Source organism: Streptomyces sp. S4.7 (assembly GCF_010384365.1).
GTDB lineage: Bacteria > Actinomycetota > Actinomycetes > Streptomycetales > Streptomycetaceae > Streptomyces.
Genome location: NZ_CP048397.1, coordinates 3382077 through 3435744 on the forward strand (window position 1 = coordinate 3382077; position 53668 = coordinate 3435744).

Sequence of the window (53668 nt, forward strand, 5' to 3'; positions counted from 1 at the left end):
GGCCGCGGGCGGCAGTGCGGCCGAGGACGGCGACGGTGCGGGGAATCGTCCCGGGGACGTGGTGTCGGCGGCCGGTTATGTGACCTGGCCGCGCTCGGTCGCCCATGTGTGCGTCCTGGTCGCCCCGCACCGGCGGGGCCGGCGGCTGGCGGGGATCGTGGCGTCGGCGGCGGTGTCGCACGCGCTCGACGCCGGTCTGCTGCCGCAGTGGCGGGCCCGGCCGTATCCGTCGCGGAGGGTGGCCACGGCCCTCGGTTTCCGGGAGCTGGGCGCTCAGCTCAGCGTGCGGATATAGGTCGTGGCGGGGCGGCCGCCGACCTCGGTCTCGCCGGTGGCCACGAATCCCGTACGGTTCAGCACCGCGCGCGAGGCGAGATTGTCGTGCGTCGTCATCGCGCGCAGCGAGGTCAGCCCGTACGTCTCGGCGGCCAGCACGCAGACCGAGCGGACGGCGTCCGTCGCAAGACCCTTGCCCGCCGCCTTCTCCGCCATCCGGTAACCCAGCTCGGCCGACCCGTCGGCCACGTCGAGGAGATTGAAGCGCCCGATCACCTCGTCCGTCGTACTGCCGTCGCCGCTGACCAGCACATGGAAGTAGTGCAGACCGGCGCCCTGCTCGGTGAGCAGATCGCCGTGCCGGGCGGCGAAATCGGTGAAGTAGGAATCCCCGCGGTCGGAGATCGACGCGGCGAAGTAGGCCCGGTTCTCCTGCTCGAATGCGAGCAGTGCCGGAGCGTGATCGAGTCGGAGCAGTTGCAGTTCGGGCATATACGCACGCTACCCGGCGGCTGCCGGGTCATGGCTCGGGATTTTCGCCTGCGGCGCACGTCAGGGGCGCGCGCCGGGTGGTACGGGGGCGCCCGGCGCCGTATTCGCTGTGACCGCCGATCGCCCGCGAGTACCGTTCCGTCGCGTGACTGCTGACCTCGACCACGACCTCGATGACTTCGATCATGACCTCGCCGAACTGGTCGGAGCGGCGACCCGGCTCGTCGTGGCCCATGCCAGGGGCGACGACCACACCGTGGCCTGCGCGGCCCGTGACCGGGACGGCCGGATCATCACCGGTCTGAACGTGTACCACTTCACCGGCGGCCCCTGCGCCGAGCTGGTGACGATCGGTGCGGCGGCGGCCGTCGGCGCGTACGACCTGAGGACCGTCGTCGCCGTCGGGGACGAGGGCAGGGGGGTGCTGCCGCCGTGCGGGCGCTGCCGGCAGGTGCTGCTGGACTACTTCCCGCGGATCGAGGTCGTCGTGGGGACGGAGGACGGCCTGCGGGCCGTGCCGGTACGGGAGTTGCTGCCGTACGCGTACGAGCGGGGGCCGGACGCCGGGGACCCGGCGAATCCCGCCGGCCCCGGGGACCTCGCATGATGCACGCCGACGAGGTCCCGACCGACGTCACGCTCGTACGCCGGCTGCTGGCCGCGCAGTTCCCGCAGTGGGCCGGGCTGCCCGTCACGCCCTTCCCGTCCGGCGGCACCGTCAACGCCGTGTACCGGCTCGGCGACGACATGGCCGTACGGCTCCCCCGTATCGAGGGCGGCGTCGAGGACCTGGCGAAGGAGCTGCGCTGGCTGCCGTGGCTCGCCCCGCACCTGCCGGTGCCCGTCCCCGCCGTCCTCGGCGCGGGCACACCGGCCGAGGGCTATCCCTGGCCGTGGTCGGTCTACCGCTGGCTCGACGGCGCGAACCCGGAGGCCGGGCAACTGACCCGACCCGCGCTCATGGCGGCGGACCTGGCCGGCCTCGTCATGGCGCTGCGCCGGATCGACCCCACGGACGGGCCGCCCGCCTACCGGGGCGGGCCGCTGTCCGCGCAGGACGACGAGACGCGCGACGCCCTCGGACGGCTCCGCGCACTGGGCGGCGTCATCGACACCGAAGCGGCGGCCGCGGCGTGGGAGGTCTCCCTGCGGGCGCCGGGGTGGGACGGGCCGCCCGTGTGGGTCCACTCCGATCTGATGCCGGGGAATCTCCTGCTGGACAGTGCCGGGAGGGGACGGCTCGGCGGCGTCATCGACTTCGGCACGATGGGAGTGGGCGAACCCGCGTCCGACCTGATCCCCGCGTGGAACCTGCTCCCGGCCGGTGTACGGGACGGCTTCCGCGCTGCCCTGGCCGCGGACGACGCGACGTGGGCGCGGGGCCGCGGCTGGGCGCTTTCGATGGCGCTGATCCAGCTCCCGTACTACCTCCACACGAACCCGGTACTCGCGGTGAACGCGCGGCACGTGATCACGGGGGTTCTGACGGATCACGCGGCGGCGGCGCGGTAGGAATGCCGGAAAGAAAGCCGCCGGCCGCTGTCGATCCGGCCATGTCCCGTTCGACGTCCTGATGTGGGGCGCTTCGCCACACGTGGACAGGACCGGACGAGGAGAACCCATGGATCAGCTGCTGAAAGTCATGAACTTCAGCGTCTCGCGTGACGGAATCGGTGCCGGTGAGCACCAGACCCTCGACAGGCCGTTCGGCCACGTCGATCCCGGGAGGCTGTTCGCCTGGGCCGGCGCCACGGCGAGCTGGCCCATGCGGACCGCCCCCGGCGGCAGCCGCGGCCTCGACGACTACTTCACGCGGGACTTCGCACGCAACATCGGCGCCGAGATCATGGGCCGCAACAAGTTCGGCCCCCAGCGCGGGCCCTGGCAGGACCACGACTGGCGCGGCTGGTGGGGTGACGAGCCCCCGTTCCACACCCCGGTGTTCGTCCTGACCCACCACGAGCGTCCTTCGATCACGCTCTCCGACACCACGTTCCACTTCGTCGACGGCGACCCGGTCACGGTCCTCGAACAGGCGCGGGAGGCGGCGCAGGGCAAGGACGTCCGGCTCGGTGGCGGGGTCACCACCATCCGGGAGTTCCTCGCCGCCGACCTCGTCGACACGATGCACGTGGCGGTCGCACCGGTGGAAGTCGGCTCCGGTCTCCGTCTCTGGGACTCACCCGACGACCTGCTCGACCGGTTCCATCTGGAGGTCGTACCCAGCGCGAGCGGCGTCGCGCACCATCTGTTCTGGCGGAGGTAGCACTCGCCCGCCGCGCGGCGGGCCGGGCAATTATCAGATCCTCTTCCGGATAATCCGCGACGGACCGAATTGTTGCGCTGGTGAGCATGACCGCCAGGCGGTGGGGGTCGCCGTCCTGTCGACACCGGCGGCCTCGCGCAGCGAGCGCATGCTGGCGAGCGGCGAGAGCGAGGCCGAGGCGCTGACCGGCGGCTACCACCTCGCGTTCGGCGTCGGGGCCGGGCTGCTGGTGGCCGCGTTCGTGGTGGCGTTCGCGGTGCTCAGGCCTCGTACTCGGTGAGGTCGATGGAGTAGATGTTCAGCGCGTGGCCGTGCTCGGGGTGCTTCGTCTCACGGTCGAGGACCAGGTCCAGCTTGCGCAGCACGTTCTCGGACTGCTCGTCGCCGAGCCGGTTCACGGCGACGACACGGTCGAGGCCCCGGTCCTGGAGGGCGAACTCCAGCACCGCCTGGGCGGCCTCGGAGGCGTAACCCTGGCCCCAGAACGGGGTGCCGAGCCGCCAGCTGATCTCCACGTCGGGCAGCACCTCGGGCAGTTCGCCGGCCACGGAGAGGCCGACGGAGCCGATGAGTTCGCCGGAGGCGAGCAGCTCGACCGCGAAGAGCCCGAAGCCCTCCTCGTCCCACTCCTCCTCCCAGCACTCGATGTCCTCGGCGGTCTCGTCGAGGTCGCGGACCGAGCCGTCGCCGATCCAGCGCATGACCTCCGGGTCCGAGTTGATCTCGGCCATGGGGGCGAGGTCGTCGTCGGTCCAGCGGCGGAGGAGGAGGCGGGGGGTGCGGATCTCGGTCATGTGCCCATCCTGTCAGGCCGGTCCGGCCGGTCCGGCCCGTCAGACCCCCGTCGGACCCCCGTCAGGAGTGGACGTGTGCGTAGTCGGCGGCGCGCCATGCGGCGCGGAAGGCGCCGTACAGACCTCCGTCGGCCGCCGCCCCGGTCCCCGTGTCCCAGATCCGTACGTGCTCCGGCCCGCCGTCCGGGTCCAGCGGCTGCCAGCCCGGATCCCCGGTCGCGGCGAAGTCCGCCCACGCCCGCACCATGCGGTGCGACAGCTCGTGGTCCTGGGGGAGAGGGGGACCGCCGATGAGGAAGGCGAGTCCGGGGTCGGCGACGGTGCCGAAGGCGAAGGGGACGTCGGCGCAGTGCCAGGGCCGTACGACTCCGCTCTCCGTGACGCGCCGTCTGGCGAAGCGCGACAGATACGTCCGGCCGGTGCCGCCCGAGGCGGCGGCGTGGCGCTCGGCGAACCGGCTGCTGTACTCGGCGAAGGACATGTCGCCGTAAATCGCGAGGTACAGGTCGAGCACCGGCGCGTCGGGCCGCAGCGCCCGGTACGCCGGTACGAGATCACCGGGCAGCCCGAAGTCCTCGGCGAACTGGTCCAGTTGACGGTCCGTCGTGATCCGCTTGCTGCTGCCGACCGCGTCCAGCAACCAGTACTCCTCGGTCGTGTGGCAGACCAGCAGGTCGACATCCGCGCGGTCCGCCGGGTCGACGGCGAGAGGGTCGGCGGGCAGCAGGTCCCCGTCCGCGACCGGGCCGTACAGCACCGGGTCGTAGTGGCGTGCCCCGGCCGCCGGGTCGGCGCGGAAGTCGGCGACGACCTGGTCGGAGGCGCGGACCAGGTCGTACGGGGACGCCGTCGCCAGCGCCTCGGCGGTGGCCGGGACTCCCGCGGCGGCGGCCACGTGGCGCGTGGTCTCGGCGGCCAGCCGGGGCGGGTAGGCCGGGCCGACCAGGCTGTGGGCGACGGCGCGGCGGAACAGCCCGCGCGCCCGGTCCATCACCGTCAGACAGGCGACGGACGACGCCCCCGCCGACTGCCCGGCGACGGTGACGTTGGCCGGGTCGCCGCCGAAGGCCGTGATGTTGTCGCGCACCCACTCCAGGGCGGCGATCTGGTCGAGCAGACCGCGGTTCTCGGGGAGGTCCGAACCGGGGACGCCCGAGCCGGGGACATGGCCGAAGCCCTCGAAGCCGAGGCGGTAGTTGAGGGTGACGACGACCAGTCCGGCGCGGACCAGGGCCGTACCGTCGAAGTCCGGCTGGGCGGAGGCGCCGAAGGTGTACGCGCCACCGTGGATCCAGACGAGCACGGGCCGCGCGGCAGCGCCCTCTTCCTCTCCCTCACGCGTCCAGACGTTGAGGTTCAGCACGTCCTCGTCGCCGGGTGCCCACGCCGGCATGCCGGGAAGCTCCGCCGACTGCGGCGCGATCGGTCCGAAGCCGACGCACTCCCGTACGCCCTGCCAGGCGGACGCGGGCCGGGGCGCCTTGAAGCGGTCGGGGCCGAACGGCGGTGCGGCGTACGGGATCCCGAGCACCGCGACCACGCCGGGGGCGGTCCGGCGGCCTCGCACCCGCCCGTTGGCTGTCGAGAAGAGATGATCCACGCGCGCACTTTATGCGACGGGTTCTGCGCCCTTTTCACCGCCGCGCCCGCCCGGGCCCCCGCCCACACCCCTGTCCCCGCCCCGGTCGCGCACCAGCAGGTCGATGCCGTCCAACATGCGTTCGAGACCGAAGACGAACTCGTGGTCGGGGCTCTCCGGCTCCTCCGGTACGTCCATCACCCCCGCCGCCAGCATCTCCGCGACGGACGGGAAGCGCGCCGGGTCGGCCAGCCTCTGCAGCGTGTGCCCGTATCCGGCGAGTACGGCTTCCGCCGATCTGCCGCTCGCCTCGACGGCGGCGGCCAGGTCCGCCATCAGCGTCGCCTCGTGCCGCACATGGCCGTTGACCATCAGGATCACCGACAGCTTCTCGCTCCAGTCGAGCCGGGTCCCCTCCAGCGCGACCAGCCCCCACTCCCACCAGGCGACCATCCGGGGTGTGGCGGGCGGGCTGGAGATCGGGATACGGAGCGCCCACAGGTTCCGGTAGCAGATCCGGCGCATCTCCCACGCCCACTCGGCCATCGCCGTACGCCAGTCGGTGCCCGGTGCGGGCAGCGCCGGCGGGTCGCCGATGATCGCCTCCTGCATCAGTACGTACAGCTCGTCCTTGGCCGCCACGTACCGGTAGAGCGACATCGGCGAGACACCGAGCTTCTTGGCGATCCGGCCCATCGAGACCGCGGGCAGCCCTTCGGTGGCGGCGATGGTGACGGCCGTGTCGACGATCCGGGCCAGGCTGAGACCGGGCTTGCGCCCCTTCGTCGGGCGCGCCCGCAGTCCCCAGGCGGCTTCGATGCTGGGCGGCAGCCCCGTACCGCCGTCGCCGCGCTCCCCCGCGCGCTCCCCCGTGGTCTCGTCCGCGCTCTCGTCCGCGCTCTCGTCCGTCACGTCCGTGCCTCCGCCTTCCCCCGCTCGTCCTGCCGCTCCGCTTGACGCCATCCTAGTTATGCGTAACCCTTACACATCAAGCGTAAGGGTTACGCATAAGGCGTCAAGCCCATGAAACGCGACGGAGGAGCGGTGGCCATGAGCCCCCAGAGACGAGCCATCAGCGCCATCGGGCTGGAGAAGTCCTACGGGCGCGGGGACGAGCGGGTGAAGGTGCTCGACGGCATCGACCTGTCCGTCGAGCGCGGCACGGTCTTCTCCCTCCTCGGCCCGAACGGCGCCGGCAAGACCACCGCCGTACGGATCCTGGCCACGCTCGCGGACGCGGACGGCGGCGCCGCCCAGGTGGCGGGTTACGACGTACGGACCCAGCGGCGCCAGGTGCGCCGGGCCGTGAGCCTGACCGGCCAGTTCGCCTCGGTCGACGAGAAGCAGACCGGCGAGGAGAACCTGCGCATGATGGCGCGCCTCCACGGCCTGTCACGCGCGGACGCGCGCCGCCGGGCCGCGGACCTGCTGGAGCGGTTCGACCTCACCTCCGCGGGGCGGCGGCTCACCCACACGTACTCGGGCGGGATGCGGCGGCGGCTCGATCTGGCCGCCGGGCTGGTCGGCGAGCCGGAGGTCGTCTTCCTCGACGAGCCGACGACCGGGCTCGACCCGCGCAGCCGGCAGGAGCTGTGGCAGGTGGTGCGCGAGCTGTCGGCGGGCGGCTCCACGGTCTTCCTCACCACCCAGTACCTGGAGGAGGCGGACCGGTTGGCGGACCGTATCGCCGTACTCGACGGCGGCCGGCTGGTCGCCGAGGGCACGGCGCGGGAGCTGAAGGCCCGGGTCTCCGGACACCGTCTCGACCTGGTGGTCGCCGACGCGGCGGCGTACGAACGCCTCGCGCCGCTCGCCGTACGGCGCTCCCCCGACACACTCACGCTCGGTCTGCCGACGGACGGCACGGCGACGCGGGTACGGGCGCTGCTGGACGAGGTCGATCCGGCGCGCCGCGACGTCGTGAGCTTCGCGGTGCACAGCGTGACGCTGGACGACGTGTTCCTGGCCCTGACGGGCCGGGGCGCAGCCCGTACACCCGGGAACGACCCCCTGACCACCGAGGAGCCGACCCATGTCTGACACGGCGACGTCCGACACCGCGACGACGGCCCCGGCGGGCCGGGCGCTGAACAACACCCTTGTCATGACGGGCCGTTCGATCCGGCTGAGCAGCCGCAACGTCGACGCCGTCTTCACCTCGCTCATGCTGCCGGTCATGCTGATGCTGATCTTCGTCTACCTCTTCGGCGGCGCCATCGACACCGGCACGGGCGGGCCGTACGTCTCCTACGTCGTGCCCGGTGTCCTGCTGCTCTGCGCCGGTTTCGGCTCCTCCGGCACGGCGGTGAGCGTCAACGAGGACATGAAGGGCGGCATCGTCGACCGCCTCCGCTCGCTCGATGTCGGCGGCACGGCGATCCTGGCCGGCCATGTCGCTTCGAGCACCGTCCGCAACGTCGTCTCGACGGTCCTGGTCCTCGGTGTGGCCCTGCTGATCGGCTTCCGCCCCACCCCGACCCTCCCGGCCGCCCTCGCGGCGGCGGGCCTGCTGCTCGCCTTCATCCTTGCGATCTCCTGGCTGGCGGCGGCGGTGGGTCTGCTCACCAAGTCCCCGGAGGCGGCGGGCTCCTTCTCGTTCTTCATGATGTTCCTGACCTACCCGAGCAGCACGTTCGCCCCGATCGCGGCGATGCCGTCCTGGCTCCACGGCTTCGCGTACAACCAGCCGGTCACCCCCGTGATCGAATCCCTCCGCGGCCTCCTCCTGAACGAACCGGTGGGCTCGGACCCATGGGTGGCGCTGGCCTGGTGCGCGGGGATTCTGCTGGTGGCGGTGGGTGTCTCGGGCCGGCTGTTCAGGATCCGGACGGCGTGAGAGGGCCCGGCACCGGGGCGTGAGCCGGGGTCACCGCCCGCCCCGCTCAGAACACGTCCGGGCACCAGGGGCGGCGTGAGGTGCGGAACAGGGTGTCCGTGCGGGACGCCGCGTCCGGCTTGTCCTCCGTCACCGTGCCCAGTGCCGCCAGCCGGACCGCCGATTCGTCGCCCAGGTAGAGCGCGCCCAACTCCCTCACGTCCAGCGTCAGATCGGGCGACTGCGTCGTCGGGGCGCAGGTCGTGCCCGTGGGGGTCGCGTCCAGGCGGAAGCGGCCCGAGGCGAGGGACGCGCGGTCGTGGATGTCCAGGACCAGGGTGCCGGAGGCCGCGTACGTACGGGATTCCAGCGCGCGTACGGTGTCGAGGATCCGCACCCACAAGAAGTCCGCCTGGGTGACGATCCTGGCCGCGCGGGGGTCCGGGAGGAAGAAGGGGACCAGGTCGTCGGGGGCGCGGTGGCCGGTGCGGACCGTGGTGATCCAGTCGATCGAGCAGACGTAACGCCACAGCGCGCGCTCCGCCGCCGTCGTCACGGCGATCGCGTCGAGCACCGTCGCCGTGTTCAGCGGCTGCTTGGCGTCGCCCCACACCTCGTCCGCCCGGTACGTCAGCAGGCCCTCCACCTCGCCCGACGCCGAGCGGTACACCGCGTAGAACGGCTCGGTCCACGGTGCGCCGTGCGAGGTCGCCGTGCCCGTGTGGACCCGCCACCAGCGCTCGTTGCGGCTGATCACGCCGTGCCTCAGGGAGCGCAGCCGGTCGTGCAGTTCGGGTCCCAGCTTCAGCACGTCATCGCCGTCGACCAGGTCGACCCGGCCGCCGTCGTCCGGCCGGCCGGACGCGCGCGGGTCGAGGCCGGAGCGCGGCACGTCGATCGACCAGTCGGTGATCCAGGCGGCCGGGCCGAAGCCGTACCGCCCGTAGATCGGGTACTCCGCCGCGATCAGCGTGGACACGACGTCGCCGCGCTCCTTCGCCTCCGCCAGATCGTCGTTGATCATCCGGCTGAGCAGCCCGCGGCGGCGGTGCGTGGCCGAGACCGTGACGTTGGAGATCGCGCTGGACGGCAGCGGGGCGCCGCCGACGGCGGTCAGCTCCTGCGGGAAGGTGCGGTACGTCGCCACACAGCGGCCCTCGTCGAACGCGCCCCGAATACGGCGCGTGTCCATGTACGCGGCGCGGTCCGCGATGTCCTCCTCGCTCACCGCGGGCGGCCTGAGGAAGCCGGTGTTCAGGGCGCGGAGCCAGGCGGGGAAGTCGGATTCGCTGATCACGCGGACGTCGATGGCCATACTCGTACGCTAAACACAGGCGGGGCGGAAAGTCCTGCGGATTTCCGCCGCCCGCCGCGACCCGCCGCCGCCCGCCGCGACCCGCCGCCCCCCGCGGCTCGGCGCTCGCAGCAGGCCGAAAGGGCGAGCGGTCAGAACGCCGCGCGCACCCGGCCGACCTCCGCGTCGCCCCCCAGCAACGGCGCCCGGCCGATCCGCTTCAGCACCGGTCCCTCGACCCCCAGCAGCCCCAACGCCCGTGCCAGCACCGGCCCCAGCGCGCGCAGGCCGCCGTCGTCCACCTTGAACGCCAGCGCGCGGCCGTCCTCCAGCGCCACCGCCTGCACCGCCTCCGCGCCCATCTTCGACAGCGCGCCCGGCACCTCGCGCATCAGCCAGGTGTCGGCCCTGCGCGTGCCGGCGACGTACGACGGATGCGCCCGCATCGCGTCCGCCACCCGGCGTTCGGCCGAGCCCGGCTCGGCGAGGACGAAGTGGCGGAAGGAGCGGGCGAGTCCGGTGAGGCTGATGGCCATCAGCGGGGCGCCGCAGCCGTCCGTACCGACCGCCGCGACCCGCTCCCCCGACGTCTCCTCGACCACCGTGGCCACGAGCCGCTGCAACGGGTGGGACGGCTCCAGATACGTGTCCAGCGGCCAGTCGTTGCGCACACAGGCCGCGAGCATCGCCGCGTGCTTGCCGGAGCAGTTCATGGTGACGCGGTCCCGGATGCGCCCCGCCGCCAGATACGCCTCGGCCTCGACCCGGTCCAGCGGCAGGTCGGCCGGATTCAGCAGATCGTCCGCCGTCAGTCCGGACTCGGCGAGCATCTTCTGCACGAGGGCGAGGTGGAAGTCCTCGCCGGAGTGGCTCGCCGCCGCCAACGCCAGCCGCTCACCCGACAGTTCGGCCCCGGCGCGCAGCACGGCGGCGGCCTGGAGGGGCTTGTTGCTGGAGCGCGGGAAGACCGGCACGTCCGGGTCGCCGAGCGCGAACTCCACGCTGCCGTCGGCCGCGAGCAGCACCAGCGAGCCGCGGTGCCTGCCCTCCACGAAGCCGGACCGCACGATCTCCGCGAGGACCGGGGACCGGGTGGCGGCATCCGTCGCCACCCCGCTCGCCACGGTGGTGGACGTGGCCGCCCCGGTCGTGGGCGTCGTCGTCCTGCGAGTCGTCATCAACGGGCCTTCCGGGCGGGGACCGCTCCGGAAGGCAGCCACGGCGTTACGTGAGCAGGTCGTCTACTTGTGCTTCGCCTTCACGGTACCTGCGGGCGATCTCCGCGCTGCAATCGTCCGCCGTCCGCTGGAGATCGTGCCGGCGCTTCGAAATCTGCTGCTCATGGCGGACCAGCCGGCCCATCGCGGCCCGCAACTCCTCATCCGTACGGGCTTCCAGGTCGGAGAGCTCCACCTCGGCGAGCGCCTCGGCGGCCAGCAGCCGGAACTCCTCGTTCCGCGGTGTGGAAAGAGTCACATGCCGGGCGGAGGACCGGTGGAGCGACGGAGTGTCGGCCAGGATCTCGGAGAGCCGGTCCACGACGGGCGTCTCGGGCGCCGACCGGCGCGCCAACTCGGCCCGCAGGATGTCGATCCGGCCCTGGAGCAGCCGGCGCAGATAGCTGAGGTCGGCCTCGTCGCGCGTGGCGTCCCGGCGCAGGGCGCGCAACTCGGGGAGCCGCAGGGCGTTTTCACCGCCCGTGGCCCGCTGTGCGGGGGGCCGGACCGTCGCCGCACCGGCACTCGCTCCGGCGCCCTCGCCGGACGCCGTACTGCCGATGATCGGTACAGGACCGGGCGACTGCCCGGCACCATATGTGCTCATGCGTGCTTACTTCCCCTCGCTCCGCCTGCGTGCATCGTGCCACTCCTGCACGTGCACCTGCAGGCGATCTGCACCCGTTCGGCCCTGGATGGGCGCCGGACGGGACCCGAACAGGGCCCGGACAGGGACCGGATAGGTTGGCCGTATGCGAGCAGTGGTGCAGAGGGTCGACGGCGCGAGCGTCGCCGTGGTGACGGATTCGGATATCGAGACGGTCGGCGAGATCGTCGGCGAGGGACTGTGTGTGCTGGTGGGAATCGCCCACGGGGACACGAGGGAGAAAGCGGCCCAACTGGCCCGCAAACTATGGACGCTGCGGATCCTGGAAGGCGAGAAGTCCTGTTCCGAGGCGAACGCCCCGCTCCTGGTGATTTCGCAGTTCACTCTCTACGGGGACGCCCGCAAGGGCCGCCGCCCCACGTGGAACGCGGCGGCGCCGGGCGAGGTGGCCGAACCGCTGGTGGGCGAGGTCGTGGCGCGGCTGCGTGAACTGGGGGCGACCGTCGGGACGGGCCGGTTCGGAGCGGACATGCGCGTCTCGCTCACGAACCACGGCCCGTTCACGGTGCAGTTGGAGATGTGAGCCCCGGGCGCCGGGCACCCGGGACCAGGGCGGCGGTACGCGGGACCGGAGCGGCGCTACGCGGCACCCGGGACCGAGGACCGGGGCGGCGGCTCAGGCCTCCACGACCACTTCCTGCGACGCCGCCGTGTTCCCCGCCATCAGCGGCGCGTCCACCGGCACATTGCGCTTGACCAGCGCCAGCGCGATCGGCCCCAGCTCGTGGTGGCGGGCCGACGTCGTGACGAAGCCGAGCTGGCGGCCCTCCTCGCCGTCGGCGGCGAGCCGTACGGGCGTGCCGTGTCCGGGCAGCAACACCTCGCTGCCGTCCAGGTGCAGGAAGACCAGCCTGCGCGGCGGCTTCCCCAGGTTGTGGACGCGCGCCACGGTCTCCTGGCCGCGGTAGCAGCCCTTCTCCAGATGGACGGCGCTGCCGATCAGGCCCAGCTCGTGCGGGATGGTCCGGTGGTCGGTCTCGAAGCCCAGCCGCGGCCGGTGGCCCTCGACCCGCAGGGCCTCGTACGCGAGGATCCCGGCCGGCGGGCCGTTCTCCCGGGCGTACGACTCCAGGTCGGCGCGCGGCAGGAAGACGTCCCGGCCGTACGGCGTCTCCCGTACGACGGCCCCCTCCGGTGCCTCGGCGATGGACCCGGCGGGGACGTGGACCACGGCGAAGTCGTCCGTACGGTCGGCGACGTCCACGCGGTAGAAGAACTTCATCGACTCCAGGTAGGCGATCAGCGCCTCCCGCGTGCCCGGCTCGACATGCGTCCACACCGTCTCGCCGTCGTCCACGAGATACAGCGCGTGCTCGATGTGGCCGTTCGCGGAGAGGATCAGCGCCTCGGTGGCCCGGCCGGCGGGCAGCTCGCTGACGTGCTGGGTGATCAGCAGATGGAGCCAGCTGAGCCGGTCCTCGCCGGTGACGGTGACGACGCCGTGGTGCGAGAGGTCCACCAGGCCCTTGCCGTCGGCGAGGGCGCGTTGTTCACGGAACAGATCGCCGTAGTGCGCGGCGACACCTTCGTCCTGCCCTTCGGCGGCCACGGCACCGGGCAGGGAGAGGAGCGGGCTGGTCGTTGAGTGTCGCTGCATGACGACAAGCGTACGACCGGTCTAGGATTCGCCGCTCGCCGCACGGGCGGTGCAGTTGCGGCAGGTGCCGAAGATCGCGAAGTGCTTCATGTCCGTGGTGAAGCCGAACGTCTCACGCAGCTTGTCGGTGAAGTCGGCGGCGACGGAGACATCCGCCTCGATGACGTTCGTGCAGTCCCGGCAGACCAGATGGATGTGGTGGTGCCGGTCCGCGAGGTGGTACGTCGGCGCGCCGTGGCCCAGATGCGCGTGCGAGACGAGGCCCAGCTCCTCCAGCAGCTCCAGCGTCCGGTACACGGTGGAGATGTTCACGCCGGACGCGGTCTTGCGCACTTCGCACAGGATGTCGTCCGGCGTCGCGTGTTCCAGGGTGTCGACGGCTTCGAGGACAAGCTGGCGCTGCGGGGTCAGGCGGTAGCCGCGCTGCCTCAGGTCACTCTTCCAGTCGGTGCTCACCACGCACCCAGTGTAGGCAGCGCGGCCCCGATCGCCCCAGGAGGAACGGAAGGAAGGCTCCCCTACTTGAAGAACGCGATGCCGTCGTCCGGCAGATCGCCCAGGTCCTTCGCCCAGGCGGCGACCTGCTCCGGCGAGACGACCTTCTTCAGGTGCGCCGACATGTACGCGCGCAGCGGGACCTCGGGGGTGGACTTCTCGCCGACCCACATCAGATCGCTCTTGACGTAGCCGTAGAGCCGCTTGCCGCCGTTGTACGGGCCGGCGGACGCCGTACGCGCGACCGCGTCCGTGACGAGGTCGATCTGCGGCTTCTGGTCGGCCAGCTCCCCGTACCAGATCTCCACGATGCCCTGGTCACGCACCATGACGACCTCGACCTTACGGTCCTTATCGATGCGCCAGTAGCCGGACTCGGACTCGATGGGACGGATCTTCTTCCCGTCGGAGTCCAGGGCCCAGGTGTGCGAGGTGTACTCGATGAAGTCCCGGCCGTCGTGGCTGAAGGAGACCTGCTGGCCGAAGTTGGCCTTCTCCTCACCGGGGAAGTCGAAGACACCCACGCCCTCCCAGTCACCGAGGAGGAAGGCGAGCGGGACGAGGCCCGGATTCAGGTCGGACGGAATCTCGATCATGAGCGGCTCAGGCGATCTGTAGGAATTCGAATGGTGAGGGGGCAGGAGGGCCGGGGACCGGCCCCGATCAGCTCTGGCCCTGGTAGAGCTTCTTCACGACCAGCACGGTGAACGCCAGGATCGCCACCGCGATCAGGGCGAGCAGGGCGGAGAAGAAATTCTCAAGCACAGGGTGCTCCTCACAGAGCGTCGGGGCGGTGGGTGGCCGGTCACCAGCGTAATGGGTGGGGACCCGGCCGTTCGCTGCGAGGTTGGTCCCGGCCGGGCGCGGCCCCAGGTTCGACCCGACCCAGGCCAACACCGCCCTGTCCGGCCTCGCGACCGTTCCGGTCGAACCCGGACTGCGCCCCCGGTTCCTGTTCCGGCGGGAACGCGCCCCCGGTATCGGCGAGGTCCTGCCGGTCAGCGGGGATGCGCGCTCATCGTGTCCGTGTGCGGAGAAGCCGTCGGAGCAGCAGTCGTGCGAGCGGCGCCCATGGCCGGTGAGAGACCGTCCATGCTGACGCGCGTGGTGATGGCAACGACCATCGGCACCCTGCTGGAGTGGTACGGCTTCATCCTGTTCAGCACCATGAGCGCGCTCGTCCTGAACCGGCTGTTCTTCCCGCCCGGTGATCCGGCCGCGGCGACACTGGCGTCCTTCGCCACGTTCGCGGTCGGGTTCCTCGTCCGGCCGCTCGGCGCGCTGGTCATCGGGCACTACGGGGACCGGCTGGGCCGCAGGAGGATGCTGGTGATCACGTTGGTCACCGTCGGCCTGTCCAGCGCCCTGATGGGTGCGCTGCCGACATACGCGACCGCCGGCGCGTGGGCTCCCGCCCTGCTGGTCGTGCTGCGGGTGATCCAGGGGTTCGGCGCGGGAGCCGAGTACGCGGGCGCCTCCCTCACTCTGGCCGAGTTCGCGCCGCCGGAGCGTCGCGGGCGGTACGCCGCCATCCCCCCGGCGGGTGCGACGCTCGGCGCGCTGCTCTCGGCCGGGGTCGTCGCCGCAGTGTCGACCCTTCCCCCGGACGACTTCCTCGACTGGGGATGGCGCATCCCCTTCCTGGTAACCATCCTGGTCACAGCAACCGGTTTCTACATCCGTATGCGGGTGTCCGAGAGCCCGGTGTTCGAGGAGGCCAAGCGGGAGCAGGGAGTCGCGCGGGCGCCGGCCGTGGAACTGGTCCGCGGAGCTCCACGGACCCTGTTCCTCGGGGTGGTCAGCAGCGCGGGGCCGAACGTCGCCGCATACATCCCGGTGGTGTTCGCGCTCGCGTACCTGACCGAGCAGCTTGGTGTCTCCCCTACGGACACCCTCGTCGGTGCACTGATCTACTTCGCGTACAGCGCGGCGGCGACACCGGTGGCCGGAGCACTGGGCGATGCGGTCGGCCGCAGGATCGTACTCGGAGGGGCCATGGTCTGTGCGGCCGCGTTCGCGTTCCCCTTCTTCTGGCTGCTGGAGACCAGAGGGGCCGGGTACGTGTGGTTCGCGTTCGGCTTGAGCGGGCTGCTGCTGGGCGCTCAGCTCGGCGCCCAGGCCGGCTTCCTGGCGGACCTGTTCACCACCAGGACCAGGTTCAGCGGGGTGGCCCTCAGCCGGGAGATCGCAGCCGCGCTGGCGGGCGGCACCGCGCCCCTCATCGCGACCGCGCTGCTGCAGGCGGCCGGGGGAGAAACCTGGCCGGTGGCCCTGTACATGGCTCTGCTGCTGATCAGCGCTCTGGCAGTAGCCCCGATGCACGATCGGGGACGGCGCGAGCAGCGCTGGGAGACTCGGGCGCGGCCCTGAAGGGCGCGCCGTTCCCAGGGCGCCCCGGCCAGTACGGTCCGCACGCGCGCTCGCACGGATCGCGCCGGCATCCCTACGGGACCGGACGACCAGCGCGAGCGTGTCACCCGCGCCGATGTACATATACCTGGCATGCGCACGGTTCAGGGCGATGCCTAGACGCCCCCCACACACAGGACTGAGGCGCGGACTCCGACACCCGCGCATCCGACAGACCCACCGCGCGCCGACGGGGCCGTGCGGGCGCGCACTACAGTGCGGGACATGGCCAAGAAGCTCGTGATCAAGGTAACCGCCGGCGCCGACGCCCCCGAGCGCTGCTCCCAGGCATTCACCGTGGCGGCGGTCGCCGTGGCCAGTGGTGTGGAGGTCTCCCTCTGGCTGACCGGCGAGTCCGCGTGGTTCGCCCTGCCGGGCCGGGCCGCCGAGTTCGAGCTGTCGCACGCCGCGCCGCTGCCGGACCTGATCGAGTCGGTCCAGTCGGCGGGCCGGATCACGCTCTGCACGCAGTGCGCCGCGCGGCGCGGGATCGCGGAGGAGGACGTGCTGGAGGGCGTACGGATCGCGGGTGCCCAGGTCTTCGTCAGCGAGGCGATGGCGGACGACGCGCAGGCGCTCGTGTACTGACCGGCCCGCGCCGTCCCCGTGCGCCCGCTACCGGGATCCGTGCGGTGTCATTTGCGCGGCTTCTTCCTGCCGTCCAGTTCCTCCCACCACTCGTCGGACTTCGGGTCGCCCGACGGGTCGTCCCACCAGCGGTCGTCGGGGCCGCGCGCGTTCGCGATCATCGCCGCGACCGGGGGGATGACCATCGCCACCACGCACATGCCGATCGCCACCGGCACCGACCACAGGCGCACGAAAGCCCAGGCGCTGACGAAGAGGGCGATGCATCCGCCCATCAGCACGAAGTAACGGCGACGACGTCGCGTGTACATACACCGAGCTTACGACTGGCACGGAGGACCGCACCCCGTATCAGGAAGCGTCCAGCCCCCTGGGGTGCGGCCCTCCGGCCGGTCGTGTCCCGCTCGGCCCGGCCGCGGCCGTCGGGCCGCGGCACCGGCCTCAGACCGCGATGGCCACCTCGGCCAGCCCACCGGTCCTGGCGACGACCGTACGGTCCGCCGTGGCGCCCGGCACGAGCGCGCGCAGGGTCCACGTGCCCTCGGCCGCGTAGAAGCGGAACTGTCCGGTCGCCGAGGTCGGAACCTCCGCGGTGAATTCTCCGGTCGAGTCCAGCAGGCGTACGTAGCCGGTGACGGGCTCGCCGTCACGGGTCACGGAACCCTGGATGGTGGTCTCACCGGGCTTGATCGACGAGGCGTCCGGGCCGCCGGCCTTCGCTCCGCACATATGGGATCTGTCCTCCGGGTCAGGCAGGTGGTCTCGCGGGACGGTGGTCGCGCGGGCTGGACTACTTGGCGGCGCCGAGCTCGATCGGCACGCCGACGAGGGAGCCGTACTCGGTCCACGAGCCGTCGTAGTTCTTGACGTTCTCCTGGCCCAGCAACTCGTGCAGGACGAACCAGGTGAGCGCCGAGCGCTCACCGATGCGGCAGTAGGCGATGGTGTCCTTCGCCAGGTCGACCTGCTCCTCCTCGTAGAGGGCCTTGAGCTCGTCGTCCGACTTGAAGGTGCCGTCGTCGTTGGCGTTCTTCGACCACGGGATGTTGCGGGCGCTCGGCACGTGGCCGGGGCGCTGCGACTGCTCCTGCGGGAGGTGCGCGGGGGCGAGCAGCTTGCCGCTGAACTCGTCGGGCGAGCGCACGTCGACCAGGTTCAGGCTGCCGATCGCGGCGACGACGTCGTCACGGAAGGCGCGGATGGACGTGTCCTGGGCCTTGGCCTTGTACTGCGTGGCCGCGCGCTCGGGCACCGCGTCGACCAGGTCGCGCGAGTCCAGCTCCCACTTCTTGCGGCCGCCGTCGAGGAGCTTGACGCCCTCGTGGCCGTAGAGCTTGAAGTACCAGTAGGCGTAGGACGCGAACCAGTTGTTGTTGCCGCCGTAGAGAATCACGAGGTCGTCGTTGCCGATGCCCTTCGCGGACAGGAGCTTCTCGAAGCCCTCCTGGTCGACGAAGTCGCGGCGCACCGGGTCCTGGAGGTCCTGCTTCCAGTCGATGCGCACGGCGTTACGGATGTGGTTCTTCTCGTACGCCGAGGTGTCCTCGTCGACCTCGACGATGACGACCTTCGGGTCGTCGATGTGGGCCTCGACCCAGTCGGCGTCAACCAGGACGTCGCTGCGGCTCATGTGTTCTCCTCCGGGGCAGTGTGCGGCGGGTGGTGCGGGCGGCGGCGCCTTCCGGGCACGGAGGCGCGGCGGGCTGCGGACGGCACGGGGTGGCCCTGACGTGGTCGAAGGGCCGGGGAGAGGTGGCGGGACGGACGTGTCCCGCTCAGGCGGTGCGACAGAGCATGGCGGCGACGCGGCACAGGTCGACTGCCCGCCGCTTCGTGAGGTTCGCCTGTCCCCGCTGCTGGAGACCGCTGATGAAGCACTGCATGCGTCCGATCGTAGGGACGGATACGGTGCGATGTCACCGGTGTGTCGAATTGTGAGACGGGATCGTCCGAGATGTGGGACCAATGGGCGTTCCCAGCGGCCCTGAAGCGATTCCCGGGGCTCTCGTACCGCTGTTCCATCTACGGGATGGACATCCGCGTCTCACGATACGGCGGACGGTGGAATCCGCCCGCCCGGCCCGCCCCGCCCCGGCGGCGCGGCCGTCGTGGGGCCGCCGTGCGGCCGTCAGCCCGTGAGGTCCACGTCCTGGCCCGTGCCCGAGAACCGCAGACCGTCCTCCGTCGCCGTGACCTTGTCGAGCTTGATGGTCGACGGCAGCCCGTCGATCGTCAGGTCGTAGTCGACGACCTCCTTCAGCTTGTCCCCGACACCCGGCACCGGCAGGGTCGGCAGGTCCTCCGCGCGCAGCCGGACCTTGTCGCCGCCCTCCAGCGAGACGGTGCTGTACGCCGTGAAGTCGTCCCGCAGCAGCCCCTTGAAGGCGTCCGGGACGTCGATGCCCGCGCCCTCCACCAGATCGCCCAGCGGCCCCGAGACCTTGACCTGCCCCTTCGCCGCCCGCTCCGGCCCGGCGTAGCCGACCGTCGCGCCCTTCGGCGCGGACTTGGTGAGGTCCTCGTACGAGATCAGCGCCGAGCCCTCCGCGCTGCCCGCGACCGCCGACGAGAACGTGCTGTTGACCTTCACGTCGCGCAGCTCGGCCTTCACCTCGGTCACCTCGACCTCGCGGCCCTCGGTGGTGGCGGTGATCCCGCCGATGCTGACCTCGATCTCGTCCAGCTTCGAGTTCGCCACCTGGGTGAGGAAGGGGAAGCCCTTGATGGAGACGTCGGGTTCGTCGGCCAGGCCCTGGCTGCTCTTGATCTTGCTCGCCGCCTCGGTCTCGGCGAAGTACACCGCGGCCCGGTCGGCGGCGACGAACAGCCCGCCGAAGATCACGACGAAGATCAGCAGAATTCGCAGTGCGCGCATTGCTCGGTGTCCCCCACCCTGGTCGGCCCAGCCCCCGTGACGCCGTGAGCCTAATGGGTCGACGTCCGCAGCGGCGGTTCGGTTCCTGGGGCGGGCTGTCCTCAGCCGCCGGACGGGCTCAGAGGGCCCGCCCCAGCAGGTAGATCGCGGGGACCGCGACCGTCAGCGGCAACGCCACCCCGGCCGTCATGTGCACGAAGCGCGAGGGGTAGTCGTAGCTGGCCACCCGCAGACCGATCAGCGCGCACACCCCGGCCCCGAGGCCGAGCAGCGCGCCCTGGCCGCCGATGTCCGTCAGCACGCCCGCCGCGACACCGGCACCCGCGCCGGCCGCGAGCGCGACCACGATCGAGACGACGCCCGGCAGCGGGAGCGCGCGGGCGACGGTCGCGGCGGCCACGGCGACGGCGCCCACCGTCACGGCGTCCGGCACGGCCGCGAGGTTCCCGGTGGCGATGATGGCGAGCGCGGCGGAGGCCACGGTGGCCATCAGGCCCTGCATCCGCTCGTCGGCGCCCGCGTAGCTGCGCAGTTGCAGGACGACCGTGAGCAGCACCCACGCACCGAGCGTGCCGAGGATCGCGGCCAGGGCGTGGTCGTCACCGACGGCGAGGACCGCGACATCGGCGACGAGCGCGCCGGCGAAGGCGAGCGCGATGCCCTGACGGGCGGGCCACATGCCGTTGAGCCGGAACCAGCCCGCGGCGGTGACCGCCTGGAGGATGACGAGCGGGACGACCAGGGCCCACGGGCCGACGGCCGCGCCGCCCGCGAGCAGCAGGGCGAGTACGGCGGTCAGCCCCGCGGGCTGGATACCGGGCGGGATGATCGGCGACCGGCCCTCGGCGCGGGCGCGCTGGGCGTCGGTGATGCGGGCGTTGCCCATGGTGGTGGGCGAGCTGTAGCTGTCGGCGGCCGGGACCGAGGCAGCGGCGGCGGGGACGGGAGCGGGTGCGGCCGGCACCCCGTACGGCTGCTGTCCGGGGGTCGGGACCTCCGGGGGCAGCGGGTACCCGCCCGACTGCTGCGGCAGATACGCGGTGTCGGCGGCGGCCGGCTGGGGGTGGGGCCGGGACTGCGGCTGCTGGTACTGCGGCTGGTACTGCGTGTCCCAGGTCTGGCCCTCCCAGGTCTGCGCGTCCTGCCCGTTGTCGGACGGTTCCTGGTACGGCTGCTGCTGGTAGTGCTGCTGCTGCGGTGCCTGCTGCTGATACGGCTGCTGGTACGGCTCGGACGGCCCGTCCGGTCGCGGTACGCCGTACTGCTGCTGCCCGTACTGCTCGGAGTCGTAATTCCCCCCGTAGCCCTGCTGTCCGTAGCCCTGCTGTCCGTTGTACCGGCCCTGCCCGTCGTAACGGCCCTGCCCGTCGTACTGGTCGTCGCTCATGCTCGGCTGCTCACCCTCCTGCGAACGGCGGGAGCACTTCGACCGTGCCGCCCTCGGCAAGCCGTACGGTCTCATGCCCACGGGTGCCGACGGGGTCACCGTCGACGAGGAACGAACACCTCTGGAGCACCCGGACCAGCTCACCGGGGTACTTGTCGCGCACGGCGTCCAGCGCCTGGGCCAGGGTGTCCGCCGCGTAGGGCTCCTCGGCGACGCCCGCCGCCGCCTTGGCCGCGGCCCAGAAGCGGATGGTCCCCGCTGCCATGGCGCACTCCTCCATCTATTTCTCGGCAATTTTCCCGTCGGATTCCGTCGGCCCTCCATGATGGCCGATCCCCAGCCCTGCCACGGCATCCGCCGCCTCGGGAGAGGGCCCGGAAAGAGATGACCCGCTGTCTTCGCCCTCTGACACTGAGCACATGTGGGTTATTCTGCTCCGGAAGAGGATCCGGGCAATGTAGCCCCCGGGTCCTTTTGCGCTTTCCGACCCGGAGCGCGGGACGGAAGGCGATGCCACATACGCCCCCACGCTTCAGGGTGTGGGAGGTGCCCCCTTGCAGGGACCGAGGAGGAACCGACGTAATGGGCGAGCCAATGACGCAGACGCACGACGTATGTCCGACCCGGGCAGGTGGGCGGCGATGAGCTCTCTGCTGCTGCTCACGAACGCCCTCCAGCCGTCGACGGAGGTGCTGCCCGCCCTCGGCCTGCTTCTGCACCACGTACGGGTGGCCCCGGCCGAGGGACCGGCCCTGGTCGACACCCCCGGGGCGGACGTCATCCTGATCGACGGCCGGCGCGACCTGCCCCAGGTGCGGTCGCTCTGCCAGCTGCTGCGCTCCACCGGACCCGGCTGCCCGCTGGTCCTCGTGGTGACCGAGGGCGGCCTCGCCGCCGTCACCGCCGACTGGGGCATCGACGACGTCCTGCTCGACACCGCGGGCCCGGCCGAGGTCGAGGCGCGGCTGCGGCTGGCCACCGGACGCCAGCAGATCTCGACCGACGACTCCCCGATGGAGATCCGCAACGGTGATCTCTCGGTGGACGAGGCGACCTACAGCGCGAAGCTGAAGGGGCGGGTCCTGGACCTGACCTTCAAGGAGTTCGAGCTGATCAAGTACCTGGCGCAGCACCCCGGCCGGGTCTTCACCCGCGCCCAGCTCCTCCAGGAGGTGTGGGGCTACGACTACTTCGGCGGTACGCGGACGGTCGACGTGCACGTACGGCGGCTGCGCGCGAAGCTCGGCCCCGAGCACGAGTCGCTGATCGGCACGGTCCGCAACGTCGGATACCGCTTCGTCACGCCGGAGAAGGTCGAGCGCGCGGCGGAGGAGGCGAAAGCCATCGCCGAGGCGGCCGCGAAGGCGAAGGCCTCCGGGCCCGCGGACGGTGCCGCCGACGACACCACGCACACGGCCGACACGTCCGAGGTGCGAGAAGGCGCCGTACGGCCTGCCGGGAGGTAGGTCACCACGCGTAGACTGCCGCGCGTGGCCAAGGTGACGCGGGACGACGTGGCACGACTGGCGGGGACTTCGACCGCGGTCGTCAGTTATGTCATCAACAACGGACCGAGGCCGGTCGCCCCGGCCACGCGCGAGCGTGTACTCGCCGCGATCAAGGAGCTGGGCTACCGGCCCGACCGGGTCGCGCAGGCGATGGCGTCGCGGCGCACCGACCTCATAGGGGTCGTCGTGCCCGACGCGCGGCAGCCGTTCTTCGCGGAGATGGCGCACGCGGTCGAACAGGCCGCCGCCGAGCGGGGAAAGATGGTGCTCGTCGGCAACTCCGACTACCGCAACGAGCGCGAGGTCCACTATCTGCGGGCCTTCCTCGGTATGCGGGTGTCCGGGCTGATCCTGGTCAGCCAGGGCCCGAGCGAGCGCGCCGCCGCGGAGATAGAGGCGTGGGACGCCCGCGTCGTACTGCTGCACGAGCGGCCCGAGGGCATCGACGACGTCGCCGTCGTCACCGACGACATCGGCGGCGCTCAGCTCGCCACCCGGCATCTGCTGGAGCACGGTCATCCGTACGTGGCGTGCCTCGGCGGCGTGGAGTCGACGCCGGTCGTCGGTGACCCGGTGACCGACCACGTCGAGGGCTGGCGGCGGGCGATGCGGGAGGCCGGTCTGTCGACGGAGGGCCGGCTCTTCAAGGCGCTCTACAACCGGTACGACGCCTACAACGTCGCGCTGAAGCTGCTGGCCGGGCCCGACCGGCCGCCGGCGATCTTCTGCTCCACCGACGACCAGGCGATCGGTGTGCTGCGGGCGGCGCGTGAGCTGCGGATCGACGTGCCGGCCGAGCTGGCGGTGGCCGGCTTCGACGACGTCAAGGAGGCGGGGCTCACGGACCCGCCGCTGACAACGGTGTCCTCGGACCGGCCGGCGATGGCGCGGGCCGCGGTGGACCTGGTGCTGGACGACGGGCTGCGGGTGGCGGGGTCGCGCAGGGAACGGGTCAAGCAGTTCCCGTCGGCGCTGATCGTACGACGCTCGTGCGGCTGCTTCTGAGCCCGCTCGCCCGGGTCACTGCGGGGTGAACTCGTACCGCAACTCGTAGAGATGGCCCGCCTTGGCCATCACGGTGACCTCGATGGGACGCTCGTCGGCGCCGTACACCACGCGCAGTGTGCGCAACACGGGCAGGGCGCCGGGCAGTTGGAGTGCTTCGTACTGCTCCTGTGTCGGTATGCGCGCGGAGACATGATCGACGCTGAGCCGGGGCGGGTGGCCGAGTGCCGTCAGCAGGGTGGGAGTTCCACCCTTGATCCGGCGCTGTTCGGCCAGCGGGGTGTCGCGGGCGATGTCCGGTGGGTAGTAGGCGTGCACCAACTCCACCGGATCGCCGTCGAGCGTGAGTACCTGGTGTCGGAGGACCGCGGTTCCGTCGGCGGGCAGACGCAGGGCCGCCGCGACGTCTGCCGGTGCCGTCACCTCCGTAACGGCGAGGAGTGTGCTCCGGGCCTCGCCGCCGCGCTTCGCGGTCTCGGCGAGCCAGGGGTAGGGGTCGTCGCCGGTCGCAGCCGGGGCCATGGAGGAGGCGGGGCGTACGGTCAGCTGCCGGTGCTCCCGTACGGTCACGGAAGCGCCCGCGCGGCCGACAACCAGCCGCTCGCTCTTGAGGAGTTGCAGCGCCTTCTGCACCGTGGCGTTCGAGGCGTCGAATCTCTCCTTGAGCCGCGCGGTGGACGGCAGGCTGGCGCCGGGAGCGAGATCCCCGGTCATGATCTCGTCACGCAGATCGGCGGCGATGCGCTCGTGGAGCGAGCGCCGGTCGAACCCGTTCTCGTCGCTGCGCGGCACGGTCGTCATCCGATCCCGATCTCGTAGCGCAGCCGCTGCCGGTGCGCGGGCATGGTCATCACATCGGCCTGGATGGGCCAGTCGGCACCGTCGAAGGTGACCCGGACCAGCCGGAGCACCGGCTCGCCAGGCTCGGTACGGAGCATTTCGCGCTCCTCCTCGCCGGGCATCCGGGCGGTCACGTCTTCCTGGACGCGTACGCCGATGTGCCCCAGTTCGGCGAGGAGGGTGACAGCGCCGCCGGGGATCTTCGCCGTCCCGGCGAGACGCGTGCCGCGCGCGAGGGATGCGGGGTAGTACGTGTCCGTCAGCTCGCAGGGCACGTCCTCCAGGAGCATCACCCGCCTCCGCACGACGACGGCCTCGCCCGGCGTGACGCTCAACAGCTCCGCCACCTCGTCCGACGCGTCCACCTCGCCCGCACTGACGATCCGCTGCCCGCCCCGCCGCCCCCGGGCCGCCGACTCGGCACCCCACGCGTCGGGTTGGCCCTCGCGTCGCGGCGTCAGATACGGCATCGAGGTGCTGATCCAGGCGGCGGCGCTCATGACGTCCTCCTGTGCTGCTGACGGGATCTTGGCCTTACCGCTTTACACAGTAAGCGACTCAACTTCGCATCCCCCAGCAACAAGCTTGCCGCTTTTCGTGAATAGCAGTACGGCTCTCGCGATCGTACATCGCACGACCAGGCGGAGGTGCCGCGCGATCAGCGCACGGTCGCCGCCTTGAAGGGGAGTGGAAGAATGGACGGAATCCTTGCCCGTCTCTTCGGGCCGCCGACGCGCGGCGTATCGCCGCCACCGCCCACCCCGGAGCATCGGCCACTGGGCACGATCCCCCTCAGCCGGGTTCCCGCCGAGTTCGAGCGGTGGGAGCGATCAGAGAACCGGCTGCGCCGACGCCGGAGGCGGGAGTCCTGGCTCGCCTCGTACGGGCCGGGAACCCGGCAGCACGCAGCCCGTGGCGCGGAGGTCGGCTGATGGGGTGCGAAGGCGCGGTGGTGCTGCGGTGGCGACGGCATCCGAGTTCCGTGGGATCGGCGCGGCTCGAGTTGCGCAAGGCGCTGGCCGGGTGGGGGCTGTCAGCACTGGAGGACTCGGCGGTTCTGGTGCTGTCGGAGTTGGTCACCAACGCGGTGCTGCACGCGCGTGTGCCGCCGGACCGGGAAATCGAGACGCGCTTTCTGCCGACGGGGCTCCCGGACCCCGACGGCCTGCGGATCGAGGTGCACGACGCGTCCGACCTGCGGCCGCACCCGCGCACGGGGGCGCCGGACGCGTGCGACGGACGCGGCCTCCTTATCGTGGACGCGCTGGCCGACGCGTGGGGCGTCGCCGACCGGGTGGGCGTCGGCAAGCTCGTGTGGGCGCTGTGGCAACCCGCCTGTGGCGCCGAGGACCGTGACCGCAGTGACTGACCGGCCGCTCCGCTCGCCGTGGGCACTCTTGCGGATACGAGTCGCCCGAAGCGGTGGCAACTGCCCGTGGGGATGCTGCACGCTCAACGACAGCCCCCGGGGACTCCGCTTCACGGAACGGTTCATCGCGTACCGGCGGGAGACGACGGACGCACCGCCCCGGTAGCTTCCCGGCCGTCTTTATATGGGACATACAAGGTTCTGTCGGGCTTCTCAGAGCGTCTTCAGACTGCTCTCATCCAGCAGGCGGATTGTCGAAGACATGACCGACAACTACCGCCGCAGCGGCGACGAAGACGTGAACCAGCAGCAGGACACCGGCAGTGGCACCGTCAGCGGGCAGGCGTACCCGCCGCCGCCTCCGTACGAGCCCGCCGGGCAGCACGCGCACGGCGCCCCCGAGGCGCCGTACCCGCAGCACGCCCCCGAGGCGCCGTACGCCCACCACGCCCAGGCCGGCCACGCCACCTGGGGCTGGGGCGGCGCCGCCCCCGCGCACTCCCCGGGCCATGCCCGCCGCGCCCGACGACCCGTCGCGCTGCTCGCAGCCGCCGCGTTCGTCGCGGCCGTGGTCGGCGGTGGTACGGCCGCGCTGACCTCGGCGCTGGCGAACGACTCAGCCGGCACCGCCGCGAGCACCGTCACCGGTACGACCGTCTCGCAGAGCAGCAAGGGCACGGTCGCGGGTGTGGCGGCGGCCGTCTCACCCGCCATAGTGGAGATCCAGGCGCAGTCGAACGCCGGACAGTCCACCGGCTCCGGTGTGGTCATCACCGGTGACGGCGAGATCATCACCAACAACCACGTCATCGCGGGCGCTCAGACGGTGAAGGTGCAGCTCAGCACCGGCAAGACGTACACGGCCGATGTCGTGGGCACCAGCCCGGACAAGGACCTCGCCCTGATCAAGCTCCAGGGCGCGAGCGGCCTCAAGACGGCGGCGCTCGGCGACTCCGACAGTGTGAAGGTCGGCGACGAGGTCGTGGCGATCGGCTCGCCCGAGGGCCTGACCGGCACCGTGACCAGCGGTATCGTCTCCGCGCTCGACCGGGACGTCACCGTGTCGAAGGACGAGGGCCAGGGTCAGCAGCAACAGCAGGGCGGTGGCGACGGCCGGTGGCCGTTCGAGTTCGGCGGTCAGCAGTTCAACGGCGACCCGGGCTCCTCCACCACCACGTACAAGGCGATCCAGACCGACGCGTCGCTCAACCCGGGCAACTCCGGTGGCGCGCTGATCAACATGAACGGCGAGATCATCGGCATCAACTCGGCCATGTTCTCGGCGAGCGGTTCGAACGGCGGCGACAGTTCGTCGGCGGGCAGCGTCGGGCTCGGCTTCTCCATCCCGGTCGACACCGTCAAGGCCGACCTGAGCGCGCTGCGCGCCGGGAACAGCGACTAGGAACCGTCTGACGTGCGAGGCTGAAGTGTCGGAGACCCACGTCCCGGCCCCGGTTTCCGAAGCCGTTCAGAGAGAGAGCGACGACATGAGCCCCGCCGAAGGCGATCCGCAGCGCGTCCTGATCGTCGACGACGAGCCCGCCGTCCGCGAGGCGCTCCAGCGCTCCCTCGCCTTCGACGGGTACGGCACCGAGGTCGCCGTCGACGGTGTCGACGCCCTCACCAAGGCCGCCGTCTACCAGCCCGACCTGATCGTGCTCGACATCCAGATGCCGCGCGTGGACGGGCTGACGGCCGCCCGCCGGCTGCGCGCCGGCGGATCGACCGTGCCGATCCTGATGCTGACGGCGCGCGACACGGTCGGCGACCGGGTCACCGGGCTCGACGCGGGCGCCGACGACTATCTGGTGAAGCCCTTCGAGCTGGACGAGCTGTTCGCCCGGATCCGCGCGCTGCTGCGCCGCAGCTCGTACGCGGGATCGGCGGGCGGCGAGCTGCCGGAGGACGACGTCCTGTCCTTCGCCGACCTGCGGATGGACCTGGCGACGCGCGAGGTCACACGGGGCACGCGCCGGGTGGAACTGACCCGTACCGAATTCACCCTGCTGGAGATGTTTCTGGCCCACCCGCGCCAGGTGCTGACGAGGGAGCAGATCCTGAAGGCCGTCTGGGGCTTCGACTTCGAGCCCAGCTCCAACTCCCTGGACGTGTACGTGATGTATCTGCGGCGCAAGACGGAGAGCGGCGGCGAGCCGAGGCTGGTCCACACGGTGCGCGGGGTGGGTTACGCGCTGCGCACCGACGGCGGGCCCGGCGTTCCCGGTCATGGTTCCGGCTCCGTCCCCGGCGGGCACGGCGACCGCGGCGGCCCCGAGTGACCTCTCTCGCCCGGCGGTTGCGTACGCTGCCGCTCCGCTCGCGCCTCGCGATGCTCGTCGCCACCGCGGTCGCCGTGGCCGTCGCGGCGGCGGCCGTCGCCTGCTGGCTGCTGACCCGCGCCCAGTTGGAGTCGGAGCTGGACAACTCGCTCCGCAACACCTCGGCCCCGAACAACCTGGTGCAGGACGCGCTGAACCGGTGCACCCTCGGCCAGACCCCTCCCGAGCCGTCCAACCACGGTTTCGCGTACGTCCAGGTCGTCGGCCGCGACGGCAGCCGGTGTGTGGACGCCTCCTCGCAGCCGGTGAAGGTCCGGTCCGCCGACATCGCCGTGGCGCGCGGTACGGAGCACGACACCCTGCACGACTCCACCACGGAGAAGGGCGCCCCGGTGCGCGTCCACACCCAGCGGATCCCCTTCGGTCCGGCCGGAGCGCAGGTCACCGTCTCCGTCTCCCGCCCCCTCGACGAGATCGACGCCTCGCTGAACCGCCTCGCCCTGCTGCTGACCGCCGTCGCCGGCGCCGGTGTCGTCGGCGCGGGCGCCGCCGGGCTCTGGGTGGCCAGGACCGGTCTGCGCCCGGTCGACGGACTGACCCGCGCGGTCGAGCACGTCGCGCGCACCGAGGATCTGAGCCTGCGCATCCCGGCCGAGGGCGAGGACGAGATCGCGCGCCTCTCCCGTTCCTTCAACTCCATGACGGCGGCGCTCGCGTCGTCGCGGGACCGCCAGGCGCAGCTCATCGCCGACGCGGGCCACGAGCTCCGTACGCCGCTGACCTCGCTGCGTACGAACGTCGAACTGCTCGCCCGCAGCGAGGAGACCGGCCGCGCGATCCCCCCGAAGGACCGTACGGCGCTGATGGCGTCGGTGAAGGCGCAGATGACGGAGCTGGCCTCGCTGATCGGCGACCTCCAGGAGCTGTCCAGGCCGGACGCCCCCGACCCCGGCCCGCTCCAGGTCGTCGCGCTGCACACGATCGTCGAGAGCGCCCTGGAACGCGCCCGGCTGCGCGGACCGGACCTGACGATAGAGGTGGCGCTGCACCCCTGGTACGTACGGGCCGAACCGGCCGCGCTGGAGCGGGCGTTGGTCAACGTCCTGGACAACGCGGTCAAGTTCAGCCCACCCGGTGCGGCCGTGGCGGTCGCGCTCAGCGAGCGGGGCGAGTTGACGGTCCGGGACCATGGCCCCGGTATCCCCGCGGAGGAACTGCCGCACGTCTTCGAACGCTTCTGGCGCTCCCCGTCGGCCCGCGCGCTACCGGGCTCGGGCCTCGGCCTGTCGATCGTGGCGCGCACGGTGCAGCAGGCGGGCGGCGAGATCGCGCTCCGCCCGGCGGCGGGCGGCGGCACGGTGGCCGCGATCCGCATCCCGGGCGCCTCGACGCCGCCCCCGTCCGGCCCGGCGGGCGCGACGCGGGCCTGACGTTGCTGGTCAGTGGAGTCAGCGGAGTCAGAGGGGCTGGAGGCGGCGGCGCAGGAGGCAGAACTCGTTGCCCTCCGGATCGGCCAGGACGTGCCAGTTCTCGCTGCCGTCCTGGCCGACGTCGACCGGCCTCGCGCCGAGCGCGAGCAGCCGCTCCAGCTCGGCGTCCTGGTCGCGGTCGGTGGCGTTGACGTCGATGTGCAGCGGGAGCTTCCCGGTCCGGGGGTCGCTGCTCGGGCTGAGGACGAGGGTGGGCTGCGGGCCGCCGAAGCCCACGTCCGGCGGCCCGATCTCGATGCTTCCGTCCGGCTCCCGGCCGAGTTCGACGTAACCGAGTACCCCGCTCCAGAACGCGGCGAGCAGCTCGGGGTCGGCGACGTCGATGACCAGTTCACTGATGCGGCATGCCATGCCCGCGAGTGTAGATCGGTCCTCGGCAACGGGCCGGAATCGCCCAGGGGGTGTCTGCCCCCGGACAGGCCCCAGGTCCTGTCTTCGAACTGGCGTCTGGCTCACGACGCCTCGCACGCACGCCCGCCGCGTTGTCGGACTCGCCCGAGTACGCCCGGTACGGATGCGATCCTCCGTCTCGCGATCGCACGCACCGGACGCCGTGAGCCCCGCCCCGCGGTCGGACGACGCCAGCTCGAAGACAGGACCTAGCCGTTGTGCCGGATCAGTGAGTCCACCAGCCCCGCCCTCGTCTCCGGGAAGTCCAGCGGCACGATGCCCAGACCGCGCCAGCCCGCACCCTCCGACCCGTCGAGCAGCGAGTGCACCTGCGGGTTGAGCCGGTCGGAGTTCCAGCGGGGCGGCAGCAGCGCGGCCGTGCTGACGAAGTTGATGAACTGCTTGCCCGGCTGCTGTACCGCCTTGCGGAAGTGGGCCTCGATCTCGGGGTACTTGGCGCCCGGCTCGGCCTGGTAGTCGTCCTGGATGTCGAACAGCCCGCCGTCCCCGTACCGCACACCGGGCAGCCCGCCGTTGTCCGCGAGCAGCACGACCTTGCCGCGGGCCTGACCGAGCGTGGGCAGGCTGCTGTCGAGCCGGAAGAGGGAACGCCAGCCCTTGCCGTCCAGATAGGTGTCGAAGATCCGCCGGAACTCCGCGTCGCTCTCCGTCGAGTACTCCTGCTTGACGCGCATCAGCACGGTCTCGGAGGGGTGCGCCTGGAGGAAGTCGCGGCACGCGGTGAGGACGTCGTCGAAGTTGAGGTTCTGGTAGAACGCGGCGTGGTGGATCGGGAAGGCGTTCTCGAACGCCCGGCACCGCACGTCGAGGAACCGCACCCCGGTGTTCAACTGCTCGGCGATGGTGGTTCCTTGGCACGCGACGTACAGACCGCCGCTGTGCGCGCCGGAGTTGTGTGTGCCGGGAAGGGTGAGGCGCTGTACGGGAGTGGAGTCGCCGATCCCGGCGAGCCAGTCGGAGGGAGCGAGCGCGCGCCTCGTCGTGGTGGGCCCGGCCGCCGTCGCTGTCGCGGAGCCCGCACCGACGAGCGCGGTGGCGGAGAGCGCGAGAGCCCCGGCGAGGATCCCTCTGCGCCCAAGTCCAGTACTGGTGGGGGGAGTTGTGCCGCTGTCTGTGACCATGCGGCGAATTATTGCGTGCACGCATCACACAGGAACAGGGCCCCACGTCCACGGCGCCCGCGGCGACCTGACTCCGGCCCGGTCCGCCCGGCCATCGGCCGGATGCGAACCTCAGGACCGTTCGGGCTTGTGGGCGAGGAAGGTGGCGAAGTTCCGCTCGGCCCCTTCGAGGGGTTCCTCCACCAGACGTGAGGTGAGGACGAACCCGGCCTGCTTCAGCAGTCCGGCGATCCGGTCAGGCGGCAGCAGGTAGGACTCGTAGGACACCGGATGACCGCCGTACGCCTGGGTGGGACGCAGATGCCGGTCGGCCCCTACGTGTCCGGACAGCATCAGAGAGCCGCCGGGCGCGAGGGTGCGGAGGAACTCGCCGAACACCACCGGCAGCAGCGCCGGCGGTGTGTGGTGGGTGGAGTAGTACGCGAGTATGCCTCCGAGGCTGTCGTCCTCGATCGGGAGCGCAGTCATCGAACCGACGTCGAAACGCAAGTCCGGGTGGGCGCGACGAGCCAGCTCGACCATGGCGGGCGACAGGTCCATCCCGAACGCGGCCACTTGCCGCTCGGCGAGGTACGCCGTGACTCTGCCGGGCCCGCATCCCAGGTCCGCGACGGGCCCGAGGCCGGCCGTCCGCACCACCTCCGCGAAGACGTTCAGCATCCCCCGTGACAGCGGATCCAGCTCCGCCGGAGACTTGACCCGTTCGACGTAGTCGCGGGCGACCGTGTCGTACGACTCCCGGACAGCGGCGAGGTAGGAGAGATCAGGCATACGGGCGACTCTAGTGAGGCCCGGCCTCACATCGGTGGCGCGACCGCGACTCGGAACCGGCTTGACCCTCACGTCGCGTGAGGCCGGAGAGTGAGCCGCATGAGCGACTACTACAACGCGTTCGAGACGAGTCCCGTGCCCGCTCCCGGTCCGGACGCGGTCCCGCCGGAGCCGTTCCGCGGCATCTACGGAATGCCCGCGTTCGTGACCATCCCCACCGGCGATCTGACGGCCTCGGTGGACTTCTGGACCCGTGGTCTCGGGTTCTTCGAGCTGTTCGGCATCCCCGGCAAGGTCGTGCATCTGCGCCGATGGGCGTTCCAGGACGTACTCCTCGTCCCCGCGGAGAGCGTTCCGGAGCGGGCACCGGCGATCAGCTTCAGCTTCGCGTGCGTGCTCAGCCAGGTGGATTCTCTCGTGGAGGACTGCCGTGCGCTGCGCCATGACTGCGTCGACGGTCCGCGGGACACCCCCTGGAACACCCGCGACGTGGTGGTGACCACCCCCGAGAACGCCCGGATCGTCTTCACCGCGGCGAAGCCCTTCGATCCGGCCAGTCAGGAGGCCCGGAACCTCGCGGCCTTCGGGATCACCCCGCCGGCCGTGGGTCGCGACGACAATGGGGACCATGCGTGATGCCACGGACGCCGGCGTGTACGGCGACGGCGACGGCGACGGCGACGGCGACGGCGACGGCCTGACCGTCGGTCAGGTCTCGTCGCGTCTGGGCGTGACGGTCCGCGCGCTGCACCACTGGGACGAGATCGGTCTGGCGCGACCGTCACTGCGCACGGCTGCCGGGTACCGGCTCTACACCGCCGTCGATCTGGAACGTCTGCACCGCATCGTCGTCTACCGCGAGACGGGTCTCGCCCTGGACAGTATCCGGACCGTCCTGGACGACTCGGCGGCGGGCGTGCCCGGTGCGCTGCGCGCGCAGCGCACACAGATCACCGAACGGATCGACCGCCTCCAGCGGCTCGGTGCCGGACTGGACCGGATGATCGACGCCCACGAGCGCGGTCTGCTGCTGACCGTCGAGCAGCAGGCCGCGATCTTCGGTCCCCGGTGGAACCCTGACTGGCCCGCCGAAGCCCGTGAGCGATACGGGGACACGGCGCAGTGGCTTCAGTACGCCGAACGCTCGGCCTCTCGCGGTCCGGAGGAGTGGCAGGCCGTCGCCGACGCCGTCGCCGGCTTCGAGCGCGCCCTCGGGGACGCGATGGACGCCGGCGTCACGCCCGGCAGCCCGGAGGCGAACCAACTCGTCGAACGCCACCGCGAGGTCTTCGCTTCCTACTTTCCCCTCACCAGGCAGATGCAGGTCTGTCTCGGCCGCAGGTACGAGGCCGAACCGGCGTTCGCCGCCCACTACGACGGCGTCCGCCCCGGCCTCGCCGCGTGGTTCCGCCGGATCGTCGACGCCAGTGCGCGCGCCCACGGCATCGACCCGGACACCACGACCTGGCGTTAGGGGCGGGCCCGGAGGCCGGTCAGCCTGCCTCACGGCCCGGTACGGCTACGGGGCTCGGCGGGGTCGATTTCGACAAGCCCGGGGCGGCCACGTGTGATCAGGGACGCCACAGGTCGCGCCTCGACCCACCGACAGATTTTCCTGTCTTGACAAATTTTATTGTCGGTCGGATCCTGGAGGCGTGCTGGACGTCGCTGTGATCGAAGAACCCGCCGCGGCCGAGGCGTCCCTGGACCCGATACGGTCCCGGATCCTCGCCGCCCTCGCCGAGCCCGGCTCGGCCGCCATGCTGGCCGTCCGTCTGGGGCTGCCCAGACAGAAGGTCAACTACCACCTGAAGGAGCTGGAGCGGCACGCGCTGGTCGAGCTGGCCGAGGAGCGGCGCAAGGGCAACGTCACCGAGCGGGTGTTCCGCGCCACCGCCGCCTCCTACGTGATCTCACCCAGCGCGCTGGCCGCCGTCAGCCCGGACCCCTCCCGGTCCCCCGACCAGCTCTCCGCCCGCTGGCTGCTCGCCCTCGGGGCCCGGCTGGTGCAGGAGGTCGGGACGCTGCTGGGCGGCGCCGCGCGGGCCCGGCAGCGGGTGGCGTCCTTCGGTATCGACGCCGAGGTGCGTTTCGCATCCGCCGCCGACCGGAGGGAGTTCGCCGACGAACTGGCCCGGAGCGTGGCCACGCTCGTCGGCCGGTACCACGACGAGTCCGCCCCGGGCGGCCGGAGTCACCGGGTGATCGTCGGGCTCCACCAGATCCCCGCCTCCCCGCCGGAAGCCGGGGGGACGGACGGACAACAACCCGAAGCAGGCCAGGAGGACCGGTCATGACGCACCCGTTCGAGATCGAACTGGAGACGACCCTGCCGGCGAGCCCGGAAGAGGTCTGGGAGGCGATCGCGACAGGGCCGGGGATCGACTCCTGGTTCATGGGCCGCAACGAGGTCGAGCCGCGCGAGGGCGGCACCGCCTCCATGGACACCGCCGGGCACCGCGAGGAAGCGGTGATCACCGCCTATGAGCCCGGCAAGCGCTTCGCGACCCGTACGCCCACGGACGAGAACGGCCGGTTCATGGCCTTCGAGTATCTGATCGAGGGCAGGGACCGGGGCAGCACCGTGCTCCGCGTCGTCCACAGCGGTCTGCTCGGCGACGACTGGCAGGACGAGTACGACGCCCTGCGCCGCGGCTGGCCCTTCCACCTCCACACGCTCCATGAATATCTGGCCCACTTCGCCGGACGCGCCGGGGTCCCGGTCTTCGCCATGGCGCCGTCGCCGGAGAAGACGCCCCAGGAGGTGCGGGCGGCGCTGGTCCGCGGCCTGTCGCTGCCGGTCCCCGTCACCGTGGGCGTCCGGGGCCACGCCGAGCCGGCCGGACTGGTGCCGCTGGACGGCGAGGTGGTCTGGGCGGACGACGAGCGCATCGGGCTGCGTACGGCCCAGGGGCTCTACACCTTCCATCACGGGTCCGGCGTGGCGGTGATGTTCCACCATCTGTTCGGGCCGGACACGGACGGGGCCGAGGCCGCCTGGCAGCAGTGGCTGAACGACCTCGTCGCCTGACGACCGCCGAACCATCGAAGTCCCACAGCGGACAGCAAGGAAGAGAGCTCATGCGTACTCTGATCAGCACCGCCTTCATCTCGCTCGACGGCGTCGTGGAGGCTCCGGGCAGCGAGCCCGGCTACCGCAACTCCGGCTGGACCTTCAAGGAGGTCGACTTGCTCCCCGAGGCGTTCGACATCAAGGGGAGGGAGCAGGAGGAGTCCACCGCGATCCTGATGGGCCGGGTCAGCTACGAGGCGTTCAGCCCCGTGTGGCCGGACATGGAGGAATTCGCGCACTACAAGGCCGTGCCGAAGTACGTCGTCTCCACCGCGCTCACCGAGGACGAGCTCGTCCCGAACTGGGGCGAGACCACCATCCTCCGCTCCCTCGACGAGGTCGCCGCCCTCAAGGAGACCGAGGGCGGTCCGATCATCGTCCACGGCAGCGCCTCCCTGAACCACGGCCTCTCGGACGCGGGCCTGATCGACCGCTACCACCTGCTCGTGTATCCGCTGCTGCTCGGCGCGGGCAAGCGGCTGTTCAGCACCACGGACAAGGACACGCAGAAGCTGAAGCTGGTCGAGCACGCCGTGTACGACAACGGCCTCCAGCTGAACGTGTTCGACGTCGTGCGCTGACTTCTCTCGATTAATCAAGTTTGACTAGTCCATACGGCGGGCATACGCTTCGAACGAGCAACCTAGTCAAGCTTGACCAATGAATCACGGGAGAGAGTATGCCCCTGCTGCCCGACACCGGTTACACCCCGTCCCAGGACGAACTCGCCTCCGTCGAGGCGTGGTTCGCCGCGTACGACGCCCACAGCGCCAAGCGGGACATCGCTCGGATGGCGGACCTCGCCGTCTTTCCGCTGAATCTCGTCAGCGACAACCCGGCCGGTGACGGGGCCTCGGCCCAGTGGGACAGGGAACGGTTCATCGGGACGATGACCCATGTGATGGGCGAGGGCGGGGACGGAGACCTCACGTTCGACTCCGTCCGTACGCCCGTCTTCCTCACCTCGGCGATGGTCGTCGTCTTCACCGACTCCACGATGACCACGGCCGCGGGCGAGACCCAACAGCTGCGCTACGCCGATGTGCTGATCAAGAGGAACGGGGAGTGGGCCTTCCAGACGATGATCCAGGGCGGCTGGGGCGACAACCTCACCTGAGGGGCGTGGCGACCTCGCCCCGGACCCGGGCCGCGTGCTGCCGGGCAGGGCTTCATTCGTGGTCCGCCCGGTGATCGGCGACGCGCGTGGCGGCCAGAGCGGCCTCCGTGTCGGCGTTCGTGAGGTCGGCGTTGATGTGGGCCCCGGCCAGGGCGCCGGCCGCGGCCGATGCTCCGACCTGGGCGGCGGGGTCGGCGGCGTTGCCCGCCACCCACACGCCCGGGACGGACGTGACGCCCGCCGGTCCGCTCGCGAAGTGGCGGCCCATGCCGCCCGGCAGATCCTCCGTCAGCAGTTTCAGAGAGTCGAGGCCGTCGGTACGGGCCAGCATCGTGGTCGCGACCGCGAGGACCTTGCGGGGAACGGTCCGGCCGTCGGTCAGCCGCACGCCCTCGATGCCGTCTCCGCCGTCGCCGGGGGACTCCGTGGATTCGACCGACGCCACGGGGGTGTCCACGACCCGGATGCCGCGGGCGGCGAAGCGCGAGCGGGTACCCTCGTCCAGCTCGGTGCCCCGGGTGAAGTAGACCAGGTCGTCGGTCAACTGCCGGAAGAGCATGGCGTGATGGACGGACGCCGGGCCCACGGCCAGGATCCCCATGGGTTCGTCGCGCACCTCCCAGCCGTGGCAGTACGGGCAGTGCACCACGCCGTGCCCCCAGTGCCGGGCCAGCCCGGGAACGTCGGGCAGCACATCGCGCAACCCGGTGGCGACCAGCAGCCGGCGCGCCCGCAGTACGGCCCCGTCGGCCAGGGTCACGGCGAAGCGCGGATCACCTTCGGCGGTCGGGTCGGCCGGGACGGCGTCCGTCACCTCGCCGGCCACGATCCGTCCGCCGTAGCCGCGCACTTCCTCGCGCCCCTTGCGGAGCAGTTCCGCCGGCGGGACGCCCTCCCGGCCGAGCAGACCGTGCACGCCCTCGGCGGGTGCGTTGCGGGGCGTACCGCTGTCGATCACGACGACCGAGCGGCGGGAACGGGCGAGCATCAGCGCGCCGTTCAGCCCGGCGGCGCCGCCACCGATCACGACGGCGTCGTACTCGTGGTCCGTCTCGTACTCGGTCTCGCACTCCGCATCAGCGGTCGTCTCAGACATGCGCGTGGCCTTTCCCTGGTGGTGTGCGGGCCCTGAGCGGCCCCGCACGTTCCACACTAGGCACGGCTTGCCTATACGGCATAAGCTGTTGCTCATGACGCAAGAAGATGGCGAGCTGGACAGCCTCGTACGCAAGCGGATCCGCGCCCTACGGGTGGCGCAGGGCTGGTCCCTCGACGAGCTGGCCACCCGCGCGCGGCTCAGTCCCTCCACGCTCAGCAGGATCGAGACCGGTCGGCGCCGCCTCGCCCTGGACCAGCTCGTCACCCTCGCCCGCGCCCTGGACACCTCGCTCGACCAGCTCGTCGAGACGGCCGCGGACGACGTCATCTCCAGCCCGACGATCGACGCGGCCCATCAGCAGATGCAGTGGCCCGTGCGGGCGGCGCCGGACCTGACAGTCGTACGTCAGCGGGTGACGGATCCGCCGCCCGACAACCCCGCCCGCATGCGCGCCCACCCCGGCCACGAGTGGCTCGTGGTCCTCTCCGGCACCGCGGTCCTGCTGCTGGGCAACCGCCGCTTCCGGGTGGAGACCAATCAGGCGGCGGAGTTCCCCACCATGCTTCCGCATGCCATCGGCGCGGAGGGCGGCCCGTGCGAGGTCCTGGGGATCTTCGACCGGGACGCCCGGCGCGGGCACCAGGGCGGCGCGGGCGGACAGGCGTCGGATGCGCAGGACGGGCAGGGCGCGCGGTAGAGCCGCTTGCCTCTTCAGCACCTTGGAGAGCCACCTTCTTGCGCATCCGGAAAGCGGTGGCGCCGGGCGCCGCTGATCCACTTAACGTGCAGGTCATGACACCCGCATCGCACCAGCACCAGCACCAGCACGCCGACGCCGACCACGACCACGACCACGACCAGGCTGAGATCCTCGACCTCGACGCGGAAGTACTCGCCGAGCACACCACGTCCATCACCGCGTGGCTGCCCGTCGAGGCGGCCCCCCGCCACATCGTGGACCTGGGCAGCGGGACCGGAGCCGGCACTCTCGCACTGCTCAGGCGCTTCCCCGGCGCCGAGGTGACCGCCGTCGACACATCCGCCGCCCATCTGCACCGTCTCCTGGAGAAGGCCGAGGCGGAAGGGGTGGCGGGCCAGGTGCGTACCGTTCAGGCCGATCTCGACACCCGCTGGCCCGACCTCGGCACGCCCGATCTCGTCTGGGCGTCGGCCTCCATGCACCACATGGCCGACCCCGACCGCGTCCTGCGCCAGGTGCACGGCACGCTCGCGCCGGGCGGGCTGTTCGCGGTCGTCGAACTGGCGGGCTTCCCGCGATTCCTGCCGGCCGACGCCCCGGCGGAGCGGCCCGGCCTTGAGGAGCGCTGCCATTCCGCACTCGACCGCCACCATGCCGAGCACATGCCGCACCGCGGCGCCGACTGGGGGCCCAAACTGGCCGCCGCCGGCTTCACCGTCGAGGGCGAACGCACCATCACCGTGAACCTCGGCCCGCCGCACACCGAGGCGGTCGGCCGCTACGCCCTCAGCAGCCTGCGCCGCATCCGCGGCGGCGTCGCCGAGACGCTGGCGGCCGAGGACCTGGCCGCTCTCGATCAACTGCTCGACGCCGACGGCCCGTACGGCATTGTGCGCCGCGACGACCTGACGGTCCGCACCGAGCGCACGGTATGGGCGGCACGGGCAGGGCACGTCTGAGCGGCATGACCGGCTCGACGGACGAGTCCGCTCGCCCAATACTGTTGCATCACTCCCAATCATTCCCTTCAGGGATCGAGAAAGGGTCAAGGAAGGTAACTTGAGGTACTCTTCATACCCATGGAGAGCGGAGAGCGCGAGCTGTACTCGGTCGGTGAGGTCGCCGAGTTGCTGGGGCTGCATGTGCGGACCGTGCGGAACTATGTCCGTGAGGGGCGGCTCAAGGCCGTGCGGATCGGCAAGCAGTACCGGATCAGCCGGGCGGACTTCGAGGCGCTGACCGGTCCCCCGGAGCCGGAGACCGGGGAATCGGCGGCGGCGGACGTTCCGCGCGGGCGGCACATGGAGGTGTCGAGCATCGTGCAGATCGACTCGGTCGGCCCGGACGCCGCGAGCCGGCTGAGCACCTTCCTCACGGCGAGCGCCCAGTCCGGGCGGGGCCGGTCCGGGCCGGGCCGGGCGCACTCCTTGCGCATCCAGACCGTCTACGACCAGGAGCGGGCCCGTATGAAGATCGTGATCCTCGGCGGCGCCGCCGAGACCGCCGACCTGCTGAACCTGGTCGACAGTGTGCTCGGGCCGGGCAACGACCTGCTGCCCACCGAAGGATGGGAGACCGGCCGTGCCTGATCTTCTCGTGGAGCACCACGGCGTACAGGTACTGGTCTGCGACGCGGACGGCGCCACGATCGCCACCGAGCAGGACGCGCTCGACCATCTCGTCGGCGCCGCCTTCCAGGGCGCGGAGCTGGTCGCGGTCCCGGCCGGGCGGTTCGACGACCGTTTCTACGACCTCAGCAGCGGTGTCGCCGGCGGGATCCTGCAGAAGCTGGCCAACTACCGGCTCCGGCTGGCCGTTGTCGGCGACATCTCGCACCACCTGGGGACCGGCACCGCGCTGCGCGACCTCGTACGGGAGGCGAACCGGGGGCGGGACGTCTGGTTCGTGTCCGACCTCGACGAACTCACGGCGCGGCTCGGCTCCCGCCGCTGAGCAGGACCCGGGTCCGTCGCCGGGGTCGGTCGCGTAAATCCGGTGCCCTCAAGGCTGTCGTGGCGGTAGCTTCCGGCGGATGACCACCACCCCGTCCAACGACGAACTCATCGCCACCGCCCAGGCCGTACTGCATCCGCGGACCGTGGGTGACCGGCTCTTCGGCGACGTGGCGGCCACGCTGGTCACCGAGGCGGGCAATCAGTACTCGGGCGTGTGCATCGACACCGGTTCGGGCACCGGTTTCTGCGCGGAGCACGCGGCCATCGCCGCCATGGTCACCGCCCGCGAGTACCGGATCGCGAAGGTGGTGGCCGTCTGGCGCGGCGACGAGGGTGTCCTGCACGTACTGCCACCGTGCGGCCGCTGCCGTGAGTTCATCCGCCAGATCGATCAGGCGAACATCGACACCGAAGTGGTCCTGGGCCGCGGCAGATCGGCAAGTCTGCGAGAACTGCTGCCCGTTCACGAATGGCCCGCCCCACTGGACTGATCCGCGCCGGGCCGGCCCCGGAAAAACGGAGGGCGGCGGGACGGATGAACCGTCCCGCCGCCCTCCGTCAGGGAGTAGCGGTGACTACTTGACGACCGTGATCCGGTCGGTCGCCGGCGGCGCCAGCGGCGCCGTCGCCGTGGAGTTCGCCGCCAGGTAGGCGTTGAACAGGTCCAGGTCGGACGCGCCGACCAGCTTGTTCGTGCCCTGGCCGAGGACCGGGAAGCCGTCGCCGCCGCCGCCGAGGAACTCGTTCATCGCGACGCGGTACGTCTTGGCCGGGTCCAGGGCCACGCCGTCCAGCTTCACCGAGTCGGTGACGATCCGGGCGGCGCCCGTCTTGGTCATGTCCAGGGTGTAGGTGAAGCCCTTCGAGACCTGGAGGATCTTCGGGGACGCCTCGTTCGCGCCGCTGACCTGCTGCTGGAGCGCGGTGAGGAGCTGCGCGCCGGTGAGGTCGACGACGTTCATCATGTTGGTGAACGGCTGCACGGTGAACGCCTCGCCGTACGTCACCACACCGTCGCCCTCGCCGCCGGACGCCGCGAACACGAGGTCGGCGCGGATACCGCCCGGGTTCATGAACGCGACCTGCGCGCCGCCCTTGTCGGCCGGGGCCAGACCCGCGAGCTGCGCGTCGGCGATGACGTTGCCGAGCGGCTTCTCCGGCGCGGTGGAGCCGCGGCCGTTGATGTCGGTGGAGATGAAGCCCTGCGGGGCGCCCGCGATCGGCGCGGCGGTCTTGTTCCAGCGCGCGATCAGGTCGGTCATGTCCTGGGCCTTGGCCTGGTCACGGCTGACGACGTGGTTGGCCGACTTCACGCTCGTACGGACGATGTCCTTGGTCCGCAGGTCGTAGGTGAGCGTGGTGTCCGTGTAGACCTTGCCGAAGGACGAAGCCGAGGTCACCATGCGGTCGTTGCCGGCCGGGTCGGGGACGGTGCACGCGTACGCCTGGTGCGTGTGGCCCGTCACCAGCGCGTCGACCTTGGGTGTGATGCCCTTGGCGATCTCGACGATCGGACCCGAGATGCCGTCACCGGGGCCGGGGCTGTCGCAGTCGTAGTTGTACGAGTCGGAGGCCGGGGCCCCGCCCTCGTGGACGAGCGCGACGATCGACTTGACGCCCTGGCGGTCCAGTTCCTTGGCGTACTTGTTGACGGTCTCGATCTCGTCGTGGAACTTCAGGCCCTTGACGCCCTCGGCGGTGACGATGTTCGGGGTGCCCTCCAGGGTCACGCCGATGAAGCCGACCTTGACGCCCTTCTTCTTCCAGACGGTGTAGGGCTTGAGGACCGGCTTCCCGGTCTTCTCGTACGTGGCGTTGGCCGCCAGGTAGGGGAAGTCGGCGCCCTTGAACTTCTTGCCCTTCTCGAAGCAGCCCTCCGTCGGGTGACAGCCACCCTTCTGAAGGCGGGTCAGCTCGGCGGAGCCCTCGTCGAACTCGTGGTTGCCCACGGCCGAGACGTCGAGGTCGATCTTGTTGAGCGCCTCGATGGTGGGCTCGTCGTGGAACAGCCCGGACAGCAGCGGGCTGGCGCCGACCATGTCACCGGCCGCGGCGGTGACGGAGTACGGGTTGCCCTTGCGCGCGGTGCGCAGCGAGGAGGCGAGGTACTCGACACCACCGGCGGGGACGGCCTTGACGGTGCCGTCGGCCTGGATCTCGTTCACATTGCCCGCGGACCCGGCCGGCGGCTCCAGGTTCCCGTGCAGGTCGTTGAAGGACAGCAGCTGGACATCGACGGTGCGGGGCTTGGGGTGCCCGTGCCCGTGTCCGTGACCCTGCGCCCCGGCGGAGGGCGCGGCGGCGGCGAGTGCGCCCAGTGTGGCAAGTCCGGCTACGGCGGCGAGCACCCGCCGGGCCGCGCGATTCTTCTGCGGTGTCGCTGACATCGGTCCCCTTGTTGCTTCCGCTTGTAAGTTCCGTATGAGGAGGAACAGCTGCGAGCGGCAGCCTAGAGTCCACGCGCGTAGAGCAACAGGGGTGTACTGGTTACGACCTGGTTGCCAATGTCCGTCAAGGGGTGGACTGCGCGTATCACCCGTACGGCGGACACAACCGGACGGAGCCGATGGGCCGACAGACCGTTGGCCGAGTGCTCCTGGGGCCACATCGTGACCCACCCCCGGGACGGACACCCACCGCCCTTGAATGTGGAATCCGGAAGCCGGGCGAACTCGTGGGTGCGCCGTACCCTCGGTGCATGACTGATACGGCAGCCCTCGACCCGGGCCGGCAGATCGAGACCCTCGACGAGATCAACCCCGAGCAGGCGCGGGCCGTACTCGCGCTGCTCGACGACGCGGCCCGTTCCGACGGTGTGCAAGCGGTGTCCGAGCAGGGGCGGTTGCAGTTGCGCGGGGGGCCGAGGGCCGGGGTGCGGCATTTTCTGCTGACCGTCGGTGGGGAGTTGCTCGGGTACGCCCAGCTGGAGGACACCGATCCCGTCGAGGCGCCGGCCGCCGAGCTGGTCGTGCACCCGTCGCACCGGGGACGTGGGCACGGGCGCGCCCTCGGGGCCGCGTTGCTCGCCGCTTCCGGGAAGCGGCTGCGGGTGTGGGCGCACGGCGGCAAGTCCGCCGCCCGGCATCTGGCGCAGGTGCTCGGGCTGAGCATGTTCCGGGAACTGCGGCAGTTGCGGCGGCCGTTGGAGCCGCTGGACATCCCCGAGCCGGTCCTGCCCGACGGCGTCACCGTGCGTACCTTCGTGCCCGGCCGGGACGACGCCGCCTGGCTCGCCGTCAACGCCGCCGCCTTCGCACACCACCCCGAGCAGGGCGGACTCACGCAGCGCGATCTCGACGACCGCGAGGCGGAGCCGTGGTTCGACCCGAAGGGCTTCTTCCTGGCCGAGCGGGAGGGCGGGCTCGTGGGCTTCCACTGGACCAAGGTGCACGCCGCCGAACAGCTCGGCGAGGTGTACGTCGTCGGCATCAGCCCCGACGCGCGGGGCGGCGGACTCGGCAAGGCGCTCACCGCGATCGGGCTGCGGCACCTGGCGTCGCTGGGCCTGCCGACCGCGATGCTCTACGTCGACGCGGACAACACGGCCGCGGTGACGGTCTACGAGCGCCTGGGCTTCGTGACGCACGAGGTGGACCTCATGTACCGCACGGAGTCGTAGCGCGGCGGCCAAGCACCCCGAGGGGCGGTGAAGTTGACACCGCCCCTTCTTCACCCCATGCTTTCACTACTTCCCTAGTGAAAGGGTGCTTGCGGGTGATCGAATACCGCATCGACCGGCGCAGCGGTGTCGCCACATACCTCCAGATCGTCCAGCAGACCAAACAGGCCCTCCGCCTCGGCCTGCTGGAGCCCGGCGACAGACTGCCCACGGCACGCGAGGTCGTGGAAGCCACGGCCATCAATCCCAACACCGTCCTCAAGGCCTACCGCGAACTGGAGCGCGAGGGCCTGGCCGAAGGACGCCGCGGGCTGGGGACCTTCGTAAGCGGCACCCTCGGCGGCGGCGCCGCCGACAGCCCGCTGCGGGCCGAACTCCGCGCCGAACTCACCACCTGGGTCGAACGGGCCCGCACCGGAGGGCTGGAGAGGGACGACCTGTCCGCCCTCTTCGACTCCGTCCTCGCGGAACTCGCGGACCGCTTCACGGAGCCGACCGGCACAGGCGCCACGACCGGCGCCACGACCGGCACCGCCACCAGCAGCACGACCAGCACCACGACCAAGGGGGAATACTCATGACAGCCGCGGCGATCGAGGCGGCCGGCCTCGGCAAGCGCTACGGGAAACGGCGCGGCTGGGCCCTGCGCGAGTGTTCCTTCCGGGTGCCCGCCGGCCGTATCTGCGCCCTCGTCGGGCCCAACGGCGCGGGCAAGTCCACCCTGCTCGCCCAGGCGGCGGGACTGCTCCCGGCCACCGAGGGCGGCGTCCGGGTCCTCGGCGAGCACCCGGCCGACGTCCGCGACCGGATCGCGTACGTCGCCCAGGACAAGCCCCTCTACGGGCAGTTGACGATCCGCGACACCCTGCGCATGGGCGACGAACTCAACCCCGGCCGGTGGGACGCCGACGCCGCCGAGCGGATTGTCACCGAGGGACGGCTCGACCTCGGCGTACGCGTCCGTACGCTCTCCGGCGGCCAGCGCACCCGGGTCGCCCTCGCGCTCGCCCTCGGCAAGCGGCCCGAACTCATGCTGCTGGACGAGCCGATGGCCGACCTCGACCCGCTCGCCCGCCATCAGCTCATGGGCACGCTCATGGCGGAGGCCGCCACGCACGGCACCACCGTCGTGATCTCGTCGCACATCCTCACCGAACTGGAAGGCACCTGCGACTATCTGCTGCTCCTCGACGACGGCCGGATCCGGCTCGGCGGCGAGACCGAGGACCTGCTGACCGCGCACCGGCTGATCACCGGCCCCGTACGCGGCCTGGCCCCGCACACGGTCGTGGACACCCGCACCACCGGCCGCCAGATCACCGCGCTGATCCGCCCCGACGGACCGGTCGGCCACGACTGGCAGACCGTGGAACCTTCCCTGGAGGAACTGTTGCTCGCCCACCTGCGCTCCCCGGGCGCGCCCGTGCTGCTGACGCCGAGCGCGGAGTTGAGCACCCTCCGCACCCTCGCCGCCGAGGTGACGGCATGAACTCCCTGACACCGCGCGGCCCGGCCTGGGTCGCGGTACGCCAGCACCGCCCCGCGCTGTGGACGGCGCTGCTCCTCACGGTGCTCACCGTCGGCTGCGTGGTCGCGGCCCGTGTCTGGGTCGGCTCGGCCGGGGTGGTGGTGAGCTGCGGCAAGGGGTGTGAGATGAGTACGACGGCGAGCGGCTGGTTCCGCTGGGCGGAGAACTACGTCGGGCACGCCGCCGTCCTGCTGCCGCTCGTCGTCGCGGCGTTCACCGCGGGTCCGCTGATCGCCCGTGAACTGGAATCGGGCATGTACCGACTGGCATGGACCCAGTCGGTGTCGCCCGCCCGCTGGCTCGCCGTGCGACTCGCCGGCGCCGCCGCTGTCGCCACGGCGGGCGCCGTCCTCCTGACCGTCACTCTCCGCTGGAGCAGGTCCTACAGCCAGGAAGACGCGTTCCTGTCCATGGCCCGGTCCTGGAGCGGTCGTGAGGTCTACCCCGCCCTGGGAGCGACCGTTGTCGGCTATGTCCTGCTGGCGGTCGCCGTCGGCGCGCTCGCGGCCGTACTCCTGCGCCGCACCCTCCTGGCGATCGCCGTCGGCGTGGCCGCCACGGGGGGAGTCTCGCTGTTCTTCGCCTGGGTGCGGCCCCACCTGTGGCCGGTCGTCAAGGCAGAGGGGGGCGCGGGGACGAGCCCCTTCACGGCGTCGTCCGAGCCCTGGATCGTACGAGAAGGCGTCGTCCTCGCCGACGGCGGCCGGATGACCTACAAGCAGTGCCTGGACATGGGTTTCTCGAAGTCGCCGTGCGACCCGGGCAGCACCCCCACGGCCGTCACACGCTTCTACGAGTACCACCCCGCCTCGCACTTCTGGCCCCTCCAGCTCGTCGAGACCGGCATCGTGCTCGTGCTGGCCGCCGCGTGCGTCTTCGCCGCGTTCAAGGTATTGGGGCGGCGGCACGGCTGACTCCGGGGTATACGCACGGGGTCCCGTCCGCCGCAGGGGGGCGGACGGGACCCCGTGCGTCGCGGCCGACCCCGTCCGTTCATCTGTACGTTCACCTCGCACAACCGTGCGCCGGCGCCCGTGGGGCCCGGCGCCCGACCCCGTGGAGCCCCGCCCCGCTTCCCTGCACGTCATGTCGCCGTTACCGGCCATTCAGACGGGGTTGCGACCCTCTCGGAATGCAGCCCGCTGTGCCCCCCACGCCGAACGGCAGGTTCCGTCTCGCCCCCGCCGGCTCCGACGCGCCTGTCCTGCCTTCCGCGCGGAACAATGGAGGTATGAGCCAGCAGCCTGCCGAGAGCCCGGTCCACCCGCAGCCGTCCGTCGGGTCCATCGCCGCACACCGGCCGCACACCGTCGCCGCCGCGGTCTCCGATCTGGAGCCCGACCTCGACGCCGACCTCGACTCGTACGACCAGGACGGCGACGCGGACGGCGGCGAGCTGCCCCAGGGCCGCTTCCTCGACCGCGAACGCAGCTGGCTCGCCTTCAACGAACGCGTGCTGGAACTGGCCGAGGACCCGGCCACCCCGCTACTCGAACGGGCGAACTTCCTCGCCATCTTCGCGTCCAACCTCGACGAGTTCTTCATGGTCCGCGTCGCGGGCCTGAAGCGCCGGATAGCGACCGGCGTCGCCACCCGATCGGCCTCAGGGCTCCAGCCCCGCGAAGTGCTCGACCTGATCTGGACCCGGTCGCGGGAGATCATGGCGCGGCACGCCGCCTGCTTCCAGCAGGACGTCTCCCCCGCGCTCGCCGACGAGGGCATCCATCTGATCCGCTGGGGCGATCTCACGGAGAAGGAGCAGGCCCGCCTGTTCACCCTGTTCCGGCAGCAGATCTTCCCCGTCCTGACGCCCCTGGCCGTGGACCCCGCGCACCCCTTCCCGTACATCTCGGGTCTCTCCCTCAACCTCGCGGTCGTCGTCCGCAACCCCGTCAGCGGCCACCGGCACTTCGCCCGCGTCAAGGTGCCGCCTCTGCTGACGCGCTTCCTGGAGGCGTCCCCGCAGCGGTACGTACCCCTGGAGGACGTCATCGCGGCGCACCTGGAGGAGCTGTTCCCCGGGATGGAGGTCCTGGCGCACCACATGTTCCGGGTCACCCGCAACGAGGACCTGGAGGTGGAGGAGGACGACGCGGAGAACCTCCTCAAGGCGCTGGAGAAGGAACTCATGCGGCGCCGCTTCGGCCCGCCGGTGCGCCTGGAGGTCGAGGAGTCGATCGACCCGTACGTGCTCGACCTGCTGGTCCGCGAGCTGAAGGTCTCCGACGCCGAGGTCTATCCGCTGCCGGGGCCGCTGGATCTGACCGGTCTGTTCGGGATAGCCGCGCTCGACCGGCCGGAGCTGAAGTTCCCCAAGTTCATCGCGGGCACGCACCGCGACCTCGCGGAGGTGGAGTCGGCGTCGGCGCCGGACGTCTTCGCGGCGCTGCGGGAGCGCGACGTACTGCTGCACCACCCTTACGACTCGTTCTCCACCTCCGTCCAGGCGTTCCTGGAGCAGGCCGCGGGCGACCCCGACGTGCTGGCGATCAAGCAGACGCTGTACCGGACCTCCGGCGACTCCCCCATAGTCGACGCGCTGATCGACGCCGCCGAGTCGGGCAAGCAGGTCCTGGTCCTCGTCGAGATCAAGGCACGCTTCGACGAGCAGGCCAACATCAAGTGGGCGCGCAAGCTCGAAGAGGCCGGCTGCCATGTCGTGTACGGGCTGGTCGGGCTCAAGACGCACTGCAAGCTCTCGCTCGTGGTCCGGCAGGAGGGCGAGGCCCTGCGCCGCTACAGCCACGTCGGCACCGGCAACTACCACCCGAAGACGGCACGGCTCTACGAGGACCTGGGCCTGCTCACGGCGGACCCGCACGTCGGGGCGGACCTCTCCGACCTCTTCAACCGGCTGTCGGGATACTCGCGGCGCGAGACGTACCGCAGGCTGCTCGTCGCGCCCAAGTCGCTGCGCGACGGGCTGATCACGCGCATAAACAAGGAAGCGGCACACCACCGTTCGGGGCGCCCGGCGTATGTACGCATCAAGGTCAACTCGATGGTCGACGAAGCGGTCATCGACGCGTGCTACCGCGCGGCGCAGGCGGGCGTACCGGTGGACATCTGGGTGCGGGGCATCTGCGCCGTACGCCCCGGCGTGCACGGCCTGTCGGAGAACATCCGGGTGCGCTCCATCCTCGGGCGCTTCCTCGAACACTCGCGGATCTTCGCCTTCGGCAACGGCGGCGAGCCCGAGGTGTGGTTCGGCAGCGCCGACATGATGCACCGCAACCTCGACCGTCGTATCGAGGCCCTGGTACGGGTCACCGACCCGGCGCACCGCGCCTCCATCAGCAGGCTTCTGGAGACCGGCATGGCGGACACCACCGCGTCCTGGCACCTGGGCGGCGACGGCAACTGGACCCGGCACTCCGTCGACGCGGACGGGCAGCCGCTCAGGCACGTACAGGAAATGCTCATTGACGCCCGGAGGCGCCGGCGTGCAGCACCATGAAGCAGAGACCGCCGGCTCGGTCGGTACGGCACATCCCGGCCGTGCCGCCGACCGTCCCGCCCACCCCGACGACGCCTTCGAGGCGACCGCGGGGCAGGTGCTCGCCGGGTATCTGAACGCCCGCTGCGCGGACTTCCTGCGCAGTCTGCGGCTGTACGGGGAGAGCGGCTCGGACACCGCGGCGGCGGCGGAGGCCGCGTCGGCGCTGCGCTGTTCGGCGCGGCGCATCGGGGGCACGCTGCACACGTTCCGGGTGCTGCTGGACCCGGCGTGGGCGGACCAGCTCCGGACGGAACTGGGCTGGCTGTCGGGCACACTCGCGCAGGAGTACGCGTGCACGGCGCGGCTGCACCGGCTGGTGTCGGCGCTGGGGCGGCTGTCGGGACCGGGCCCGGCGCCGGGGTCCGGGCCGGTGCCGACCGCCCGCAGCGGTGAGGGCGCGTCGGCGGCGACGGCGGGTGCGCTGACCGTCGGGGCGTCGCGCGCCGGGGCGCTGCTGGAGCGGCAGTTGACGCTCGCGCGCACGCGGTCGCACTCGGCGGCGCTCCAGGCCCTCGGCTCGTCCCGCTTCCACGCGGTGGCCGACGCCGTCGCCGTCCTGGCGTCCGAGGTACCGCTGGCGCCGGTCGCGGGCGCGCCCGCCGCCGAGATCCTGGCGGCGCCCCGGAGCGCGGCCGAACGCAGGCTGCTCGACGCGGTGTCCGCGCTGCCACTGGCGCGCGCCGCGCACCCGTACAACGCGGAGGCCCTGGTCCACGGCCTGGCCACCCCCTCCGACGGCGAGGCCCAGGACGCCCCGTGGCACCAGGTGCGGCTGCTGCTCAGACTGCACCGGTACGCCCAGGAGGTCCGGCGGAGCGGCGGCTCCCCGGACCCGGTGCTCGCCGAGGCGGGCCGCGCCCTGGACCGCCACCGCGAAGCGGCCGAGGCCGCGGCGGCCTCGGCGAACGCGGCCCGCACCCCGCGGATCGCCCCGGCGACGGCGTACGCGCTCGGCGTGCTGCACGCGGACCAGCGCCTCGAAGTGGAGGCGGCGCGCTACGAGTTCCAGCGGATCTGGCAGCGGACGGCGGTGAGCGCACCATGAGCGAGAGCACCGGCGCCCGTGCACGCACGGTCCTCGCGGCGGGGTGCGTGCTCTGGCGCAGGTCGCCCCACTCGGCCGACGGCACGGAGATCTGCCTGGTCCACAGGCCGAAGTACGACGACTGGTCCCACCCGAAGGGCAAACTGAAGCACGCGGAGGACGCCCTCGCGGGGGCACTGCGCGAGGTCCTGGAGGAGACGGGTCACCACTGCTCCCCCGGCGCGCGGCTCGGCACGGTCAGCTACCTCGTCAACGGCCGCCCCAAGGAGGTCGTCTACTGGGCGGCGGAAGCGACGGACGGCGCCTTCGAGCCGAACGACGAGGTGGACCGCGTCCTGTGGCTTCCCCCGCCCACGGCCCGCACCCGTCTGACCCAGCCCCGCGACCGCCTCCTGATCGACGCTCTTCTGGACTCACTGCCCGTGAAGAGCGCGCCGGAGTCATGACGCGCGCCCCTCACGGTCAGTTCCCGACCTCCTCCACGGAGGTCGGACCCAGCTGCTCGGCACTCGCGTACTCGGGCATCGTCATGGGCTTGTCGAACAGGAAGAACGACTGGTTCGTCCCGACCGTGAACTCGATGTACGCGCCGGTCGTGGCGTCGAAGCCGTAGTACGCGTTGCACATCGAGCCCGCCGAGTACACGCCGTCCATGCCCGGCAGCGCCACGACCACCTTGCCGGTGGACGAGCGCGGCGCTCCTGGGCGGCCTTGGAGTTGTAATCGTTGATCGACTCGATCCTCGACGCCGTCAGCGCCATGAGGGACTGGTCGATCTGCGTCTTCCGGGCCGCCGAGGCGGCCCCCCGCTGCTGCTTGAGCGCCTCGATCGTCCCCTCGGCGTTCTGCGCGGCCTCGCACAGATCGAAGAACTCCTGGTAGGTCGACTGCCGGAACGCACCGGACCCGACGGTGTTCTCCCGCTCCTCGGCCGCCCCCCGGAACGGCGCGGTGATCCAGCCCGCGCCCCCGAGGACGAACGTGGCGGTCACACCCACAATCGCCGGCGCGACGATCCCACCGATGATCCACTTGCTGACACGCACGCCCTCTCGCGCAACCCCCATCACCTTCCCTCTTCCACTCGACCGACGACCCACACCGGAGCCGGGCCCCGCCACCCACCCCCGTCGGCTGCGGAGCCTCGGCGCCGGGTCCTTCGAGTGTGAGCGCTCCTCAACGACCCGCCCATGGGAGGAAGTTGGAAGCCGGATGTAATTGCGCCCGCCGACCGCCGACCGCTAAGCGAGCGCCGGCCACGGCTCCGGAGGCGAGGAGGTGAAGAACCGGAGGATGCCGAGCAGCCGCGAGGCCGGGGGCGCCGTCCAGTGGCGTTCGCCCGGCACCGGGGCGGGGTCGCGCAGGCGGGCGAGGGCCCAGCCGAGGTGGTGGCGCAGGACGCGGGCCTCCCAGGCGTACGGGGCGTCGCGCCCGCCCCCGTCCCCGCCGCCGCCCTCCCGGTAGCCGTCGAGCATCGCCGGGACGCCCCGCAGCGGCGTCTTGGCGAACTCGACCGCCGGGTCCGCCCACATCGCGTCGCCCCAGTCGACGATCCCCGTGAGCGCGAGCCTCCCCCGTCCCGGCCCGGCCACTGGACTCACCAGCAGGTTCTGCGGCGCGATGTCGCCGTGCACCAGGACGCGCGGCAAGGCGCCGGGGATCCGTTCCGCGAGGCGGTCGAACCAGCCGCGCAGCCAGCGCGCCGCCTCCGCGTCGAGCATGCCGTCCCCCAGCAGGCCGTCGACCAGCCGGTGCGGGGCGCCGGCGTCGGGGTCGTACTCCACCGGAACACCGGTCAGCTCCCCCACGACCTCAGGAGTCAGCGCGTGCAGCCGCGTCAGCTCGCGCCCCACCTCCCGGAAGACGTCCCCCGCGCCCGCGCCGATCCCGTCGTGACCCGCGAGGTCCGCGAGGTCCGTGCCCGGCACGCGCTCCAGCACCATGTACGGCACGTCCGCGTCCGTACGGCTGTCGTCGAAGGTCACGAGCGCCGGCGTACGCACCCCGGCGGCCCGCGCGACCGGGATGACCGCCGCCTCCTTCACCAGGTCGGCGACGAAGGCCTCCGTACGCGGAACTCGCAGCACCAGGTCCGGACCGAGGAGATACGCCCGGTTCGCGACCCCCGACGCCATCGGGCGCACTTTCTCGGCCGGCACGCCGTGTCGGGCGCCGATCGCGGCCGGAGCCGCACCAGGCTGTCCGTCACGGTTCACCTCCCGTTCACTCCCATCCGTCAGCCACTTCACCTGATCTGCCTAATTTCGGCCTTACACGGTGACCGGCACACCGCCGGGCCCACCACCTCGACGCACGCCGCCGTAGAAGTGCGCATACCCGCACACAGGCGGCTTCTGGAAGGAACACCCGAAGTGAAGCTTCAGCGCAAGAACCGGCTGCGCGCCACCGCGCTCGGTGCTCTCGCCGTCTCCGGCGCCCTGGTTCTCACGGCGTGCGGCTCGGACGACAACACGGAGAGCACCGGCTCCGGCGACAAGACAGCCGCCGCCGCCTCGAACATCAAGTGTGACGACGCCAAGGGCCAGGTCCTTGCCGCCGGATCGAGCGCCCAGAAGAACGCGATGGACCTCTGGGTCAAGAACTTCCAGCAGGCCTGTTCGGGCATCGAGATCAACTACCAGCCGATCGGTTCCGGCGGTGGCATCACCAAGTTCACGCAGGGCCAGGTCGCCTTCGCGGGCTCCGACTCCGCCCTGAAGCCCGAGGAAGTCACCGCCTCGGAGAAGATCTGCAAGGGCGGCAAGGGCATCAACCTCCCGATGGTCGGCGGCCCCGTCGCCATCGGCTTCAACGTGCCCGGCGTCGACAGCCTCGTCCTGGACGCCCAGACCCTCGCCAAGATCTTCGACTCGAAGATCAAGAAGTGGGACGACAAGGCGATCGCCGACCTCAACCCCGACGCCAAGCTGCCGAGCACCGCGATCCAGGCGTTCCACCGCTCGGACGAGTCGGGCACGACGCAGAACCTGAACAAGTACCTGAAGGCCGCCGCCCCGGCCGAGTGGAACTACGACGACAGCTCGAAGTCGTGGGAGGCCAAGGGCGGCCAGGCCGCCAGCGGCTCCTCCGGCGTCGCCTCCAGCGTCAAGGACACCGAAGGCGCCATCGGCTACTTCGAGCTCTCCTACGCGACCGCCGGCGACCTGACCACGGTCAAGGTCGACACCGGCGCCGGCGACCCGGTCGAGGCCACCACGGAGAACGCCTCCAAGGCCATCGCCGCCGCCAAGGTCAAGGGCACCGGCAACGACCTGGCCCTGGAGCTCGACTACGCCACCAAGGCCGAGGGTGCCTACCCGATCATCCTGGTGACGTACGAGATCGCCTGCGACAAGGGCAACAAGGCCGAGACCCTGCCCAGCGTCAAGGCGTTCCTCAACTACACCGTCAGCGACGAGGGCCAGAAGGTCCTGAGCGAGGCCGGCTACGCGCCGCTCCCGACCGAGATCGCGGCCAAGGTCCGCGAGATCGTTCCCACCCTGTCCTGACCCCCGGACGTGGCCGGTCCCGCCGAGCGGGACCGGCCACGTCTTCCGGTGCACCGCCGCCAGGAGCCGTCACCCGGCTCCGCAGACCGGAGAAACGATGGATACAGCAAGCGCAACCACGAACGCCCCTCCACCCCCACCGCTCGAGGACCAGGGCGCGCCCAAGGGGAAGAAGCAGCCCGGCGACCGGATCTTCCTGGGCCTGTCCCGGGGTTCCGGCATCACATTGCTGGTCATCATGGCCGCGATCGCCGCGTTCCTCACCTATCGCGCGATGCTCGCGATCTCCAAGGACGAGACGAACTTCCTCACGACCTTCGAGTGGAACCCGCAGGGCGACCCGCGGTCCTTCGGTATCGCCGTACTCGCCTTCGGCACCGTGGTCAGCTCGATCATCGCCATGGTGATAGCCGTCCCGGTCGCCATCGGCATCGCGCTCTTCATCTCGCACTTCGCGCCCCGCAGGCTCGCCGCCCCGATCGCCTACCTGGTCGACCTGCTGGCAGCCGTACCGAGCATCATCTACGGCCTGTGGGGCGCCGTCTTCCTCGTCCCGTACCTCGACGGCCTCAACAAGTGGCTGAACGAGTACTTCGCCTGGACGTACATCTTCGAGAAGACGAACGAAGGAGTCGCCCGCAACCTGTTCACCGTGGGCATCCTGCTGGCGATCATGATCCTCCCCATCATCACCAACGTCATCCGCGAGGTCTTCCTCCAGTCGCCGAAGATGCACGAAGAGGCCGCACTGGCCCTCGGTGCCACGCGCTGGGAAGTCATCCGGATGTCGGTCCTGCCGTTCGGCCGCTCCGGCATCATCAGCGCCTCGATGCTCGGCCTCGGACGCGCGCTGGGCGAGACGATGGCCGTCGCCGTCGTCCTGTCGCCGAGCTTCCTCTTCTCGGGCCATCTGCTCGACGCGGGCGGCGGCACCTTCGCGCAGAACATCGCCGCGAAGTTCAACGAGGCCGACGGCTTC

Annotated in this window: 62 protein-coding genes and 1 pseudogene (2 of these 63 only partly in view); 37 read left to right on the top strand and 26 right to left on the bottom strand. The window is 71.3% G+C overall.

Annotation, left to right across the window (positions count from 1 at the left end; all coding sequences use genetic code 11):
- Positions 1-295: the 3' portion of a GNAT family N-acetyltransferase gene (locus SSPS47_RS14800; RefSeq protein WP_164251535.1), read on the top strand. The gene continues 476 nt to the left of window position 1, outside the view; 295 of the gene's 771 nt are visible here — the last part of the coding sequence; the start codon falls outside the window, past its left edge; the stop codon is at positions 293-295.
- Here SSPS47_RS14800 and SSPS47_RS14805 read toward each other — a convergent pair.
- Entirely contained in the window at positions 274-768 is a 495-nt protein-coding gene (locus tag SSPS47_RS14805; RefSeq protein WP_147876612.1) for a GNAT family N-acetyltransferase, read from the bottom strand. The genes SSPS47_RS14800 and SSPS47_RS14805 overlap by 22 nt on opposite strands.
- Positions 769-967: 199 nt before the next feature.
- On the opposite strand from SSPS47_RS14805, the gene SSPS47_RS14810 reads away from it, so the two are divergent.
- From SSPS47_RS14810 to SSPS47_RS14825, 4 genes are all read left to right on the top strand, one after another.
- Positions 968-1375, top strand: coding sequence for a cytidine deaminase (locus SSPS47_RS14810; protein WP_203558076.1), 408 nt, complete (start codon positions 968-970; stop codon positions 1373-1375).
- The gene (locus tag SSPS47_RS14815; protein ID WP_164254590.1) at positions 1375-2280 is read left to right on the top strand and encodes an aminoglycoside phosphotransferase family protein; all 906 of its coding nucleotides are present in this window, start codon (positions 1375-1377) and stop codon (positions 2278-2280) included. Before SSPS47_RS14810 ends, SSPS47_RS14815 begins: the two co-directional genes overlap by 1 nt.
- Positions 2281-2389: 109 nt before the next feature.
- On the top strand, positions 2390-3034 hold the full coding sequence (locus SSPS47_RS14820; protein WP_164251537.1) for a dihydrofolate reductase family protein: 645 nt from the start codon (positions 2390-2392) through the stop codon (positions 3032-3034).
- A gap of 100 nt (positions 3035-3134) precedes the next feature.
- Positions 3135-3314 (top strand): hypothetical protein, encoded by a 180-nt coding sequence (locus SSPS47_RS14825; RefSeq protein WP_343234884.1) that lies wholly within the window; start codon positions 3135-3137, stop codon positions 3312-3314.
- On the opposite strand, the gene SSPS47_RS14830 is transcribed toward SSPS47_RS14825, so the two are convergent.
- From SSPS47_RS14830 to SSPS47_RS14840, 3 genes are all read right to left on the bottom strand, one after another.
- Positions 3295-3828, bottom strand: a complete 534-nt coding sequence (locus SSPS47_RS14830; protein ID WP_164251538.1) for a GNAT family N-acetyltransferase — start codon at positions 3826-3828, stop codon at positions 3295-3297. The two genes, SSPS47_RS14825 and SSPS47_RS14830, sit on opposite strands and share 20 nt — an antisense overlap.
- Before the next feature lie 61 nt (positions 3829-3889).
- On the bottom strand, positions 3890-5428 hold the full coding sequence (locus SSPS47_RS14835) for a carboxylesterase family protein (RefSeq protein ID WP_164251539.1): 1539 nt from the start codon (positions 5426-5428) through the stop codon (positions 3890-3892).
- 9 nt (positions 5429-5437) lie between these two features.
- Positions 5438-6238 carry a TetR/AcrR family transcriptional regulator gene (locus SSPS47_RS14840; protein WP_239065270.1) on the bottom strand — a complete coding sequence of 267 codons (801 nt, stop codon included), beginning with the start codon at positions 6236-6238 and terminating at the stop codon, positions 5438-5440.
- A 219-nt stretch (positions 6239-6457) separates the two neighbouring features.
- On the opposite strand from SSPS47_RS14840, the gene SSPS47_RS14845 reads away from it, so the two are divergent.
- Both SSPS47_RS14845 and SSPS47_RS14850 read left to right on the top strand, forming a co-directional pair.
- The gene (locus SSPS47_RS14845) at positions 6458-7447 is read left to right on the top strand and encodes an ATP-binding cassette domain-containing protein (RefSeq protein WP_164251541.1); all 990 of its coding nucleotides are present in this window, start codon (positions 6458-6460) and stop codon (positions 7445-7447) included.
- Between the two features lie 64 nt (positions 7448-7511).
- Complete coding sequence (locus SSPS47_RS14850) at positions 7512-8243, top strand: ABC transporter permease (RefSeq protein WP_164254591.1); 732 nt, start codon at positions 7512-7514, stop codon at positions 8241-8243.
- A gap of 46 nt (positions 8244-8289) precedes the next feature.
- Here the strand turns inward: SSPS47_RS14850 and SSPS47_RS14855 are convergent, their stop codons facing one another.
- From SSPS47_RS14855 to SSPS47_RS14865, 3 genes are all read right to left on the bottom strand, one after another.
- Entirely contained in the window at positions 8290-9537 is a 1248-nt protein-coding gene (locus SSPS47_RS14855; RefSeq protein WP_164251542.1) for a GNAT family N-acetyltransferase, read from the bottom strand.
- Between the two features lie 131 nt (positions 9538-9668).
- Positions 9669-10694, bottom strand: a complete 1026-nt coding sequence (locus SSPS47_RS14860; protein WP_164251543.1) for an asparaginase — start codon at positions 10692-10694, stop codon at positions 9669-9671.
- 46 nt (positions 10695-10740) lie between these two features.
- Entirely contained in the window at positions 10741-11340 is a 600-nt protein-coding gene (locus tag SSPS47_RS14865) for an ABC transporter substrate-binding protein (protein ID WP_164251544.1), read from the bottom strand.
- 145 nt (positions 11341-11485) lie between these two features.
- Between SSPS47_RS14865 and dtd the strand changes: the two genes are divergently transcribed.
- Positions 11486-11923 carry a D-aminoacyl-tRNA deacylase gene (gene dtd, locus SSPS47_RS14870; protein WP_164251545.1) on the top strand — a complete coding sequence of 146 codons (438 nt, stop codon included), beginning with the start codon at positions 11486-11488 and terminating at the stop codon, positions 11921-11923.
- Between the two features lie 93 nt (positions 11924-12016).
- On the opposite strand, the gene SSPS47_RS14875 is transcribed toward dtd, so the two are convergent.
- Genes SSPS47_RS14875 through SSPS47_RS14885 form a run of 3 tightly spaced genes read right to left on the bottom strand, consistent with a single transcriptional unit; the run spans position 12017 to position 14088 of the window.
- Positions 12017-12997 carry a folate-binding protein YgfZ gene (locus tag SSPS47_RS14875; RefSeq protein ID WP_164251546.1) on the bottom strand — a complete coding sequence of 327 codons (981 nt, stop codon included), beginning with the start codon at positions 12995-12997 and terminating at the stop codon, positions 12017-12019.
- Between the two features lie 21 nt (positions 12998-13018).
- Positions 13019-13456 carry a transcriptional repressor gene (locus SSPS47_RS14880; RefSeq protein WP_147876598.1) on the bottom strand — a complete coding sequence of 146 codons (438 nt, stop codon included), beginning with the start codon at positions 13454-13456 and terminating at the stop codon, positions 13019-13021.
- 59 nt (positions 13457-13515) lie between these two features.
- Positions 13516-14088 (bottom strand): FABP family protein, encoded by a 573-nt coding sequence (locus SSPS47_RS14885; RefSeq protein ID WP_164251547.1) that lies wholly within the window; start codon positions 14086-14088, stop codon positions 13516-13518.
- Between the two features lie 514 nt (positions 14089-14602).
- Here SSPS47_RS14885 and SSPS47_RS14890 point away from each other — a divergent pair.
- Together SSPS47_RS14890 and SSPS47_RS14895 are read left to right on the top strand one after the other, a co-directional pair.
- Positions 14603-15862 (top strand): MFS transporter, encoded by a 1260-nt coding sequence (locus SSPS47_RS14890; protein WP_164251548.1) that lies wholly within the window; start codon positions 14603-14605, stop codon positions 15860-15862.
- A 264-nt stretch (positions 15863-16126) separates the two neighbouring features.
- Complete coding sequence (locus tag SSPS47_RS14895; RefSeq protein WP_164251549.1) at positions 16127-16489, top strand: DsrE family protein; 363 nt, start codon at positions 16127-16129, stop codon at positions 16487-16489.
- A gap of 47 nt (positions 16490-16536) precedes the next feature.
- Here the strand turns inward: SSPS47_RS14895 and SSPS47_RS14900 are convergent, their stop codons facing one another.
- From SSPS47_RS14900 to SSPS47_RS14930, 7 genes are all read right to left on the bottom strand, one after another.
- Positions 16537-16800 (bottom strand): DUF3099 domain-containing protein, encoded by a 264-nt coding sequence (locus SSPS47_RS14900; RefSeq protein WP_164251550.1) that lies wholly within the window; start codon positions 16798-16800, stop codon positions 16537-16539.
- 130 nt (positions 16801-16930) lie between these two features.
- Positions 16931-17218 (bottom strand): DUF1416 domain-containing protein, encoded by a 288-nt coding sequence (locus tag SSPS47_RS14905; RefSeq protein WP_164251551.1) that lies wholly within the window; start codon positions 17216-17218, stop codon positions 16931-16933.
- Between the two features lie 61 nt (positions 17219-17279).
- Positions 17280-18119, bottom strand: coding sequence for a sulfurtransferase (locus SSPS47_RS14910; RefSeq protein WP_147876593.1), 840 nt, complete (start codon positions 18117-18119; stop codon positions 17280-17282).
- A 145-nt stretch (positions 18120-18264) separates the two neighbouring features.
- Positions 18265-18372 (bottom strand): putative leader peptide, encoded by a 108-nt coding sequence (locus tag SSPS47_RS36210; RefSeq protein ID WP_023540667.1) that lies wholly within the window; start codon positions 18370-18372, stop codon positions 18265-18267.
- Between the two features lie 245 nt (positions 18373-18617).
- Positions 18618-19364, bottom strand: a complete 747-nt coding sequence (locus SSPS47_RS14920; RefSeq protein ID WP_187280244.1) for a DUF2993 domain-containing protein — start codon at positions 19362-19364, stop codon at positions 18618-18620.
- 118 nt (positions 19365-19482) lie between these two features.
- Entirely contained in the window at positions 19483-20826 is a 1344-nt protein-coding gene (locus SSPS47_RS14925; RefSeq protein ID WP_239064916.1) for a hypothetical protein, read from the bottom strand.
- Positions 20762-21016 (bottom strand): MoaD/ThiS family protein, encoded by a 255-nt coding sequence (locus tag SSPS47_RS14930; RefSeq protein ID WP_147876591.1) that lies wholly within the window; start codon positions 21014-21016, stop codon positions 20762-20764. The genes SSPS47_RS14925 and SSPS47_RS14930 overlap by 65 nt, the downstream gene beginning before the upstream one ends.
- A 376-nt stretch (positions 21017-21392) precedes the next feature.
- Between SSPS47_RS14930 and SSPS47_RS14935 the strand changes: the two genes are divergently transcribed.
- Positions 21393-22217 (top strand): response regulator transcription factor, encoded by an 825-nt coding sequence (locus tag SSPS47_RS14935; RefSeq protein ID WP_164251553.1) that lies wholly within the window; start codon positions 21393-21395, stop codon positions 22215-22217.
- A 24-nt stretch (positions 22218-22241) separates the two neighbouring features.
- Positions 22242-23264: a LacI family DNA-binding transcriptional regulator gene (locus SSPS47_RS14940; RefSeq protein WP_164251554.1), complete on the top strand. Its 1023-nt coding sequence runs from the start codon at positions 22242-22244 to the stop codon at positions 23262-23264.
- A 15-nt stretch (positions 23265-23279) separates the two neighbouring features.
- Here the strand turns inward: SSPS47_RS14940 and SSPS47_RS14945 are convergent, their stop codons facing one another.
- The gene (locus SSPS47_RS14945; RefSeq protein ID WP_164251555.1) at positions 23280-24065 is read right to left on the bottom strand and encodes a GntR family transcriptional regulator; all 786 of its coding nucleotides are present in this window, start codon (positions 24063-24065) and stop codon (positions 23280-23282) included.
- On the bottom strand, positions 24062-24604 hold the full coding sequence (locus SSPS47_RS14950) for a UTRA domain-containing protein (RefSeq protein ID WP_164251556.1): 543 nt from the start codon (positions 24602-24604) through the stop codon (positions 24062-24064). The genes SSPS47_RS14945 and SSPS47_RS14950 overlap by 4 nt, the downstream gene beginning before the upstream one ends.
- Before the next feature lie 431 nt (positions 24605-25035).
- Here SSPS47_RS14950 and SSPS47_RS14955 point away from each other — a divergent pair, with 431 nt between their 5' ends.
- From SSPS47_RS14955 to SSPS47_RS14970, 4 genes are all read left to right on the top strand, one after another.
- Entirely contained in the window at positions 25036-25473 is a 438-nt protein-coding gene (locus SSPS47_RS14955) for an ATP-binding protein (protein WP_164251557.1), read from the top strand.
- Between the two features lie 262 nt (positions 25474-25735).
- Entirely contained in the window at positions 25736-26875 is a 1140-nt protein-coding gene (locus tag SSPS47_RS14960) for a trypsin-like peptidase domain-containing protein (RefSeq protein ID WP_164251558.1), read from the top strand.
- Between the two features lie 85 nt (positions 26876-26960).
- Positions 26961-27752 carry a response regulator transcription factor gene (locus tag SSPS47_RS14965; protein ID WP_239064917.1) on the top strand — a complete coding sequence of 264 codons (792 nt, stop codon included), beginning with the start codon at positions 26961-26963 and terminating at the stop codon, positions 27750-27752.
- A gap of 50 nt (positions 27753-27802) precedes the next feature.
- Entirely contained in the window at positions 27803-29182 is a 1380-nt protein-coding gene (locus SSPS47_RS14970) for a HAMP domain-containing sensor histidine kinase (protein ID WP_164254592.1), read from the top strand.
- 27 nt (positions 29183-29209) lie between these two features.
- Here SSPS47_RS14970 and SSPS47_RS14975 read toward each other — a convergent pair whose 3' ends face one another.
- The 3 genes from SSPS47_RS14975 to SSPS47_RS14985 all read right to left on the bottom strand — a co-directional run bounded on the left by SSPS47_RS14975 (position 29210) and on the right by SSPS47_RS14985 (position 31545).
- Positions 29210-29593: a VOC family protein gene (locus SSPS47_RS14975; protein ID WP_147876584.1), complete on the bottom strand. Its 384-nt coding sequence runs from the start codon at positions 29591-29593 to the stop codon at positions 29210-29212.
- A 248-nt stretch (positions 29594-29841) separates the two neighbouring features.
- A complete protein-coding gene (locus tag SSPS47_RS14980; RefSeq protein ID WP_164251559.1) occupies positions 29842-30774 on the bottom strand; it encodes a phosphatidylinositol-specific phospholipase C in 933 nt (310 codons plus the stop codon).
- 111 nt (positions 30775-30885) lie between these two features.
- Positions 30886-31545, bottom strand: coding sequence for a class I SAM-dependent methyltransferase (locus SSPS47_RS14985; RefSeq protein WP_164251560.1), 660 nt, complete (start codon positions 31543-31545; stop codon positions 30886-30888).
- 99 nt (positions 31546-31644) lie between these two features.
- On the opposite strand from SSPS47_RS14985, the gene SSPS47_RS14990 reads away from it, so the two are divergent.
- From SSPS47_RS14990 to SSPS47_RS15015, 6 genes are all read left to right on the top strand, one after another.
- Positions 31645-32181, top strand: coding sequence for a VOC family protein (locus SSPS47_RS14990; RefSeq protein ID WP_164251561.1), 537 nt, complete (start codon positions 31645-31647; stop codon positions 32179-32181).
- Positions 32174-33019: a MerR family transcriptional regulator gene (locus tag SSPS47_RS14995; protein ID WP_164251562.1), complete on the top strand. Its 846-nt coding sequence runs from the start codon at positions 32174-32176 to the stop codon at positions 33017-33019. Before SSPS47_RS14990 ends, SSPS47_RS14995 begins: the two co-directional genes overlap by 8 nt.
- Before the next feature lie 181 nt (positions 33020-33200).
- The gene (locus SSPS47_RS15000) at positions 33201-33842 is read left to right on the top strand and encodes a helix-turn-helix domain-containing protein (RefSeq protein WP_164251563.1); all 642 of its coding nucleotides are present in this window, start codon (positions 33201-33203) and stop codon (positions 33840-33842) included.
- The gene (locus SSPS47_RS15005) at positions 33839-34576 is read left to right on the top strand and encodes an SRPBCC domain-containing protein (RefSeq protein WP_164251564.1); all 738 of its coding nucleotides are present in this window, start codon (positions 33839-33841) and stop codon (positions 34574-34576) included. Before SSPS47_RS15000 ends, SSPS47_RS15005 begins: the two co-directional genes overlap by 4 nt.
- Before the next feature lie 50 nt (positions 34577-34626).
- Positions 34627-35199 (top strand): dihydrofolate reductase family protein, encoded by a 573-nt coding sequence (locus SSPS47_RS15010; RefSeq protein WP_164251565.1) that lies wholly within the window; start codon positions 34627-34629, stop codon positions 35197-35199.
- A 98-nt stretch (positions 35200-35297) separates the two neighbouring features.
- On the top strand, positions 35298-35735 hold the full coding sequence (locus SSPS47_RS15015) for a DUF4440 domain-containing protein (RefSeq protein WP_164251566.1): 438 nt from the start codon (positions 35298-35300) through the stop codon (positions 35733-35735).
- Between the two features lie 52 nt (positions 35736-35787).
- Here the strand turns inward: SSPS47_RS15015 and SSPS47_RS15020 are convergent, their stop codons facing one another.
- Positions 35788-36831: an NAD(P)/FAD-dependent oxidoreductase gene (locus SSPS47_RS15020; protein WP_164251567.1), complete on the bottom strand. Its 1044-nt coding sequence runs from the start codon at positions 36829-36831 to the stop codon at positions 35788-35790.
- Positions 36832-36925: 94 nt separating this feature from the next.
- Here SSPS47_RS15020 and SSPS47_RS15025 point away from each other — a divergent pair, with 94 nt between their 5' ends.
- The 5 genes from SSPS47_RS15025 (at position 36926) to SSPS47_RS15045 (ending at position 39980) form a co-directional block, all read left to right on the top strand.
- Complete coding sequence (locus SSPS47_RS15025) at positions 36926-37531, top strand: XRE family transcriptional regulator (RefSeq protein ID WP_164251568.1); 606 nt, start codon at positions 36926-36928, stop codon at positions 37529-37531.
- Positions 37532-37626: 95 nt separating this feature from the next.
- Positions 37627-38493, top strand: a complete 867-nt coding sequence (locus SSPS47_RS15030) for a class I SAM-dependent methyltransferase (RefSeq protein ID WP_164251569.1) — start codon at positions 37627-37629, stop codon at positions 38491-38493.
- 120 nt (positions 38494-38613) lie between these two features.
- Entirely contained in the window at positions 38614-39123 is a 510-nt protein-coding gene (locus tag SSPS47_RS15035) for a helix-turn-helix domain-containing protein (protein ID WP_164251570.1), read from the top strand.
- Complete coding sequence (locus SSPS47_RS15040) at positions 39116-39487, top strand: DUF4180 domain-containing protein (RefSeq protein WP_164251571.1); 372 nt, start codon at positions 39116-39118, stop codon at positions 39485-39487. Before SSPS47_RS15035 ends, SSPS47_RS15040 begins: the two co-directional genes overlap by 8 nt.
- Positions 39488-39566: 79 nt before the next feature.
- Positions 39567-39980 (top strand): cytidine deaminase, encoded by a 414-nt coding sequence (locus SSPS47_RS15045; protein WP_164251572.1) that lies wholly within the window; start codon positions 39567-39569, stop codon positions 39978-39980.
- Between the two features lie 84 nt (positions 39981-40064).
- On the opposite strand, the gene SSPS47_RS15050 is transcribed toward SSPS47_RS15045, so the two are convergent.
- Positions 40065-41876 (bottom strand): bifunctional metallophosphatase/5'-nucleotidase, encoded by a 1812-nt coding sequence (locus tag SSPS47_RS15050; protein WP_164251573.1) that lies wholly within the window; start codon positions 41874-41876, stop codon positions 40065-40067.
- A 311-nt stretch (positions 41877-42187) separates the two neighbouring features.
- On the opposite strand from SSPS47_RS15050, the gene mshD reads away from it, so the two are divergent.
- From mshD to SSPS47_RS15085, 7 genes are all read left to right on the top strand, one after another.
- On the top strand, positions 42188-43108 hold the full coding sequence (gene mshD, locus SSPS47_RS15055) for a mycothiol synthase (RefSeq protein ID WP_164251574.1): 921 nt from the start codon (positions 42188-42190) through the stop codon (positions 43106-43108).
- 95 nt (positions 43109-43203) lie between these two features.
- Entirely contained in the window at positions 43204-43689 is a 486-nt protein-coding gene (locus SSPS47_RS15060; RefSeq protein ID WP_164251575.1) for a GntR family transcriptional regulator, read from the top strand.
- A complete protein-coding gene (locus tag SSPS47_RS15065; RefSeq protein ID WP_164251576.1) occupies positions 43686-44597 on the top strand; it encodes an ABC transporter ATP-binding protein in 912 nt (303 codons plus the stop codon). Before SSPS47_RS15060 ends, SSPS47_RS15065 begins: the two co-directional genes overlap by 4 nt.
- A complete protein-coding gene (locus SSPS47_RS15070) occupies positions 44594-45550 on the top strand; it encodes an ABC transporter permease (RefSeq protein ID WP_164251577.1) in 957 nt (318 codons plus the stop codon). The genes SSPS47_RS15065 and SSPS47_RS15070 overlap by 4 nt, the downstream gene beginning before the upstream one ends.
- A gap of 317 nt (positions 45551-45867) precedes the next feature.
- A complete protein-coding gene (locus SSPS47_RS15075) occupies positions 45868-48093 on the top strand; it encodes an RNA degradosome polyphosphate kinase (protein WP_164251578.1) in 2226 nt (741 codons plus the stop codon).
- A gap of 97 nt (positions 48094-48190) precedes the next feature.
- A complete protein-coding gene (locus tag SSPS47_RS15080; protein WP_239065272.1) occupies positions 48191-49180 on the top strand; it encodes a CHAD domain-containing protein in 990 nt (329 codons plus the stop codon).
- On the top strand, positions 49177-49626 hold the full coding sequence (locus SSPS47_RS15085) for an NUDIX hydrolase (protein WP_164251580.1): 450 nt from the start codon (positions 49177-49179) through the stop codon (positions 49624-49626). The genes SSPS47_RS15080 and SSPS47_RS15085 overlap by 4 nt, the downstream gene beginning before the upstream one ends.
- A gap of 16 nt (positions 49627-49642) precedes the next feature.
- Here the strand turns inward: SSPS47_RS15085 and SSPS47_RS15090 are convergent.
- Positions 49643-49852: pseudogene (locus tag SSPS47_RS15090) on the bottom strand (hypothetical protein); the annotation flags it as partial.
- A 54-nt stretch (positions 49853-49906) separates the two neighbouring features.
- Here SSPS47_RS15090 and SSPS47_RS15095 point away from each other — a divergent pair.
- The gene (locus tag SSPS47_RS15095; RefSeq protein ID WP_164247419.1) at positions 49907-50062 is read left to right on the top strand and encodes a hypothetical protein; all 156 of its coding nucleotides are present in this window, start codon (positions 49907-49909) and stop codon (positions 50060-50062) included.
- 359 nt (positions 50063-50421) lie between these two features.
- On the opposite strand, the gene SSPS47_RS15100 is transcribed toward SSPS47_RS15095, so the two are convergent.
- Entirely contained in the window at positions 50422-51315 is an 894-nt protein-coding gene (locus SSPS47_RS15100; protein WP_164251581.1) for an aminoglycoside phosphotransferase family protein, read from the bottom strand.
- A 237-nt stretch (positions 51316-51552) separates the two neighbouring features.
- Between SSPS47_RS15100 and pstS the strand changes: the two genes are divergently transcribed.
- Together pstS and pstC are read left to right on the top strand one after the other, a co-directional pair.
- Positions 51553-52689: a phosphate ABC transporter substrate-binding protein PstS gene (gene pstS, locus SSPS47_RS15105; protein ID WP_164251582.1), complete on the top strand. Its 1137-nt coding sequence runs from the start codon at positions 51553-51555 to the stop codon at positions 52687-52689.
- A gap of 97 nt (positions 52690-52786) precedes the next feature.
- Positions 52787-53668, top strand: the 5' portion of a protein-coding gene (gene pstC / locus SSPS47_RS15110; RefSeq protein WP_164251583.1) for a phosphate ABC transporter permease subunit PstC. 117 nt of this gene lie beyond the right edge of the window; 882 of the gene's 999 nt are visible here — the first part of the coding sequence; the start codon lies at positions 52787-52789; its stop codon lies beyond the right edge, outside the window.

Coding starts and splice junctions, on each gene's coding strand:
- SSPS47_RS14805 (WP_147876612.1), bottom strand. CDS start 768: ATGCCCGAACTGCAACTGCTCCGACTCGATCACGCTCCGGCACTGCTC.
- SSPS47_RS14815 (WP_164254590.1), top strand. CDS start 1,375: ATGCACGCCGACGAGGTCCCGACCGACGTCACGCTCGTACGCCGGCTG.
- SSPS47_RS14820 (WP_164251537.1), top strand. CDS start 2,390: ATGGATCAGCTGCTGAAAGTCATGAACTTCAGCGTCTCGCGTGACGGA.
- SSPS47_RS14830 (WP_164251538.1), bottom strand. CDS start 3,828: ATGACCGAGATCCGCACCCCCCGCCTCCTCCTCCGCCGCTGGACCGAC.
- SSPS47_RS14845 (WP_164251541.1), top strand. CDS start 6,458: ATGAGCCCCCAGAGACGAGCCATCAGCGCCATCGGGCTGGAGAAGTCC.
- SSPS47_RS14850 (WP_164254591.1), top strand. CDS start 7,512: ATGACGGGCCGTTCGATCCGGCTGAGCAGCCGCAACGTCGACGCCGTC.
- SSPS47_RS14855 (WP_164251542.1), bottom strand. CDS start 9,537: ATGGCCATCGACGTCCGCGTGATCAGCGAATCCGACTTCCCCGCCTGG.
- SSPS47_RS14860 (WP_164251543.1), bottom strand. CDS start 10,694: ATGACGACTCGCAGGACGACGACGCCCACGACCGGGGCGGCCACGTCC.
- SSPS47_RS14865 (WP_164251544.1), bottom strand. CDS start 11,340: ATGAGCACATATGGTGCCGGGCAGTCGCCCGGTCCTGTACCGATCATC.
- dtd (WP_164251545.1), top strand. CDS start 11,486: ATGCGAGCAGTGGTGCAGAGGGTCGACGGCGCGAGCGTCGCCGTGGTG.
- SSPS47_RS14875 (WP_164251546.1), bottom strand. CDS start 12,997: ATGCAGCGACACTCAACGACCAGCCCGCTCCTCTCCCTGCCCGGTGCC.
- SSPS47_RS14885 (WP_164251547.1), bottom strand. CDS start 14,088: ATGATCGAGATTCCGTCCGACCTGAATCCGGGCCTCGTCCCGCTCGCC.
- SSPS47_RS14890 (WP_164251548.1), top strand. CDS start 14,603: ATGGCAACGACCATCGGCACCCTGCTGGAGTGGTACGGCTTCATCCTG.
- SSPS47_RS14895 (WP_164251549.1), top strand. CDS start 16,127: ATGGCCAAGAAGCTCGTGATCAAGGTAACCGCCGGCGCCGACGCCCCC.
- SSPS47_RS14900 (WP_164251550.1), bottom strand. CDS start 16,800: ATGTACACGCGACGTCGTCGCCGTTACTTCGTGCTGATGGGCGGATGC.
- SSPS47_RS14905 (WP_164251551.1), bottom strand. CDS start 17,218: ATGTGCGGAGCGAAGGCCGGCGGCCCGGACGCCTCGTCGATCAAGCCC.
- SSPS47_RS14910 (WP_147876593.1), bottom strand. CDS start 18,119: ATGAGCCGCAGCGACGTCCTGGTTGACGCCGACTGGGTCGAGGCCCAC.
- SSPS47_RS36210 (WP_023540667.1), bottom strand. CDS start 18,372: ATGCAGTGCTTCATCAGCGGTCTCCAGCAGCGGGGACAGGCGAACCTC.
- SSPS47_RS14920 (WP_187280244.1), bottom strand. CDS start 19,364: ATGCGCGCACTGCGAATTCTGCTGATCTTCGTCGTGATCTTCGGCGGG.
- SSPS47_RS14925 (WP_239064916.1), bottom strand. CDS start 20,826: ATGAGACCGTACGGCTTGCCGAGGGCGGCACGGTCGAAGTGCTCCCGC.
- SSPS47_RS14930 (WP_147876591.1), bottom strand. CDS start 21,016: ATGGCAGCGGGGACCATCCGCTTCTGGGCCGCGGCCAAGGCGGCGGCG.
- SSPS47_RS14935 (WP_164251553.1), top strand. CDS start 21,393: ATGAGCTCTCTGCTGCTGCTCACGAACGCCCTCCAGCCGTCGACGGAG.
- SSPS47_RS14945 (WP_164251555.1), bottom strand. CDS start 24,065: ATGACGACCGTGCCGCGCAGCGACGAGAACGGGTTCGACCGGCGCTCG.
- SSPS47_RS14950 (WP_164251556.1), bottom strand. CDS start 24,604: ATGAGCGCCGCCGCCTGGATCAGCACCTCGATGCCGTATCTGACGCCG.
- SSPS47_RS14955 (WP_164251557.1), top strand. CDS start 25,036: ATGGGGTGCGAAGGCGCGGTGGTGCTGCGGTGGCGACGGCATCCGAGT.
- SSPS47_RS14960 (WP_164251558.1), top strand. CDS start 25,736: ATGACCGACAACTACCGCCGCAGCGGCGACGAAGACGTGAACCAGCAG.
- SSPS47_RS14965 (WP_239064917.1), top strand. CDS start 26,961: ATGAGCCCCGCCGAAGGCGATCCGCAGCGCGTCCTGATCGTCGACGAC.
- SSPS47_RS14970 (WP_164254592.1), top strand. CDS start 27,803: ATGCTCGTCGCCACCGCGGTCGCCGTGGCCGTCGCGGCGGCGGCCGTC.
- SSPS47_RS14975 (WP_147876584.1), bottom strand. CDS start 29,593: ATGGCATGCCGCATCAGTGAACTGGTCATCGACGTCGCCGACCCCGAG.
- SSPS47_RS14980 (WP_164251559.1), bottom strand. CDS start 30,774: ATGGTCACAGACAGCGGCACAACTCCCCCCACCAGTACTGGACTTGGG.
- SSPS47_RS14985 (WP_164251560.1), bottom strand. CDS start 31,545: ATGCCTGATCTCTCCTACCTCGCCGCTGTCCGGGAGTCGTACGACACG.
- SSPS47_RS14990 (WP_164251561.1), top strand. CDS start 31,645: ATGAGCGACTACTACAACGCGTTCGAGACGAGTCCCGTGCCCGCTCCC.
- SSPS47_RS14995 (WP_164251562.1), top strand. CDS start 32,174: ATGCGTGATGCCACGGACGCCGGCGTGTACGGCGACGGCGACGGCGAC.
- SSPS47_RS15005 (WP_164251564.1), top strand. CDS start 33,839: ATGACGCACCCGTTCGAGATCGAACTGGAGACGACCCTGCCGGCGAGC.
- SSPS47_RS15010 (WP_164251565.1), top strand. CDS start 34,627: ATGCGTACTCTGATCAGCACCGCCTTCATCTCGCTCGACGGCGTCGTG.
- SSPS47_RS15015 (WP_164251566.1), top strand. CDS start 35,298: ATGCCCCTGCTGCCCGACACCGGTTACACCCCGTCCCAGGACGAACTC.
- SSPS47_RS15020 (WP_164251567.1), bottom strand. CDS start 36,831: ATGTCTGAGACGACCGCTGATGCGGAGTGCGAGACCGAGTACGAGACG.
- SSPS47_RS15025 (WP_164251568.1), top strand. CDS start 36,926: ATGACGCAAGAAGATGGCGAGCTGGACAGCCTCGTACGCAAGCGGATC.
- SSPS47_RS15030 (WP_164251569.1), top strand. CDS start 37,627: ATGACACCCGCATCGCACCAGCACCAGCACCAGCACGCCGACGCCGAC.
- SSPS47_RS15035 (WP_164251570.1), top strand. CDS start 38,614: ATGGAGAGCGGAGAGCGCGAGCTGTACTCGGTCGGTGAGGTCGCCGAG.
- SSPS47_RS15045 (WP_164251572.1), top strand. CDS start 39,567: ATGACCACCACCCCGTCCAACGACGAACTCATCGCCACCGCCCAGGCC.
- SSPS47_RS15050 (WP_164251573.1), bottom strand. CDS start 41,876: ATGTCAGCGACACCGCAGAAGAATCGCGCGGCCCGGCGGGTGCTCGCC.
- mshD (WP_164251574.1), top strand. CDS start 42,188: ATGACTGATACGGCAGCCCTCGACCCGGGCCGGCAGATCGAGACCCTC.
- SSPS47_RS15065 (WP_164251576.1), top strand. CDS start 43,686: ATGACAGCCGCGGCGATCGAGGCGGCCGGCCTCGGCAAGCGCTACGGG.
- SSPS47_RS15070 (WP_164251577.1), top strand. CDS start 44,594: ATGAACTCCCTGACACCGCGCGGCCCGGCCTGGGTCGCGGTACGCCAG.
- SSPS47_RS15075 (WP_164251578.1), top strand. CDS start 45,868: ATGAGCCAGCAGCCTGCCGAGAGCCCGGTCCACCCGCAGCCGTCCGTC.
- SSPS47_RS15085 (WP_164251580.1), top strand. CDS start 49,177: ATGAGCGAGAGCACCGGCGCCCGTGCACGCACGGTCCTCGCGGCGGGG.
- SSPS47_RS15100 (WP_164251581.1), bottom strand. CDS start 51,315: ATGGCGTCGGGGGTCGCGAACCGGGCGTATCTCCTCGGTCCGGACCTG.